Source organism: Roseateles sp. 22389, from assembly GCF_052044995.1.
GTDB lineage: Bacteria > Pseudomonadota > Gammaproteobacteria > Burkholderiales > Burkholderiaceae_C > Roseateles.
In genome coordinates this window covers 548817-605833 of the sequence record NZ_JBQEOF010000001.1, presented here as the reverse complement: position 1 = coordinate 605833, position 57017 = coordinate 548817, and the positions used below count along the sequence as shown (strand labels likewise).

Annotated in this window: 52 protein-coding genes (1 of these 52 only partly in view); 31 read left to right on the top strand and 21 right to left on the bottom strand. The window is 68.3% G+C overall.

Annotated elements, in window-relative coordinates; genetic code table 11:
• From ACTJKJ_RS02680 to ACTJKJ_RS02595, 18 genes are all read left to right on the top strand, one after another.
• Positions 1-556: the 3' portion of a hypothetical protein gene (locus ACTJKJ_RS02680; RefSeq protein ID WP_440819513.1), read on the top strand. It extends 899 nt beyond the left edge of the window; only the last 556 of its 1455 coding nucleotides appear in the window; its start codon lies beyond the left edge, outside the window; the stop codon is at positions 554-556.
• Between the two features lie 169 nt (positions 557-725).
• Positions 726-1628, top strand: coding sequence for an N-acetylmuramic acid 6-phosphate etherase (locus tag ACTJKJ_RS02675; RefSeq protein ID WP_440819512.1), 903 nt, complete (start codon positions 726-728; stop codon positions 1626-1628).
• 109 nt (positions 1629-1737) lie between these two features.
• On the top strand, positions 1738-3021 hold the full coding sequence (locus tag ACTJKJ_RS02670; RefSeq protein WP_440819511.1) for an MFS transporter: 1284 nt from the start codon (positions 1738-1740) through the stop codon (positions 3019-3021).
• Positions 3018-4184 carry an acyltransferase family protein gene (locus ACTJKJ_RS02665; RefSeq protein ID WP_440819510.1) on the top strand — a complete coding sequence of 389 codons (1167 nt, stop codon included), beginning with the start codon at positions 3018-3020 and terminating at the stop codon, positions 4182-4184. Before ACTJKJ_RS02670 ends, ACTJKJ_RS02665 begins: the two co-directional genes overlap by 4 nt.
• Positions 4185-4217: 33 nt before the next feature.
• Complete coding sequence (locus ACTJKJ_RS02660) at positions 4218-5744, top strand: glycoside hydrolase family 10 protein (RefSeq protein ID WP_440819509.1); 1527 nt, start codon at positions 4218-4220, stop codon at positions 5742-5744.
• Between the two features lie 534 nt (positions 5745-6278).
• Complete coding sequence (locus tag ACTJKJ_RS02655; protein ID WP_440819508.1) at positions 6279-9710, top strand: TonB-dependent receptor; 3432 nt, start codon at positions 6279-6281, stop codon at positions 9708-9710.
• Between the two features lie 187 nt (positions 9711-9897).
• Positions 9898-10896 (top strand): N-acetylglucosamine kinase, encoded by a 999-nt coding sequence (locus tag ACTJKJ_RS02650; RefSeq protein ID WP_440819507.1) that lies wholly within the window; start codon positions 9898-9900, stop codon positions 10894-10896.
• Positions 10893-11735 (top strand): N-acetylmuramoyl-L-alanine amidase, encoded by an 843-nt coding sequence (locus ACTJKJ_RS02645; RefSeq protein ID WP_440819506.1) that lies wholly within the window; start codon positions 10893-10895, stop codon positions 11733-11735. Before ACTJKJ_RS02650 ends, ACTJKJ_RS02645 begins: the two co-directional genes overlap by 4 nt.
• Positions 11736-11751: 16 nt before the next feature.
• Positions 11752-12762 (top strand): ABC transporter permease subunit, encoded by a 1011-nt coding sequence (locus ACTJKJ_RS02640; RefSeq protein ID WP_091729016.1) that lies wholly within the window; start codon positions 11752-11754, stop codon positions 12760-12762.
• Between the two features lie 88 nt (positions 12763-12850).
• On the top strand, positions 12851-13720 hold the full coding sequence (locus ACTJKJ_RS02635; protein ID WP_440819563.1) for an ABC transporter permease subunit: 870 nt from the start codon (positions 12851-12853) through the stop codon (positions 13718-13720).
• Positions 13720-14664, top strand: coding sequence for an ABC transporter ATP-binding protein (locus tag ACTJKJ_RS02630; RefSeq protein ID WP_091729022.1), 945 nt, complete (start codon positions 13720-13722; stop codon positions 14662-14664). Before ACTJKJ_RS02635 ends, ACTJKJ_RS02630 begins: the two co-directional genes overlap by 1 nt.
• Before the next feature lie 35 nt (positions 14665-14699).
• Positions 14700-15677, top strand: coding sequence for a peptide ABC transporter ATP-binding protein (locus tag ACTJKJ_RS02625; protein ID WP_440819562.1), 978 nt, complete (start codon positions 14700-14702; stop codon positions 15675-15677).
• Positions 15678-15908: 231 nt separating this feature from the next.
• Positions 15909-16160: a type II toxin-antitoxin system Phd/YefM family antitoxin gene (locus tag ACTJKJ_RS02620; protein WP_091729025.1), complete on the top strand. Its 252-nt coding sequence runs from the start codon at positions 15909-15911 to the stop codon at positions 16158-16160.
• Entirely contained in the window at positions 16147-16515 is a 369-nt protein-coding gene (locus ACTJKJ_RS02615) for a type II toxin-antitoxin system RelE family toxin (RefSeq protein ID WP_440819505.1), read from the top strand. The genes ACTJKJ_RS02620 and ACTJKJ_RS02615 overlap by 14 nt, the downstream gene beginning before the upstream one ends.
• Positions 16516-16600: 85 nt before the next feature.
• On the top strand, positions 16601-18199 hold the full coding sequence (locus ACTJKJ_RS02610; protein WP_440819504.1) for an ABC transporter substrate-binding protein: 1599 nt from the start codon (positions 16601-16603) through the stop codon (positions 18197-18199).
• Between the two features lie 105 nt (positions 18200-18304).
• A complete protein-coding gene (locus ACTJKJ_RS02605; RefSeq protein WP_183483400.1) occupies positions 18305-19207 on the top strand; it encodes a LysR family transcriptional regulator in 903 nt (300 codons plus the stop codon).
• Positions 19204-19812, top strand: coding sequence for a M15 family metallopeptidase (locus ACTJKJ_RS02600; RefSeq protein WP_440819503.1), 609 nt, complete (start codon positions 19204-19206; stop codon positions 19810-19812). The genes ACTJKJ_RS02605 and ACTJKJ_RS02600 overlap by 4 nt, the downstream gene beginning before the upstream one ends.
• A gap of 42 nt (positions 19813-19854) precedes the next feature.
• Positions 19855-20931, top strand: coding sequence for a S66 peptidase family protein (locus ACTJKJ_RS02595; protein ID WP_440819502.1), 1077 nt, complete (start codon positions 19855-19857; stop codon positions 20929-20931).
• Positions 20932-21140: 209 nt separating this feature from the next.
• On the opposite strand, the gene dacB is transcribed toward ACTJKJ_RS02595, so the two are convergent.
• On the bottom strand, positions 21141-22574 hold the full coding sequence (gene dacB / locus ACTJKJ_RS02590; RefSeq protein WP_440819501.1) for a D-alanyl-D-alanine carboxypeptidase/D-alanyl-D-alanine endopeptidase: 1434 nt from the start codon (positions 22572-22574) through the stop codon (positions 21141-21143).
• A gap of 225 nt (positions 22575-22799) precedes the next feature.
• Here dacB and ACTJKJ_RS02585 point away from each other — a divergent pair, with 225 nt between their 5' ends.
• Positions 22800-25709 (top strand): TonB-dependent receptor domain-containing protein, encoded by a 2910-nt coding sequence (locus ACTJKJ_RS02585; RefSeq protein WP_440819500.1) that lies wholly within the window; start codon positions 22800-22802, stop codon positions 25707-25709.
• A 74-nt stretch (positions 25710-25783) separates the two neighbouring features.
• Here ACTJKJ_RS02585 and ACTJKJ_RS02580 read toward each other — a convergent pair whose 3' ends face one another.
• The 6 genes from ACTJKJ_RS02580 to ACTJKJ_RS02555 all read right to left on the bottom strand — a co-directional run bounded on the left by ACTJKJ_RS02580 (position 25784) and on the right by ACTJKJ_RS02555 (position 31673).
• Entirely contained in the window at positions 25784-26131 is a 348-nt protein-coding gene (locus tag ACTJKJ_RS02580) for a helix-turn-helix domain-containing protein (RefSeq protein WP_297379940.1), read from the bottom strand.
• Positions 26124-26411 (bottom strand): type II toxin-antitoxin system RelE/ParE family toxin, encoded by a 288-nt coding sequence (locus ACTJKJ_RS02575; protein ID WP_440819499.1) that lies wholly within the window; start codon positions 26409-26411, stop codon positions 26124-26126. Before ACTJKJ_RS02575 ends, ACTJKJ_RS02580 begins: the two co-directional genes overlap by 8 nt.
• Before the next feature lie 189 nt (positions 26412-26600).
• Complete coding sequence (locus ACTJKJ_RS02570; RefSeq protein ID WP_440819498.1) at positions 26601-27509, bottom strand: S66 peptidase family protein; 909 nt, start codon at positions 27507-27509, stop codon at positions 26601-26603.
• Between the two features lie 18 nt (positions 27510-27527).
• Entirely contained in the window at positions 27528-28757 is a 1230-nt protein-coding gene (locus ACTJKJ_RS02565) for a serine hydrolase (protein WP_440819497.1), read from the bottom strand.
• 96 nt (positions 28758-28853) lie between these two features.
• Positions 28854-30254, bottom strand: coding sequence for a D-amino acid dehydrogenase (locus ACTJKJ_RS02560; RefSeq protein WP_440819496.1), 1401 nt, complete (start codon positions 30252-30254; stop codon positions 28854-28856).
• A gap of 225 nt (positions 30255-30479) precedes the next feature.
• The gene (locus ACTJKJ_RS02555; RefSeq protein ID WP_440819495.1) at positions 30480-31673 is read right to left on the bottom strand and encodes an amino acid aminotransferase; all 1194 of its coding nucleotides are present in this window, start codon (positions 31671-31673) and stop codon (positions 30480-30482) included.
• Between the two features lie 140 nt (positions 31674-31813).
• Here ACTJKJ_RS02555 and ACTJKJ_RS02550 point away from each other — a divergent pair, with 140 nt between their 5' ends.
• Complete coding sequence (locus tag ACTJKJ_RS02550; protein ID WP_147241772.1) at positions 31814-32215, top strand: PaaI family thioesterase; 402 nt, start codon at positions 31814-31816, stop codon at positions 32213-32215.
• A gap of 27 nt (positions 32216-32242) precedes the next feature.
• Here ACTJKJ_RS02550 and ACTJKJ_RS02545 read toward each other — a convergent pair whose 3' ends face one another.
• Positions 32243-33550 carry a glutamate carboxypeptidase gene (locus tag ACTJKJ_RS02545; protein ID WP_440819494.1) on the bottom strand — a complete coding sequence of 436 codons (1308 nt, stop codon included), beginning with the start codon at positions 33548-33550 and terminating at the stop codon, positions 32243-32245.
• 319 nt (positions 33551-33869) lie between these two features.
• On the opposite strand from ACTJKJ_RS02545, the gene ACTJKJ_RS02540 reads away from it, so the two are divergent.
• A complete protein-coding gene (locus ACTJKJ_RS02540; RefSeq protein ID WP_440819493.1) occupies positions 33870-34340 on the top strand; it encodes a BON domain-containing protein in 471 nt (156 codons plus the stop codon).
• Between the two features lie 140 nt (positions 34341-34480).
• Here the strand turns inward: ACTJKJ_RS02540 and ACTJKJ_RS02535 are convergent, their stop codons facing one another.
• The 4 genes from ACTJKJ_RS02535 to lplT form a co-directional block, all read right to left on the bottom strand.
• A complete protein-coding gene (locus ACTJKJ_RS02535) occupies positions 34481-35635 on the bottom strand; it encodes a DUF2332 domain-containing protein (RefSeq protein WP_440819492.1) in 1155 nt (384 codons plus the stop codon).
• A gap of 63 nt (positions 35636-35698) precedes the next feature.
• Positions 35699-36196, bottom strand: coding sequence for a glutathione peroxidase (locus ACTJKJ_RS02530; RefSeq protein ID WP_091729093.1), 498 nt, complete (start codon positions 36194-36196; stop codon positions 35699-35701).
• Positions 36197-36255: 59 nt separating this feature from the next.
• A complete protein-coding gene (locus ACTJKJ_RS02525; protein WP_183483421.1) occupies positions 36256-37116 on the bottom strand; it encodes a DMT family transporter in 861 nt (286 codons plus the stop codon).
• Between the two features lie 1164 nt (positions 37117-38280).
• Positions 38281-39558, bottom strand: coding sequence for a lysophospholipid transporter LplT (gene lplT / locus ACTJKJ_RS02520; RefSeq protein WP_091729106.1), 1278 nt, complete (start codon positions 39556-39558; stop codon positions 38281-38283).
• Between the two features lie 219 nt (positions 39559-39777).
• Between lplT and alr the strand changes: the two genes are divergently transcribed.
• The 4 genes from alr (at position 39778) to ACTJKJ_RS02500 (ending at position 43140) form a co-directional block, all read left to right on the top strand.
• Positions 39778-40881, top strand: coding sequence for an alanine racemase (alr, locus tag ACTJKJ_RS02515; protein ID WP_440819491.1), 1104 nt, complete (start codon positions 39778-39780; stop codon positions 40879-40881).
• Between the two features lie 31 nt (positions 40882-40912).
• Positions 40913-41320 (top strand): alternative ribosome rescue aminoacyl-tRNA hydrolase ArfB, encoded by a 408-nt coding sequence (arfB, locus tag ACTJKJ_RS02510; RefSeq protein ID WP_091729111.1) that lies wholly within the window; start codon positions 40913-40915, stop codon positions 41318-41320.
• A 324-nt stretch (positions 41321-41644) separates the two neighbouring features.
• Positions 41645-42070: a hypothetical protein gene (locus tag ACTJKJ_RS02505; protein WP_440819490.1), complete on the top strand. Its 426-nt coding sequence runs from the start codon at positions 41645-41647 to the stop codon at positions 42068-42070.
• Between the two features lie 197 nt (positions 42071-42267).
• Positions 42268-43140, top strand: a complete 873-nt coding sequence (locus tag ACTJKJ_RS02500) for a PEP-CTERM sorting domain-containing protein (RefSeq protein ID WP_440819489.1) — start codon at positions 42268-42270, stop codon at positions 43138-43140.
• A gap of 31 nt (positions 43141-43171) precedes the next feature.
• Here ACTJKJ_RS02500 and ACTJKJ_RS02495 read toward each other — a convergent pair whose 3' ends face one another.
• Complete coding sequence (locus ACTJKJ_RS02495) at positions 43172-44056, bottom strand: DMT family transporter (protein WP_440819488.1); 885 nt, start codon at positions 44054-44056, stop codon at positions 43172-43174.
• A gap of 584 nt (positions 44057-44640) precedes the next feature.
• On the bottom strand, positions 44641-45753 hold the full coding sequence (locus ACTJKJ_RS02490; protein ID WP_440819487.1) for an IS1595 family transposase: 1113 nt from the start codon (positions 45751-45753) through the stop codon (positions 44641-44643).
• Positions 45754-46938: 1185 nt separating this feature from the next.
• On the opposite strand from ACTJKJ_RS02490, the gene ACTJKJ_RS02485 reads away from it, so the two are divergent.
• Positions 46939-47310, top strand: coding sequence for a hypothetical protein (locus tag ACTJKJ_RS02485; RefSeq protein WP_440819486.1), 372 nt, complete (start codon positions 46939-46941; stop codon positions 47308-47310).
• An 847-nt stretch (positions 47311-48157) separates the two neighbouring features.
• Here ACTJKJ_RS02485 and ACTJKJ_RS02480 read toward each other — a convergent pair.
• From ACTJKJ_RS02480 to trhA, 3 genes are all read right to left on the bottom strand, one after another.
• On the bottom strand, positions 48158-48442 hold the full coding sequence (locus tag ACTJKJ_RS02480) for a hypothetical protein (RefSeq protein ID WP_440819485.1): 285 nt from the start codon (positions 48440-48442) through the stop codon (positions 48158-48160).
• A 622-nt stretch (positions 48443-49064) separates the two neighbouring features.
• Entirely contained in the window at positions 49065-49295 is a 231-nt protein-coding gene (locus tag ACTJKJ_RS02475; RefSeq protein ID WP_440819484.1) for a hypothetical protein, read from the bottom strand.
• A gap of 102 nt (positions 49296-49397) precedes the next feature.
• Complete coding sequence (trhA, locus tag ACTJKJ_RS02470) at positions 49398-50162, bottom strand: PAQR family membrane homeostasis protein TrhA (protein WP_440819483.1); 765 nt, start codon at positions 50160-50162, stop codon at positions 49398-49400.
• Between the two features lie 95 nt (positions 50163-50257).
• Here trhA and ACTJKJ_RS02465 point away from each other — a divergent pair, with 95 nt between their 5' ends.
• From ACTJKJ_RS02465 to ACTJKJ_RS02450, 4 genes are all read left to right on the top strand, one after another.
• A complete protein-coding gene (locus ACTJKJ_RS02465; protein ID WP_440819482.1) occupies positions 50258-50491 on the top strand; it encodes a hypothetical protein in 234 nt (77 codons plus the stop codon).
• 157 nt (positions 50492-50648) lie between these two features.
• Positions 50649-51632, top strand: coding sequence for an extracellular catalytic domain type 1 short-chain-length polyhydroxyalkanoate depolymerase (locus tag ACTJKJ_RS02460; protein WP_440819481.1), 984 nt, complete (start codon positions 50649-50651; stop codon positions 51630-51632).
• Between the two features lie 138 nt (positions 51633-51770).
• Complete coding sequence (locus ACTJKJ_RS02455) at positions 51771-51980, top strand: hypothetical protein (protein WP_183482772.1); 210 nt, start codon at positions 51771-51773, stop codon at positions 51978-51980.
• A 124-nt stretch (positions 51981-52104) separates the two neighbouring features.
• On the top strand, positions 52105-52455 hold the full coding sequence (locus tag ACTJKJ_RS02450; RefSeq protein WP_440819480.1) for an RNA recognition motif domain-containing protein: 351 nt from the start codon (positions 52105-52107) through the stop codon (positions 52453-52455).
• A 445-nt stretch (positions 52456-52900) separates the two neighbouring features.
• Here ACTJKJ_RS02450 and ACTJKJ_RS02445 read toward each other — a convergent pair whose 3' ends face one another.
• On the bottom strand, positions 52901-54421 hold the full coding sequence (locus tag ACTJKJ_RS02445) for a PAS domain S-box protein (protein WP_440819479.1): 1521 nt from the start codon (positions 54419-54421) through the stop codon (positions 52901-52903).
• A 668-nt stretch (positions 54422-55089) separates the two neighbouring features.
• Here ACTJKJ_RS02445 and ACTJKJ_RS02440 point away from each other — a divergent pair.
• A complete protein-coding gene (locus tag ACTJKJ_RS02440) occupies positions 55090-55506 on the top strand; it encodes a response regulator (protein WP_440819478.1) in 417 nt (138 codons plus the stop codon).
• Positions 55507-56080: 574 nt separating this feature from the next.
• On the opposite strand, the gene ACTJKJ_RS02435 is transcribed toward ACTJKJ_RS02440, so the two are convergent.
• The 3 genes from ACTJKJ_RS02435 to ACTJKJ_RS02425 form a co-directional block, all read right to left on the bottom strand.
• Positions 56081-56329, bottom strand: a complete 249-nt coding sequence (locus ACTJKJ_RS02435) for a hypothetical protein (RefSeq protein ID WP_440819477.1) — start codon at positions 56327-56329, stop codon at positions 56081-56083.
• Between the two features lie 89 nt (positions 56330-56418).
• A complete protein-coding gene (locus ACTJKJ_RS02430) occupies positions 56419-56652 on the bottom strand; it encodes a hypothetical protein (protein WP_440819476.1) in 234 nt (77 codons plus the stop codon).
• Between the two features lie 118 nt (positions 56653-56770).
• On the bottom strand, positions 56771-57017 hold a 247-nt coding region (locus tag ACTJKJ_RS02425), incomplete at its 5' end, for a hypothetical protein (protein ID WP_440819475.1).

The window sequence follows — 57017 nt, the reverse complement described above, 5'->3', positions numbered from 1 at the left end:
GGGCACGATCACGCTGGGCAACACCCCGCAGGGCCTGTTCACCATCCAGGGCGCCGGACGCGCCGCCTCCAACATCTGGATCGGCCCGACGCCTTACCTCCACACCAAGGTGCCGGGCGAAGCCAGCGTTGCCGAGTACGAACAGCGCGTCCCCGGCGCCGACGAGCCGGCCTGGACGCTGGACCGCTACCGCGCGCTGCTGCCTGCGTCCTGGCGCGACTACGCCCCCTTGCAGGAGGCCTGGCTGGCGGGACTCGCCGGTCGCGACGAGATGCTGATGCATGGCAGCACCATCGATCCGCGCTACTACGTCGGCAGCCGCTTCTACCCGGGTACGCCGTCGGATGGTTGCCTGGTGGCGATGGAGTACTGGTCGCCGGAGGGCACGATGGTGCACAGCGACCAGATCGCGCTGCTGCAGGCCTTCACCGCCCAGGGCCGTGACCGCGGCTACATGGTGCTGGTCGAACTGGACCCGGCCCCCACGCCGGTCGCCCTGGCCGAGGTGATCCAGTCCGTGCTCGACGCCGAGGCCCGCACGCCCGGCCGCCGGTGAGGCTCGAACAGGGCGTGAGGTTCGCGGACGCGAGGCCTCATGCCCTGGTCGGGCCTGCGCGCCGAAGGTGGCAGTCCTTGCCAGAGCCCTTGCGATCACCACCGGTTATGGCGTTCCCGCGCCGTTTCATTGGCAGCCGCCGGGCGCGCCCACTAGAGTAGGCCGCACCATGCCCGATTCCCCGCAGCCTCTGAACACCGAAGCCCCGAGCGAGCATCACCCGGATCTGGACCTGTACGACAGCCTCCGCCTGATGGAGGTCTTCATCGACGACCAGCGCGCGGCCGTGGCGGCGGTGCGCGCGGCGGCCGGGGCGCTCGCGTCGGCCGTGGACGCGGCGCTGCCGCGGCTGATGGCCGGCGGGCGGCTGCTGTACGCGGGCGCGGGCACCTCGGGCCGGCTCGGGGTGCTGGACAGTGTCGAGCTGGTGCCGACCTTCTCCTGGCCGCGCGAGCGTGCCGTCGCGGTCCTGGCCGGCGGCGAGGGCGCGATGTTCGTGGCCGTCGAGGGCGCGGAGGACGACGAGCCGCAGGGCCGCCGCGACCTGGAGGCGCTCGCGCCGACGCCGCACGACGTCGTCATCGGCATCGCCGCCTCGGGCCACACGCCGTATGTGCTGGGCGCACTGGCGGCCGGGCGCGCGGCGGGCGCGCTGACGGTGGCGCTGGCCAACAACCCGGGCGCCGCGGTGCTGGCCGCCAGCGATCATCCGATCCTGCTGGACACCGGCGCCGAGGTCATCTCGGGCAGCACGCGGCTGAAGGCCGGCACGGCGCAGAAGATCGCGCTCAACAGTTTCTCGAGCGCGCTGATGGTCCGCCTGCACAAGGTTCACGGCAACCTGATGGTGGACATGAAGGCGACCAACGCGAAGCTGGTGCGCCGCGCGGTCGCGCTGACGATGCGTGCCAGCGCTGCCGACGAGCCGGCGGCGCGCGCCGCGCTCGAGCGCTGCGGCTTCCACGTCAAGACGGCGATCGTGATGCTGCGGCGCGCGATCGATGCGGAGGCGGCCCGGGCGCTGCTCGCGCGCCATGCGGGCAATCTGCGCCAGGCGCTGGCCGAGCGCTGATCCGCAAGCGGCCCTCGCACGCAAGCGCGGCAATCCCCATGCGGCCGCCACTGCGTTTGCACCGACACTGAGGCCCATGTCCGCCGCGCCTGTTTCTCCCGCTTCTCCCGTGACTCCCGCTTCGCCGTCGCCGCGAGGTCCCTGGGCCTGGGTGCCCACGCTGTACTTCGCGCAGGGCATGCCTTACGTGGTCGTGATGACGCTGTCGGTCATCATGTACAAGAACCTGGAGATCTCTAACACCGACATCGCGCTCTACACCAGCTGGCTCTACCTGCCCTGGGTCATCAAGCCGCTGTGGTCGCCGCTGGTCGAGCTGCTGGGCACCAAGCGGCTGTGGATCGTGACGCTGCAGTTCGCGGTCGGCGCGGCGCTGGCGATGGTGGCGCTGACGCTGCCGATGGAGCGCTTCTTCCAGCTCTCGCTGGCGGTGTTCTGGCTGATGGCCTTCGCCTCGGCCTCGCACGACATCGCCGCCGACGGCTTCTATCTGCTGGCGCTGGAGAAGCATCAGCAGGCCGCCTTCGTCGGCGTGCGCTCGACCTTCTATCGCGTGGCCAACATCGGCGGCCAGGGTGGGCTGGTGTGGCTCGCGGGCGAGCTGCACGACCGCGGCGGCAGCTGGGCGCTCGCCTGGCAGGGCGTGATGGCGGTGCTGGCCGGCGCCTTCCTGCTGCTGGCCGCCTGGCACCTGTGGCGGCTGCCGAGACCGGCCGTCGACGCGCCGGTCCCGCCCGCCGAGCGCCGCTGGGCCACCTTCTTCGAGATCTTCCGCGCTTTCTTCCGCAAGCCGGGGCTCGCGGTCACGCTCGGCTTCCTGCTGCTGTACCGCTTTCCCGAGGCGCAGCTGCTGAAGCTGGCCACGCCCTTCCTGCTCGATCCGCTGGACCAGGGCGGCCTGGCGCTGAGCAACAAGGAGGTTGGCCTGGCCTACGGCACGATCGGCCTGATCGCGCTGACGCTGGGCGGGTTGCTCGGCGGCTGGATCATCTCGCGCGTCGGACTCAGGCGCGCGCTGTGGCCGCTGGTGCTGGCGATGCATCTTCCCAACGTGGTGTTCCTGGCGATGGCCTGGGCCCATCCGGGCAGCCTGGCCCTCATCAGCGCGGCCCTGGCGGTCGAGCAGTTCGGCTACGGCCTGGGCTTCACCGCCTACCTGATGTACATGGTGCTGGTCGCCGAAGGCCCTCACAAGACCGCGCACTACGCGATCTGCACCGGCTTCATGGCGCTGGGCATGATGCTGCCCGGCATGTGGAGCGGCTGGCTGCAGGACCAGCTCGGCTACCTGCACTTTTTCGGCTGGGTGCTGCTCGCGACGATCCCGTCGCTGGTCATGACCGCGCTGATCCGCATCCCCGAAGGCTTCGGCCGCAGGGAGCCCGGCGCGTGAGCGCGGCCGCGCCCGGCATGCGACCGGCGGCCGGCGAGCGGCTGCTGTCGCTGGACGCCTTCCGCGGCTTCGCGATCGCGGCGATGCTGCTGGTCAACAACCCGGGCGACTGGTCGGCGCTGTACGCGCCGCTCGGACACGCGCAGTGGCATGGCTGGACCTTCACCGACTGGATCTTCCCGTTCTTCGTCTTCATCAGCGGGATCTCGATGAGCTTCAGCCTGGCCCGACGCGGCCGGGTCGACGACCGCGGCGCGCTGCTGCGCCATGCCTGGCTGCGCGGGACGACCATCGTCCTGATCGGCCTGCTGCTGAACCTGTTCCCGTTCTTCCACTTCGAGACGGTGCGGCTGCCGGGCGTGCTGCAGCGGCTCGGACTGATCACGATCCTGGCGGCACCGATCGCGCTGTGGTGTGGCTGGCGCGCGCAACTGGCCGTGTTCATCGGCCTGCTGCTGGGCTACGGGCTGATCCAGACCTGCGTGGCCGTGCCCGATGCGCAGGGCGTCTGGCACCGCGGCTCGCTGCAGCCCGGGGAGGACGTCGGCGCCTGGCTGGACCGGGCGCTGCTGGGCGGGCACCTGTGGGCGAAGAGCAAGACCTGGGACCCCGAAGGCCTGTTGAGCACGCTGCCGGCCGTCGCCAGCCAGATCGCGGGATTGCTGGCGGGCCGCTGGTTGGCACGACGCGGCCGCGATCCCGCCGAGAAGGCGATGTGGTTCATGGTGGCGGGGCTGGGCTGCCTCTGGACCGCCCAGGTCCTCGATGCCTGGACGCTGCCGATCAACAAGAATCTGTGGACGCCCGCCTTCGTTTTCCTGACCACCGGCTGGGGGTGCCTCGTGTTCGGCGTGTTCTACTGGCTCCTCGATGCCGCGCCATTGCCCCGGATGCGCGACGCAATGGCGCGGCGTTTGCAGCCGCTGGTGGTGTTCGGCATGAACGCGCTGTTCCTGTTCGCGCTGTCCGGGCTGGTGGCCCGGCTGCTCGGGCTGGTCCACGTCGCCGAGGGCGTGTCGCTCAAGGCCTGGCTCTTCGCGCCGCTGCGCGCGCTGCCGGTGGATCCGCGTTTCGCGTCGCTGCTGTTCGCCGCCGGCTTCGTGGCGGTGTTCTACGGCATCGCGTGGGCGATGTGGCGGCGCGGCTGGATCGTGAAAGTGTGAGCGGGCCGCACGGCGCCGCCGGATGAAGTTTCGATGCGACGACGACAGTGGATGACCGCGGCCCTGGCCGCACCGGTGTTCGGCAGCCTGGGGACGGCGCTGCCGGGTTGCTCGACGGGACGGTCGAGCGCCGTGCCGGCCCGGACCGAGGCCGCCACCGCCGAGGACGGCCCGCCGCCCGCGCCGCGCGAGTTCCGGGCCGCCTGGGTGGCGACGGTCGCCAACATCGACTGGCCCAGCCGCCGCGGCCTGAGCGACGCCGCGCAGATCGCCGAGATCCACGCGATCCTCGACCACGCCCGGGCGCTGCGCCTGAATGCGATCGTGCTGCAGGTCCGCACCAGCGCGGACGCGCTGTACCGCTCCACGCTGGAACCCTGGAGCGAGTACCTGTCCGGCGTCCAGGGCCAGGAACCGGGCTACGACCCGCTGGCGCTGTGGATCGCGCAGGCCCGTGCGCGCGGTCTCGAACTCCACGCCTGGCTGAACCCGTATCGGGCGAAGCAGAGCGGCGGCAAGTCCGCGCCCGCCGCCACGCACCTGAGCCGCACGCGGCCGGACTGGGTGAAGAAGTACGGCGACCAGCTCTGGATCGATCCCGGCGAACCGGGCGCCGCCGACCACACGCTGGCGGTCTGCCGCGACCTGCTCACCCGCTACGACGTCGACGGCCTGCACATTGACGACTACTTCTATCCCTACCCGGTCCAGGACGCGGCCAAGCAGGACATCGACTTCCCCGACGACGCGAGCTGGCTGCGCTACGTCCGGGGCGGCGGCACGCTGGCGCGAGCAGACTGGCGCCGCGACAACGTCGACCAGCTGGTGCGGCGCTTGTACGAGCTGGTGCGCGAGCTGCGGCCGTCGGCGCGCGTCGGCATCAGTCCCTTCGGCCTGCCGCGGCCCGACCTGCGGCCGGCGGGCATCACCGGGTTCTCGCAGTACGACAAGCTCTATGCGCATGTCGAGCATTGGATGGCCATGGGCTGGCTGGACTACCTGGCGCCGCAGCTCTACTGGCCGCGCGCGCAGAAGCCGCAAGCCTTCGAGCCGCTGATGCGGGCCTGGCAAGGGCTCAATCCGCTGGGGCGGCATGTCTGGCCGGGGCTGTTCACCAGCCGCGCCGGCAACGAGGCCGATGGCTGGCCGCAGGAGGAAATCGCCGAGCAGGTGGCGCTCACGCGCGCCGCGCCGGGCACTGGCGGTCACCTGCACTTCAGCATGGTGGCGCTGCTGAAGAACCGCCGCGGCATCGCCGACGCGCTGCGCGACGGGGCCTATGCGCAGGCGGCGCTCGCGCCCGCCACGCCTTGGCTGTCGGCGCCCGCATGCGGCGCCGTCTCGCTGGCGCGCGAGCCCGACGGCGCGCTGCGGGCCTCCGCGGCGGGCGCGCCGGCACGCGGCTTCGCGCTCTGGCGCCGCGTGGCCGGCCAAGCCTGGCACTTCGAGGCCCTGCCCCCGGACGGCCGCATCCCGCGGCCCTCGCCGGGCGAGGCGCTGGTGCTGTCCGCGATCAATGCGATCGGTGAGGAAGGCCCTCGCGCTTCGTTCGTCGCCTGAACGCAGGGCCTTCACTGTCGATTCGGCGCAACGACCGACCCCGGCGGCGTGCGCTCACCAGCCCTAGGGGAAACCCTCGAACATCGACGCCGATCGGCGGGTTGCGCCACGGGGCGCGCGCCCCGTCCCTGGGCGCTGTGGCGCTTCGGTGTGGCGTGCGTGCCTCACCTGCAAACGCCAGTGAACACTTGTCACAGCTCCTCAACATTGGCTATCCAGACTGCGCCGCTGACGCGTTGGTGAGGCCGCCGTGAGCGCCCCGAAAAAGGGCTCGAATGAGGCATTGACGACGCGCTGTGAAGGAGAGGTCTCCCGATATTGCCGCATTGATGCGGCAGGTTTCGGCTGGTAGGCTTTTTGCTTCATAAGCGGAGATGGCGCGCCCAAGAGCGCGCCCGACGCAACAACAAACGAGGGCGGGCATCGCCGCGACGCGCACCACATCGCGTTGAAGTCGGCGACGGAAAACGTTTGCGGAACGTTCACAGCCCCCTCGGAACGGGTTTCGGTCTGACGTCGCACAGGAGCACAGGAATGAATCAGAAGGATTGGTTGGGTTTTTCGCGGACGGCGCTGGCCGCCGCGGTCGCCATCGTGGCGGCCGCGCCGGTGATGGCGCAGAACACCACCTCGGCCATCGGCGGCCGCGTGGTCGGCGCTGACGGCAAGCCCGTCGCGGGCGCCACGGTGGTGATCCTGCACAAGGAGTCCGGCTCCTCGAACACGCAGACCACCGATGCCGACGGCCGCTACAACGCGCGCGGCCTGCGCGTGGGCGGTCCGTACACCATCACCGTGACCAAGGGCGGCGACCGCGAGGTCAGCGAGAACGTCTACCTCGCCCTGGCCGAGACGCTGGGCCTGGACGTGCAGCTGGGCAAGAGCTCCACCCAGCTCGAGACCGTGGTCACCACGGGCAGCGCCACCGCGGCGAAGTTCAACAACTCGACGATGGGCTCGGGCACGCAGATCAACCGCGCCGAACTGGACGCCTACGCGTCGATCGCGCGCAACCTGCAGGACTACGCCCGCAACGATCCCCGCCTGGCGCAGACCGACAAGGAACGCGGCGAGATCTCGGCGATGGGCCAGAACTCGCGCTACAACTCGATCACGATTGACGGCGTCGCCATCAACGACAGTTTCGGCCTGGAAGCCAACAACCTGCCGACGGCCAAGCAGCCGATCTCGATCGACGCGATCCAGTCGGTGCAGGTCAACCTGTCCAACTACGACGTGACCCAGAAGGGTTACACCGGCGCCAACATCAACGCCGTCACCAAGTCGGGCACCAACGAGTTCAAGGGCAGCGTCTATTACGTCTACCGCAACGACGACATGGTGGGCAAGCGCTTCGACCGCGGCAACCAGCGCTATACCGATTTCCTGCCCTTCAAGGAAGACACCAAGGGCTTCACCCTGGGCGGCCCGATCCTCAAGGACAAGCTGTTCTTCTTCGTCAACTATGAAGAGCTGAAGAGCAACCGCGCCCAGCCCGAGTTCGGACCGATCGGCAGCTCGCTGACCAACAACGCGATCTCGCAAGGCCAGCTCGATGCGATCACGCAGACCGCAAAGAACGCCTACGGCATCGACACCGGCTCGGTGATCGGCCAGTCGCAGCTGTCGGTCAAGGACTACCTGGCCAAGATCGACTGGAACATCAACGACAACCACCGCGCCAGCATCCGCGTCGCGCGCACCGAGCAGTCGGACACCAACAACGGTTCCTTCGGCGGCTACAGCGCGACCGGCCTGCAGATGACCTCGCAGTGGTGGCAGCAGAAGAAGAAGATCGACACCGTCGTCGGCCAGTGGTTCGCCGACTGGACGCCCGACTTCTCGACCGAGCTGAAGATCTCGAACCGGGACTACAACAGCGTTCCGCAGAACAACAGCAACCTGCCCGCGATCGGCATCCGCTTCAACGGCGCGCTGCCCGACGGCGCCCCGGCCGGCGCGAGCACCGGCAACCGCTTCGTGAACTTCGGCACCGAGCAGAGCCGCCAGTTCAACGTGCTGGACACCAAGACCCTGGACGCCTACTTCGGCGCGACCTGGATCAAGAACGACCACGAGATCAAGTTCGGCGGTGACCTGCAGCGCAACAAGATCTACAACGCGTTCTTCCAGAACGTGAACGGCAACTACACGTTCGGCTGCGAAAGCGCTTGGACCTACAGCTTTGGCGCGATCAACTGCAACACCGCCTCCGCGGCGCAGGTGCAGGCGGCGGTGCTGGAGAACTTCACCCGCGGTCGGCCCTCGAGCTACCAGGTCCAGGTTCCCGTGGCCGGCGGCACGCTGGATGACGGCATCGCCAAGTGGACGCTGGGTCAGACCGGCGTGTTCGTGCAGGACACCTGGAATGTCTCCAAGGACCTGAACATCACGGCCGGCTTCCGCGTCGACCAGCTGAGCACCAACGACAAGCCGACCTACAACGCCGCCGCAGCCGCGGCGGTCGTGCCGGGCGCGGTGACGGGCGCCAGCAGCGTGACGCGTGCCACGGGCGGTTTCGGCCTGGACAACTCGACCACCGTCGACGGCGAAAACCTGTTCCAGCCGCGCTTCGGCTTCAACTACGCGCTGGACAGCCGCACCGGCCACAAGAAGCAGATCCGCGGCGGCGCGGGCCTGTTCCAGGGCGCCGCGGCATCGGTCTGGCTGACCAACCCGTACTCCAACACCGGCATGGCCACGCGCCTGGTCGGTTGCGGAACGGCCGGTCTGAACGCCTGCTCGGGCACCGCCTCGGGCGTGTTCAGCGCTGATCCGAACAACCAGCCGATCCTGGCAGGCGCAACGCCGGCCGCCAACGTCGACTTCATCCAGAAGGGCCTGGGCCAGCCGTCCGTCTGGAAGATGAACCTCGCCTACGACGCGGAGCTGCCGTTCTTCGGCATGAACTTCGGCGTCGAGTGGGTCTATACCAAGGTCAACACCGGCATCTACTACCAGCACCTGAACCTCGGTGACCCGACCGCCACCGGTCCTGACGGCCGCTCGCTGTACTACACGCCGCAGAGCTACAGCCCGAACTGCTGGACCAACACGAACGGCAGTCTGAGCACCACCGGCGCTTGCGCCAACGGCCGCTCGCGCGCACTGTCCAACGCATCGTTCGGCAACGTGACCCTGGCCACGAAGACCAAGAAGGGCGACGGCAACGCCATCACCCTGTCGTTCCAGCGTCCGGCCCGTGACGGCTTCGGCTTCGGCGTCGCCTATACCTACACGGAAGCGTCGGAAGTGAGCCCGCTGACCTCGTCGGTCGCGAACTCCAACTTCAACTCGCGCGCCGTCTTCAATCCGAACGAGAACGTGGCCGCCAACTCGGCGTACATGATCCGCGACCGCTTCACCGCCAACGTGACGTGGCAGAAGGCCTTCATCAGCAACCTGAAGACCAACGTCGGCCTGTTCTGGGAAGGCCGTCGCGGCAAGCCCTACAGCTGGACCTTCCTGAACGACATGAACGGCGACGGCGTCGCCGGCAACGACCTGCTGTACATCCCCGCCTCGCGCGGCGCGGCGGGCGTCAAGTTCGCCACCCCGGCGGACGAGGCGGCGTTCTGGAACATCGTCGACAACAACCCCGACCTGTCGAAGTACAAGGGCGCCGTGGTGCCGCGCAACAGCTCGTTCTCGCAGTTCGTGAACAGCTTCGACCTGCGCATCAGCCAGGAAGTCCCCGGCTTCTTCCCGCAGCACAAGGGCAAGGTCACCTTCGACATCCTGAACATCGGCAACCTGCTCAACAAGAAGTGGGGCCGCATCGACGAAGTCACCTTCCAGTCCGCCGGTGGCAACCGTCGCAGCTTCGTGAACTTCGCCGGCATCGATGCCCAAGGGAACTACGTCTACCGCACCAACGCCAACGCGATCAACGACAACCTGGCCATCCGCCAGGTCAAGGGCGAATCGCAGTGGGCCATCCAGGTGACGGCCGCCTACGAGTTCTGATCGACGCACGATCGATCGCGCTCCCTGCGGGCGACCGGCCTCGACGGCCGGTCCTCGCGGACACCACGGGCTCCTTCGGGAGCCCGTTTTTCATGGCGGCCATGAGCCCAACTCATACCCGCCCCGCGCATTGACAATGGCGGGCCCGCGACGCGCCTCTTAAGCTCCGCGCGCCACGCCCTCCCCCATGAGCCTCACCCCCGACGCCACCGCCTCCGCCCACGCGCCCGACCGGCCGGGCAGCGCGCGCGCCGGTGCCGGGCTCGGCCTGGGGCTCGACGCCGGCGGCACGCAGACGCGCTGGGCGCTGTCGCGGCCCGACGGCACGCTGGTCGCGCGCGGCGAGGTCGGCGGCTTCAGCGCGCTGCTGCTGGACAGCAGCGCCGGCCGCGTGGCGCTGGCGCAGACGCTGCAATCGCTCGCCGCCGCGGTGATCGCGCACGCGGCACCGGGCGCCCTGCGCGGCCTGCAGGCCGGCATCACCGGGCTTGGCGAACCCGACGGCCCCGCCGGCCGGCAGCTGCGTGCGCTGCTGGCGCAGCAGCTGGGCCTGGCGCCGGCGCAGATCCATTGCGACAGCGACATCGCCCAGGCCTGGCATGCGCTCTACCGCCCCGGCGAGGGCTACCTGGTCTACGCCGGCACCGGCGCGATCGCGGCCTTCATCGACGCGGACGGCGCGCTGCACCGTGCCGGCGGCCGCGGTCCGCTGCTCGGCGACGAAGGCGGCGGCCAGTGGATCGCCCGCGAGGCACTGGCGCTGGTCTGGCGACGCGAGGACGACGCCCCCGGCGCCTGGACGGACTCGGCGCTGGCGCGCCATCTGTTCGACGAACTCGGCGGCGCGGACTGGCCGACCACCCGCGCCTTCATGTACGGCGGCGACAACGCGGCACGGCGCGGCTCGATCGGCCGGCTCGCGCTGGCCGTCGCGCGCGCGGCCGAGGCCGACGATCCCGACGCCCTCGCGCTGCTGCACCGCGCCGGCCGCGAGCTCGCCCGGCTGCCGCTGGCGCTCGTGCGCCGCCTGGGCGTGCGTCCCGTCACCGCCGCCGGACGTGTGCTGCAATTGCACCCGGCGATCGAGACCGGCCTGCGCGCCGCGCTGCCGCACGACCTGCCCCTCGCCGTTCAACAACCCGACACCGCCCTGGCCGCCGCGCGGCGCGCGGCCCTCGCCCCATGAAGACCAAGCTCCTGACCCTCGCCGCCGCCGCGCTGCTCGCGGCCTGCGCCTCGCCCACGCTGCAGATCGACAAGACGCATGTCTCGGAGAACCAGGACAGCCGCGCGCAGTTCCTGATCCTCCACTACACGGTGCTCGACTTCGACAAGTCGATGAAGGTGCTGACCACCGGCGGCAAGGTCTCCGCGCATTACCTGGTGCAGGACAACCCGTCCAAGGTCTACCAGCTGGTCGACGAGAACCGCCGAGCCTGGCACGCCGGCGTCAGCTACTGGGGCGGCGCGACCAACCTGAACTCGGCCTCGATCGGCATCGAGATCGTCAACGCCGGCTTCACCGACACGCCGCTGGGCCGCGTCTACGCGCCCTATCCGCAGCAGCAGATCGACGACGTCATCCAGCTGACCCGCGAGATCGTCGCGCGCCACGGCATCCGCTCCGACCGCATCCTCGGCCACAACGACATCGCGCCGGGGCGCAAGCAGGACCCGGGCCCGGAATTCCCCTGGAAGCAGCTCGCCGACGCCGGCCTGATCGCCTGGCCGGACGCGGCGCAGGTGCAGATCAAGCGGGCCATCTACGAGGTCGGCCCGGTGCCCGACGTCAACTGGTTCCAGCAGCGCCTGGCGCAGGTGGGCTACCAGACGCCGCGCACCGGCGAGTTCGACGTCGCCACCCGCGAGGTGATCAGCACCTTCCAGATGAAATACCGTCCGGCCAACTTCGCCGGCGACATGGATGCCGAGACCGCCGCGCTGCTGGAGGTGGTCACCACGCCCGGCGGGATGCTCATGAAGCAGCCGCGCGCCGCGGACTCGCAGGTGCGTTCGGCGTATTGACCTGGCGCCGCCTGCCTTGCTGAACTTCTTCCTCCGCCGCCTGGCCACCTTGCTGCCGACGCTGATCGGCGTGACGCTGGTCGCCTTCGGCCTGATCCGACTGGTGCCGGGCGATCCGATCGCGATCATGATGGGCGAGCGCGCGCTGGACGAGGCCACGCATGCGCGGCTGATGCACGAGCTCGGCCTGGACCAGCCGCTGTGGCGCCAGTACGCGGACTATGTCGGCGGCCTGCTGCACGGTGACCTGGGGCGATCGCTGGTGTCGCACGAGCCGGTCTCGCACGAATTCCGCGCGCTGTTTCCGGCCACCGCCGAGCTGGCGCTGTTCGCGCTGCTGCTGGCGATCGTGCTGGGCATGGCCCTGGGCATCGCCGCGGCGCTGCGTCGCGGCTCGCTGCTGGACCAGGGCGTGATGGGCGTGGCCACGGTGGGTTATTCGATGCCGGTGTTCTGGTGGGGGCTGATCCTCATCATGCTGTTCTCGGTCGGACTGGGATGGACGCCGGTGTCGGGCCGCATCGCCGTCGAGTACGACGTGCAGCGCGTCACCGGCTTCATGCTGATCGACGCGGCGCTGCACGACGAGGCCGGCGCCTGGCGCTCGGCGCTGCGCCACCTGCTGCTGCCGGCGCTGGTGCTGGGCACCAGCACGACGGCGGTGATCGCGCGCATGACGCGCTCCAGCCTGCTGGAGGTGCTGCGCGAGGACTACATGCGCAGCGCCCGCGCCCGCGGCCTGTCGCCGGCGCGGGTGGTGCTGGTGCACGGCCTGCGCAACGCGCTGATCCCCGTCATCACGGTGATCGGACTGAAGGTCGGCAGCCTGCTGGCCGGCGCGGTGCTGACCGAGACCATCTTCAGCTGGCCCGGCATCGGCAAGTGGCTGATCGACGCCATCGCGCGCCGCGACTATCCGGTCGTGCAGGCCGGCATCCTGATCTCGGCCTGCACCTTCATCGCGGTCAACCTGCTGGTGGACCTGCTGTACGGCGTGGTCAACCCGCGCATCCGCAAGCAGGGCTGAGATGAGCATGAGCGATCCCACCCGCCCGGCGCCGACGAGCCTCCCACCCGAGATCGCGCCCGTCATCGCGCCAGTGCTTCCGCCGGCAATGCCGCCCGGCCCGCTGGCCGAGTTCTGGCGCGGTTTCTCCGCCAACCGCGGCGCGCTGGTGGCGCTGGTCGTGTTCACGCTGCTGGCGCTGGCGGCGCTGCTCGCGCCCTGGATCGCGCCGCACGATCCGGTGCGGCAGTACCGCGAGGCGATGCTGACCCCGCCGCTGTGGATGGACGGCGGCCAGGCGCGCTTCCTGCTCGGCACCGATGAACTCGGTCGCGACCTGCTGTCGCGGCTGCTGCACGGCGCGCGCGTGTCGCTCGGCATCGGGCTCGCCTCGGTCGTGCTGTCGCTGATCCCCGGCGTGCTGCTGGGGCTGCTCGCAGCCTTCCACCAGCGGCTGCTGGCGCCGGTCGTGATGCGGCTGATGGACGTGATGCTCGCGCTGCCCGGCCTGCTGCTGGCGATCTGCGTGATCACGGTGCTCGGGCCGGGCCTGATGAACACGGTGATCGCGATCGCCATCGGCAGCCTGCCGGAGTACGTCCGGCTCACCCGTGCCGCCGCGCTCGCCGAGCTCGGCAAGGACTACGTCACCGCCAGCCGCGTGGCCGGCGCGTCGACCTGGCGGCTGATGTTCTCGACGGTGCTGCCCAACTGCCTGGCGCCGCTGATCGTCAACGCCTCGCTGAGCTTCTCGGCCGCGATCCTCGAGGCCGCCGGCCTTGGTTTCCTCGGACTGGGCGTCCAGGCGCCGATGGCCGAGTGGGGCACGATGCTGTCGTCGGCGCGCGACTACATCGTGCGCGCGCCCTGGGTGGTGACGCTGCCCGGACTGGCGATCCTCGTGTCGGTGCTGAGCGTCAACCTGATGGGCGACGGCCTGCGCGACGCGCTCGACCCGCGCCTGAAGAGGGTCTCGTGATGCTGGAGATCCGTGACCTGCGCGTGCGCTTCGGCGCCTTTCCGGCGGTGGACGGCGTCGACCTCGATGTCGCGCCCGGCGAGGTGCTGGGCATCGTCGGCGAATCGGGCTCCGGCAAGTCGGTCAGCATGATGGCGCTGATGGGGCTGATCGACGCGCCCGGCGTGACCAGCGCGGCCTCGCTGCGCTTCGAGGACCAGGACCTGCTGGCGATGCCCGCGGCCGCGCGCCGACGGCTGGTGGGCAAGGACATCGCGATGGTGTTCCAGGATGCGCTGGCCTCGCTCAACCCGAGCTACACCGTCGGCCACCAGATCGAGGAGGTGCTGCGGGCCCACCTCGGCCTGCGCGGCGCGGCGGCGCGCCAGCGCGCGCTGGAGCTGCTGCAGCAGGTCGAGATCCCCGACGCGGCGAGCCGACTGGGCGCCTATCCGCATGAACTCTCGGGCGGCATGAACCAGCGCGTGATGATCGCGCTGGCGATCGCCTGCTCGCCCAAGCTGCTGATCGCCGACGAACCGACAACGGCGCTGGACGTGACGATCCAGGCCCAGATCATGGACCTGCTGCTGCGCCTGCAGCGAGAGCGCGGCATGGCGCTGGTGATGATCACGCACGACCTCGCGGTGGTGGCGGAGATGGCGCAGCGCGTGGCGGTGATGTACGCCGGCCAGGTGGTCGAGACGGGCCGGCTGCCCGATGTCTTCGAGTCGCCGCGGCATCCCTACACGGCGGCCTTGCTGGCCGCGATCCCCGAGCACAACCGCGGCGGACGCCGCCTGCAGGCGCTGCCGGGCATCGTGCCGGGCGCGCTCGACCGGCCGTCGGGTTGCCTGTTCTCGCCGCGCTGCCCGCGTGCGCAGGACCGCTGCCGCGCGCAGCGGCCGGCGCTGGACGCCGGCGTGCGCTGCTTCTATCCGCTGAGCGAGGAGACCGCCGCATGAGCGCCGCCGACGACGCGCCGATGCCGGCGTTCTCGATGTCCGGGGCGGACGCGACGACAGGCGCTGCGCCGGTGCTGCAGGCGCGCGAGCTGGCTCGCCACTACCGCGTGAGCCGCGGCTGGTTCGCGCCGGCCGCGACGGTGCGCGCGCTGGACGGCGTGAGCTTCGAGCTGGCGGCGGGCAAGACCCTGGCGGTGGTGGGCGAGTCCGGCTGCGGCAAGTCCACGCTGGCGCGGGCGCTGACGCTGATCGAGGCGCCGAGCGCCGGCACGCTGCGCATCCATGGCCGTGATACCGCCGACGCGGCCGCGCGCAAGGCCTTGCGGCGCGAGGTGCAGATGGTGTTCCAGAACCCCTACGCCGCCTTGAATCCGCGCAAGACGATCGCGTCGACGCTGGCGGAGCCGCTGATGATCAACACGACGCTGGGCCGTGCCGAGCGGCGGGAGCGGATCGAGGCGCTGGCGGCCAAGGTCGGCCTGCGGCCGGAGCACCTGCAGCGCTACCCGCACATGTTCTCGGGCGGCCAGCGCCAGCGCATCTCGATCGCGCGGGCGATGGTGATGCAGCCCGGCATCGTGATCGCGGACGAGCCGACCTCGGCGCTGGACCTGTCGATCCAGGCGCAGATCCTCAACCTGTTCATGGACCTGCAAGAGGAGTTCGGCACCGGCTACGTGTTCATCTCGCACAACCTGGCGGTGGTGGAGCATGTGGCCGACGAGGTGATGGTGATGTACCTGGGTCGCGCGGTGGAACACGGCGACAAGCGCCGCATCTTCGCGCGGCCGCTGCACCCGTACACGCAGGCGCTGATCAGCGCGACGCCGGCGCTGCGTCCGGCCGACCGCCGCCAGCGCATCCGCATCCACGGCGAGCTCCCGAGCCCGCTCAAGCCCCCGACCGGTTGCGCGTTCCACCAGCGCTGCCCGCTGGCCCTCCCGCGCTGCGCCGAGGTCCGCCCCGAGCTGCGTGAGCTGGACGGGCGGCTGGTGGCGTGTGATGTGATCTGAGCCTGCGATGGCAACGGGGGACGCGGCTCAGCCCCCCGTTCCAAGTCAGCAATTCGACTGGTCGATGCGATTGCCGATCCGAGCGGGTCCAAGTGAAATGACGTCCCCTTCGTTCCGACAGGTGACCTCATGCCCCTCCGTACGCCCGAGTTCTCTGCCCCGCCCTTGAGCCGTCCCTACCGACCGCGTCTCGAGGCGACACCCATAATCGTCTCGCCTGAAGGAGCCGATATGGAAGCCAGCGACCACGAACTCACCGTCACCCTCTCCGAGTTCAAGAAGCAGACGGCGCTCGTCCTGGACGCCGCCAACCATCGGCCGATCACCGTGCTTCGCAACGGCCATGCGGCCTTCTACGTGATGGATCCCCTCCTGTACGAGGCCATCATGGACGACCTCGCGGACCAGGCCACCTACAAGAAGACGATCGAGCGCCTCGCGGACAAGTCCACGCTGATCGAGGTCGACCTTGACGAACTCTGAACCGCCACCGGGACCCCGCCCGTATGGCCTGCGCTTCCTTCCGCAAGCCTGGGATGAATGGCGGGCGCTGGACGGATCGATTCGCCAAGCGCTCAAGGGCTTGCTGATCAAGCGACTGCGTCGTCCTCATGTGCCGGGGTCGGCGCTGAAGGGCGAGCTCTCCGGCCTCTACAAGATCAAGCTGCTGCGGCAAGGCATCCGCCTCACTTACGGCGTCGAAGACGGCCTGCTGATCGTGATCGTGTTCTGCGTTGGCAAACGGGAGGGCGCCTTGGCCTACCGCATGACGCTGGTCCGCCTCAAGCAGGCGAGAGGGGCGGGCAACGGGCTGCCGCTGAAGCCAGCGCCCGCATAACCCGGTGTTATGGTCCAACCGCCCCATTTCAGTTGTGACCGTCGCACCGGCGTTTCGACAATGCGCCGGCTAGCCCTCCCCCCCGATGCGCCCTGCCCTCTCCCTCTCGCTGGCCGCGTGGCTGCTCGCGGCACTGCCCGTCGTCCAGGCGGCCGATGCCGCCGCGCCCAAGCCGCTGGTCTACTGCACCGACGCCAGCCCCGAGGGCTTCGATCCCGGCCTGTGGGATTCCGCCAGCACCAACAACGTCAACAACCAGATGTTCCAGGGGCTGGTCCGCTTCGAGCGCGGCGGCACCGCGCTGCAGCCGGCGCTCGCCACCGCCTGGACCATCAGCCCCGACGCCCGCGTCTTCACCTTCACGCTGCGCGAGCACGTCCGCTTCCACACCCGCCCGTGGTTCACCCCCACGCGGCCGATGAACGCCGACGACGTGCTGTTCACCTTCGGCCGCTTCCTCGACCGCGAGCACCCGTTCAACAAGGCCTTCCCCGCCAACTTCATCTATCCGCAGAACCTGGGCCTGGCCAAGGCGATCACGAAGATGGAGAAGCTCGACGACCGCACCGTCCGCTTCACCCTCGCGCAGCCCAACGTCACCTTCGTCACCTGGTTCGCGATGGCCTTCGCCGGCATCCAGTCGGCCGAGTACGGCGCCCAGCTGCTGCGCGAGGGCAAGGCCGCGCAGATCAACCGCCTGCCCATCGGCACCGGTCCCTACCGCTTCCGCAGCTATGCCAAGGACGACGTCGTCCGCATGGAAGCCAACCCCGACTACTGGGGCGAACCGCAGAAGACGCAGAAGCTGATCTTCACCATCAGCCGCGAAGCCGCGGTGCGGGTGCAGAAGCTGCTTGCCGGCGAATGCCAGATCACCTCGCCGCTGCGCGACATCGACGTCGCCGCCATCGACCGCCATCGCGAACGCATCCGGCTGGAGAAGATCCAGGCGCTCAACATCTCCTACCTGTCCTTCAACCTGCGCAAGCCGCCGACCGACAACCGGCTGGTGCGCGAGGCGCTGGACATCGCCGTCGACCGCGACGCGATCTTCCGCGCGCTGTTCCCGCGCGGCGACGCGATGCAGGCGGTCAACCCGTTCCCGCCGGCCATCCCCGGCTACAACCGCGCGCTGAAGAACGAGTACGACCCCGAGCGCGCCAAGGCCCTGCTCCGGCAGGCCGGCTTCCCGGACGGCCTGGACATCGACCTCTGGGCGCTGCCCGTCACGCGCCCGACCAACCCCAACGGCCAGTTGATGGCGCAGTTGATCCAGCAGGACTGGGCCCGGATCGGCGTGCGCGCGCAGATCCGCACCTACGAATGGGGCGAGTACCTCAAGCGCGCCAACGCCGGCGAGCATTCGGTCTACATGAGTGGCTGGTCCGGCGAGAGCGGCGACGCCGACGACTTCCTGACACCCAACCTCAGCTGCGCGACCAACAAGTCGGGCGTCAAGTTCTGCAACGCCGAGTTCGAGCGACTCATCGACGCGGCCCGCGCCACGCCCGACCAGGCGCGGCGCATCGCGCTCTACGAGCAGGCGCAGGTGATCTTCAAGCGCGAGCGCCCGTGGATCACGATGGCACACTCGACGGTCTACATCCCCACCAGCAAGGACCTGCGCGGCTTCAGGATGCAGCCCAACGGCGGGGTGGTCTTCGAGAACGTCTACCGTGAATAAGCCTGCTCTTCCTCTTCGCGCGCTGGCCCGAGCGCCGGGCCGCCCCCAGCCGGGCCGGGCCCCCTCGGGGGGCCGGACGACGTATTCGTCGGACGGGGGGCCGACATGAGGCTTCGTCACATTGAAGTCTTCCACGCCATCATGCAGGCCGGCACGATCAGCGGCGCGGCGCAGTTGCTGCACATCTCGCAGCCGGCCGTCACGAAGGTGCTGCAGCACTGCGAGCTGCAGCTGGGCATGCCGCTGTTCGACCGGGTGCGCGGCAAGCTCTATCCGACGCCCGAGGCGCAGCGGCTGTTCGTCGAGATCGACAAGCTCAACCGCGACCTCGTCGCCATCCGGCGCCTGGCGGCCAACCTGCGCAGCGGCGAGTCCGAATCGCTGCGCCTGATGGCCACGCCGACGCTGGGCGCCGCGGTGATCCCGGCGGCGATGACGCACTGGGCGCAGGCCTTCCCGCGCAGCCGCTGCCAGCTCAGCACCAACCACACCCGCGAGATCGTCTCGGCGCTGCTGCTGGGCGAAGCCGACCTGGCGCTCAGCCTGCAGGACCCGCGCCATCCCGGCATCAAGGCCGAGGTGCTGGCCAGCGGCACGATGATGGCGCTGTGCCCGGTGCAGGGTCCCGAGGCGCAGGGCAGCGGCCCGCTGCCGCTGGAGGAGATCCAGTCCGAGCTGATCGCGATGGCCGAGGACGACCCGCTGGGCCACATGCTGCACAACGCCAGCGAGGCCGAGGGCCGGCACCTGGACAGCCGCATCACCGTCCAGACTTACCAACTCGCCCGCGCGCTGGTGGAGGCGGGCGTGGGCATGACCGTCGTCGATCCGTTCACCGCCGCGTCGGCCGACCCGACCCGGGTCAAGGTCCGGCCGCTGGCGCCGCCAATGGCCATCCACCTCTACCTGCTGACCTCCGCCAGCGCGCCGCTGGCCCAGGCGGCGCGCCGGCTGGTCACCTACCTGCGGGACGCGGCCCGCGCCAACCTGGACAGCCTCGCCGGATGAATGCCATTCCCTGCGAAGAGATCGCGGCGCATGCCGAGTTCCGCTCGCTGCTGATCATCCCCGGCATCGCGGTGGACCTGCGCTACGCGACGCCTGACAACTTCGTCGGCCGCAATGTCTACGGCGGCCTGGACTGCGCCTTCCTGCGCCGCGAGGCGGCCGATGCGCTCGCCGAGGCCGCCGCCTGGCTGGGCCGCCACTGCCCCGGCCTGACGCTGGTGGTGCTGGATGCGCTGCGGCCGCAGCGGGTGCAGGAAGCGCTGTGGGCCGAGCTGGAAGGCACGCCGCTCACCAAGTACCTGGCCCACCCGGCGCGGCGCTCGATCCATTCATTCGGCATGGCCGTCGACGTGACCCTGCTGGACGACCAGGGCCGCGAACTCGACATGGGCACCGGCTTCGACGAAATGACGCCGGCGTCCCACCCCGAGTTCGAGGCCGAGCAACTCGCCGCGGGCGGCCTCACCGCGGACCAGCTGCGCCATCGCGGCTGGCTGCGGGCAGCGATGCGCCATGCCGGCTTCCAGACCATCACGACCGAGTGGTGGCACTTCGATTTCGGCGACCGCGAGCGCGTACGCCGCGAGCTGCCGCTGGTGCTGTGAACGGCGACCGGCGCCACCCGCCTGCTTCTTCCGGAGTTCCTCATGACCGCCTCCCGCCGCCACCTCCTCACCGGCGCCGCCGCGGCCGCCGCACTGGGCGCACTGTCGCCGGCGGGGGCGCAGACCGCCGCGCCGGCCCGCGCCGCACGGCCCAATGCCGCGCCCGAGCTGCTGCGCGCGCGGCGGCTGCGCGCCGGCGACACGATCGCGCTGGTCAGCCCCGCCAACGCGACCTATGAGCGCGAGCCACTGGAGATCGCCGTCGAGTCGCTCGAGGCGCTGGGCTTCAAGGTCAAGCTCGGGGCCAACGTGCGCGGCCGTTACGGCCAGTTCGGCGGCACCGACGTGCAGCGCGCCGCCGACATCAACGACGCCTTCGCCGACGACGAGGTGGCCGGGATCCTGGCCCTGACCGGCGGGTCAGGATGCAACCGCATCGTCGACAAGCTGAACTACGCGCTGATCCGCCGCAAGCCGAAGTTCTTCGGCGGCTTCTCTGACCTGACCAGCCTGGTCAACGCGATCCACAAGCAGACGGGGCTGATCACCTTCCACTGCCCGGTCGCGGGCTCGGAGTGGAACGAGTTTTCGCTCCAGCATTTCCGCGCCGTGGCGATGGACGCGCAGGCCGACCTGCTGCAGAACCCGCAGGGCGAGCGCGGCGCCCACCTCGTCCAGCGCGAGGATCGCATCAGCACGCTGCGACCGGGCCTGGCGCGTGGACCGCTGGTGGGCGGCAACCTGGCGGTGCTGAGCTCGCTGGCCGGCTCGCCCTACTTCCCCGACACGCGGGGCGCGATCCTCTTCCTGGAGGAGGTCAACGAGTACATCTACCGCGTCGACCGCATGCTGTCGACGCTGCGGCTGTGCGGCGCGCTGGACCAGCTGTCGGGCGTGGTGCTGGGCAAGTTCACCCAATGCGGGCCCGGGGATGGGAGCTACGGCACGCTGACGCTGGATGAGGTGTTCGACGACTACTTCCTGCCGCTCAACATCCCGGTGTACCGCGGGGCGATGATCGGCCACATCAAGCGCAAGTTCACCGTGCCGGTGGGGCAGCCGGCGGAAATGGACGCGACCGCGGGAACGGTGCGCTTGCTGTCGCCGGCGGTGACCTGAAGACCCTCACCCCTGCCCTCTCCCGCAAGCGGGAGAGGGAGTTCGAAGCGCAGCGCGGCGCAGTCATCCCCTCGCCCCCTTTGGGGGAGAGGGAAGGGTGAGGGGGCTCGTGCCACGGCGCTGCTGTCCTTCAACGCTTCCCTCTCCCCCGCCCTCGCTTCCTCCGGGGGAAATGAGTTCTTGCAATCGCTGGCGGCCCTCGCTGGGCCTCATTGCCGCGCCACCCAGTCGACCAGCGCGTCGATGGCGGGGCGCGCCTTCATCGCCTGCTCGTCGTTGACGATGGCGACGACGATCCAGGTCCGGCCGGTCGAGTCCGGCACGTAGCCCGCCAGCGCCACGACGTCGCGCAGCGTGCCGGTCTTCATGCGGGCCCGGCCCTCGGCCGCCGTGCCCTTCATGCGCCGCGCCAGCGTCCCGTCGACGCCCGCCACCGGCAGCGTCGCCAGCAGCTCCGGCCCGTGCGGCCCGCGCGCCGACGCCCCCAGCATCGCCGCCAGTTGCGCCGCAGTCGCCCGCTCGGTGCGCGACAGGCCTGAGCCGTTCTCCAGCGTCATGCCCGTGGTGTCGATGCGCTGCGCCGCGAACCAGTCGCGCACGACGCGCGCGGCAGCCTGGCGCGTGTCCTCGCCCGGCTGCGCCGCGGCCGCGCCCAGGCGCAGGAACAGCAGCCGCGCCAGCGCGTTGTCCGAGACCTTCATCACCGGCCGCAGCAGCTCCGCCAGCGGGCGGTCGCGATGCTGGACCAGCACGCGCGCACCCTCGGGCGTCGCGCCCTCGCGGATCTCGCCCGACAAGCTCCCGCCGAGCTCACCCCACAGCTGGCGCAAGGCTTGCGCCGTCTCCCATTGCCGGTCCAGCACGTTCAGCGACTGCGTCACCTGGCAGCCGCGCGGGAACTCGCCCGCGAGCACCAGCCGGCCCCCACCGCCGGGCAAGGGCTCGAAGCGCGACGGCATCCAGCCATCGTCCCAGTCCTTGCAGGGCTTGTCGTTGAGCCTCACCGCGCTGGCGTCGATCACCAGGGCGCCGAACTGCGGGAAGGGCCGCACCGTCAGCCCGCGCTCATCGGCGGCGAGGTCGTACTGCAGCAGGCTGCCGTTGAGGTGCAGCGCGTCGGGAATGACGTTGTAGGGAAATTCCGCCTGCTCGTCGAAGCGCGGCGCGTCGATGTCCAAGCGCGACGGCTGGAACAGGCCGCGGTCGACGACGATGCCGCCGGCCAGTTCGCGCACGCCATGGCGCTCCCGCAGCTCGCGCAGCATCGCCCACAGCGCGGGCCAGTCCAGGTCCGCGTCGGCCCCGCCCTTGAGCACCAGCGGCCCGTCGAGCCGCCCGTCACGGACCTCGCCCGCGGCCAGCAGCTGCGTCTGCCCGCGGCTGCTCGGCCCCAGCCGGTCCAGCGCGACCACCGCGGTGATCGTCTTCATCGTCGAGGCCGGCGCCATCGGCCGGTCCGCGTTCAGGCGCAGGCCGGTGCCGGGCGCCTCCAGCGGATGGGCCACCACCGCCAGCGAGGCGGCCGGCACGCCGGCCTCGCGCAAGGCGGCCTGGACCGGCGCGGGCGGCGTGTCGATGAAGGTGGCGCAGCCGGTCGTGGCCAGCGCGGCGACCAGGAGGGCAAGGGCGGTGATCGATCGCATGAGGGGCGACTGTATCGGCCCGGCGCCTTTGCATTCCCGCAGGTTATGGACGCGCGACAAGCATTCATCGGGACGGAAGCAACAAATGGGTGAGGTTCCTAGGACCTTGAAATCGTCTCGTGCTTGAAGATCGTTCGCAGCTCGCAACAGGTCGATCGCCAATGGTCGCGCCTCCGTCGTTGGCGGCGTTGCAGGACGCCGGGTCCGGTTAACAAGGAGAAGGTCGTGAAACTGAATCAACTCGCTCGCTGTCTCGTGGTGGTGGGGCTGGGCGCCCATGCGGCGGCCTGGTCGCAGGAGGTCCAGAAGATGGAGCGGGTGGAGATCACCGGCTCGAGCATCAAGCGCATCCAGGACGAAGGCGCGCTGCCGGTGCAGACGATCTCCCGCCGGGACCTGGACCGCCAGGGCATCGTGTCGGCCGAGCAGCTGATCGCCACGCTCTCGGCCAACGGCAACGGCCTGGACAACCTGGCCTCCAACGCCGACGTGGTGTCGGGCCAGGCGCGGGGCAACAACGGCGCGACCTCCGCCAACCTGCGCCTGCAAGGCGCCAACGCGACGCTGATCCTGCTGAACGGCCGCCGCATCGCCGCGCACGGCCTCAACGGCGGCGTCGTCGACCTGAACCAGATCCCGATGGCCGCCATCGAGCGCGTCGAGGTGCTCAAGGACGGCGCCTCCTCGACCTACGGCACCGATGCCGTGGGCGGCGTCATCAACTTCATCCTGCGCAAGGACTACCAGGGCCTGCAGGCCAGCGCCTTCACCGACGTGACCGAACACGGCGGCGGCAACATCTACCGCGCGTCGCTGACCGGCGGCGGCGGCAACATCGACAAGGACGGCTTCAACCTGCTGGCGGTGCTGTCGGTGACCGACAACAAGCGCCTGGACGGCTCGCAGCGCGATTTCGTCAACAGCTTCCAGCCCGAGCGCGGCCTGTCGCCGGACACGCGCGGCACGCCTTTCGCAACGCTGTTCCTGCCCACGACGACGGGCACGACCATCCGCAACGTGCTGAGCCGCCCGGGCTCCAACGCCAACACCGGCCCGCTGTACAACGGCGCCGCGATCAACAGCGTCAACATCCTGGACCTGCCCGGCCAGGCCGGTTGCGCCTCCCAGCCGGGCATGGGGCCGTATGCGGAGAAGCTGTGGAACTCGGCCTCCGCCTCGCCGGCCAACCAGTTCGGCTGCGCCTGGGACACCGGACGCGCCGCAGTCATCCAGCAGCCGGTCAAGAACACCAACCTGGTCACTCGCGGCCAGCTCAAGCTCGGCGAGCACCTGCTGACCGGCGAACTGCTGCTGGGCAAGTCGGAGTCGACCAAGTACTTCTCGCCCAACCAGATCAGCAGCGCCGCGTCGACCTCGACGCTGGGGCTGCCCAACGGCACGACCACGCGCAACCCCTTCGCCGACCTGGCCTATCCGTCCAGCGGTGCCGGCTACCAGCGGGTGTTCGACGCGCTGGTGGCGCAGTTCCCCTCGCTGGCCGCCAACCAGGGCCTGCCGATGACCTTCCGCTGGCGCTGCATGGAATGCGGCGAGCGCGCCATCGGCACCGACACCGACACCGGCCGCTACCTGCTGAGCCTGGACGGCCCGCTGCCCTTCCTCAAGGACTGGGACTACAAGGCCGGCGCCTCACACGCCTACAGCAAGAGCACCTCGACGCTGGAGAGCGGCTATCACAACTACGTCGGCCTGGCCAACCTGATCAACACCGGCGTGCTCAACCCCTTCCTGCTGGCGGGCGAGTCGCAGACGCCGGCGGCGCTGGCGGCGCTCAACGCCATCTCGGCGGCGGGGACGGAGCTCTATGGCGGCAAGTACACGACCGACCAGTTCGACGCCACCGTGTCGGGCCCGGTCTTCAAGCTGCCGGCGGGCGAGGTGATGGCGGCGCTGGGCGTGGACTACCGCATCGAGAAGTACCGCTTCGACGGCAACACCTCGGTCAACACCAACGACATCAACACCTGGGTCTACAACGCGCCGTTCGACAACATCAACGCGCTGAGCGGCGTGAAGCGCAAGGTGGGCGCGATCTTCGGCGAGACCATCATCCCGATCGTCAAGAACCTCGACCTGAACCTGTCGGTGCGCTATGACAAGTACACCGGCTTCGGCAGCACGACCAACCCGAAGGCCTCGGTGCGCTACCAGCCGCTGGAGAGCCTGGTGTTCCGCGCGTCGTACAGCACCGGCTTCCGGGTTCCCACCTTCAACCAGCTGTTCAACGGCGTGACCGAGTCGCCCTACACCGGCGCCGGCGTGCCGGATCCGGCGACCTGCCCCGGCAACGTGGTGAGCAACGCGCCGGGCTGCCAGGCGATCACCTTCAACACGCTCTTCGGCGGCAAGCCGGACCTGCGGCCGGAGGAGTCGAAGATGTCCAACATCGGCTTCGTGTGGCAGCCCTCGCCGGCCTTCAACATGAGCGTCGACCTGTGGGACATCAAGCGGGACGGGCAGATCCAGAGCCTGACGCTGTCGCAGATCCTGAACAACTACCAGCTCTTCCCCGAGGCCTTCCTGCGTGACAGCACCGGCGCGCTGAAGATCGTCGACACGCGCTGGATCAACACCGGCGAGACGCGCACGCGCGGGCTGGAGCTGTCGATGCGCGGCAGCACGCCGCTCAACGGCGGCCGCCTGACGGCCGGCCTGGATGGCACCTACCTGCTGGAGAAGAAGTCCAAGCTGCTGGACAACGTGCCCTTCGGGCCGAGCGAGGTCGGCCGCTTCACGCGCTCGAGCGAGCTGGGCCTGCGCTGGAAGCACAGCGCCTACATCACCTACGCTTATGGCGACTGGGCCTGGTCGCTGCGCCAGCAGTACTCGACGGGCTACTACGGCTACGTGCCGCCGGGCATCGCCAACGGCAACGCGACGGCGCCGGCCTTCGACCCGTGGGTCAAGCCGTACTACCTGCACCACGTCAGCGTGGCCTACACCGGCATCAAGAACCTGACGATCACGGCCGGCATCAAGAACATCCTCGACCAGGGCCCGCCGTTCGCGAACAGCTACGACAGCAACACCGGCTCGGGCAGCTCGTGGGAGCCGCGTGTCGCCGACCCGCGCGGGCGCTCGTTCACGCTGGGGCTGGACTACAAGTTCTTCTGATCGCTCCGATGGCCTACCGCCTCGCGCGGCGGCCTCGGACACACGAAAGCCCGCCGGGGAACCGGCGGGCTTTTTTACGCCTTGCCGCCCAGTGCGGCCGAGGTCAAGGGGAAGACGCGTTTCACGCCCTGCTCCCGGATCGTGTGCAGGAATCGCAGGAGCGGACCGGTCGGTCGATCCAGCCCTTGCTCGTAGCGGCGCAGCAGCCGCGCTGTCGTGCTGAGCATGTTCGCGAAGACATAGAGGCTGAGGTCCGCCTCCTCCCGGATGGCCCGGACCTCGTCGGGCGTCAGCGGCGCCGGCGGTGCAATGCCGCACCAGGCCAGGCGTTGCATTCGTTCATCGCTGGCACACCCGCAGGCATGCAAGGCCCGCCCGGTCTTCACCATGCGGTCAATCGAGTCGTACTTGCGCTTACGCATCACAGATCACCTCCTTCAATATTCCCGAACTGATAGCCCACGCCAACTGGTCGCCATGCATCTCTTCCAAGAGCGCATTCGCTTCCTTGCATCCCTGCATCCGCGCGTCATCGATATTGGCGAGGACGTTCTTCGCATAGCCTTCGATGAAGAACCATGGCGCGCCCGGTCGATGGGCGACGATCACGCGGAAGCCATCGCGTCTGCCGGCGCCGGATCGTGCAATCCGCTTCTTGAAGAGTCCACTACCAAGATCTGCATCGATCAGGCCGCGTTCCATTTCAGCCACGGCACGGCAGAGATCACCGTCTGCGCATGCCCTGCTTGCGCCTCCACTTTTGAAAGCCTGGGACCAGATACACGGCGCGAGCCATGTCGACCTCCTCGCATCTTCGTGGACGAGAAGAGTGCCAGGTCTTGCGTGGCAAGTCGTCGCCCTGAAGTCGGCCCTCCGATGGAGGCAACCTGTTCAGGCTTCGAGCGTCCCCGCCACCGAATCCAGCGTCACCGCGACACCGATCGGCAGCGGAAGGTTCGGCGACGTATGGCCGCTTGGCCAACCGGCAAGCACCGGCACGCCGAGCCCGCCGAAGTAATCGGCCAGCACCTCATCCGGCGAGTCCGCATCGCTGAAGCTGCCCAGCAGCACGCCCGTCAGCTGGTCGAGCGCGCCGCTCAGGCGCAGCTGGCACAGCAGGCGATCGATCTTGTAGGGATCCTCCCCGACGTCCTCGAGGAACAGCACCGAGCCCCGCAGGTCGGGCATGAACGGCGTGCCCAGCAGCGCCACGAGCACCGCGAGATTGCCTCCCGTGAGCACGCCGCGAACGGGCGCTGTCCCGCGATTCAGCGGATGCGGTGCGAGCGCGGGCCCGAGCCGCTCCCCTTCCCGCAGACCCCGTCGCAGCCGCTGCGCGAGCGCGACGGCATCGGCCCATCCCGACTCCCCCTTGCACCAGTCCGAGGCCGGCATCGGCGCATGCCAGCTGGCGAGGCCCTCCTGCTGTCGCAGCGCCATCAGCGCCGTCAGGTCGCTGTAGCCGATCAGCGGCTTCGGGAAGCGGCGCAGCAGCGCGCGATCGATCCGGTCCAGCAGCCGCATGCAACCGTAACCGCCGCGCAGGCCGATGACGGCGTCGACGTCGGGATCGGCCAGCGCGGCCTCCAGGTCGTTCAGCCGCCGGTCGTCGTCCGCCGCGAGATGGCCGAGGAACGCGGGACCCGCGCAACCCGGGAACACCTTCGCGCGAAAGCCCAGCCGCTCGATCATCGGCACGACCTGATCGAGCCCGCCCTCGCGCGGCGGACCGGCGGGGGCGATGACGCCGAGGCAGGCACGCCCGGGCAGGGGAGGCAGCAGCAGGGTGGTGGAAGGCATCACGATCAACCGTCGAGTTCAGGCCTCGAGCCACGCCGCCATCCGTGCGTCGATCGCGGCGCCGAGCGCCGGGATGCGCCACGTCGTCGGGCAGCGGGGATCGGGAGCGTAGCGCGACCCGAGGCTGGTCAGCAGCGCGATCAGGTAATGGCGCTGGCGCGGCGCGATGCCGCGCACGATGCCGGCATCGGACGCGTAGTTCTCCGTGTTGCCGGTCTTGTGCGCGAACCAGACCTCGCCGCCGGCCGCGAAGCGCCGCAGGTCGCCCGGCAGCGACACCTCGCCCGCGTGCAGCGATCCGTCGGGCTGCAACCACCGCGACGGCAGCCGCGCCGGCAGGCACGGCAGCCAGCCCGGCACGCCCGCCAAGGCGCCACTCGACAGCACCTGATGCAGCGCCTGGTCCTGCAGCGCATGCATCGCCTGGTTGCGGCTCTCGGGCGACAGCCGCGGCGCGTCGGCCGCCAGCCAGGGCGCGCGGGGCGCGGTCGGGTCCAGCCACCAGAGCAGGCGCACCGTGTCCCACGCCGTCATCTGGATCTGCCCGACGCCGGACCCCGCCGCGTTGCCCCAGCCGCCCTCAGCCGTCGTGTTGGCCAGGCGCAGCGTCGTCAGCCCGAGCGACGCGAACAGCGCATGCAGCTCGTTGCGCACCTCGCGTCCTCCGTCGCGGCGGATCGCGCCGACCGCATGCATCAGCGTCACCAGCGCCGAGGTCGCCTCGTTGCTGCTCCAGGTGACCATGTCATAGGCCCAGTCGGCTACCACGCGCTCGCGGCCGCCGTATTCCAGCGACTGCCACCAGCCAGCGCGTCCCTGGTCGACCAGCCGCCCGATGCCGACCAGCACCATCAGCTTCAGCAGCGACGCCGGATAGGGCGCGACCACGCGGCCGCCGCCCTCGCCCACGGCGCCCGCGAGTGGCACCCAGTCCATCGCGGACCAATCCGAGCCCGGGCGCCACGCGATCGAGTTCCCGTCGGCATCGCGCTGGTCCGCCAGGAAGCGCAGGTTGCGCACCGGCCCGCCATCGGCCGGCAGCTCGGCGATCAGGCCCTGCGGATGCTCGCGCGAGAACGCCACGTTCGCCCACACCGGCGGTCCCGATTCGGGGAAGGCCGCGACGGCCAGGTCGATGCTGGGGAAGTGCCGGATCGGTCGCCCCTCGTCCTGCGGATCCAGCGTCGCGCCGAAGTCCTGCGCCAGGACCGCCTCGCGCAAGGCCTGGGCCAGGGCGGCGTGGGTCAAGGGCTGGGCGGGACGGGCGCCTGGACGAAGCGGCGCGCGGCCGTCCGCCGGCGCGGCGGGCGAGGGCGCGCTGCGTCCGTCCGTCACCGCGAACCCTCAGGCAGCGCGCAGCTGCAGGCCGTCCAGCGCGATCGGGCTGGGCTTGCCGGACACCAGGTCGGCCACGATGCGGGCCGAGCCGAAGGAGAAGGTGAAACCCAGGGCGCCATGGCCGACATTCAGCCACAGCCCGCGCAGCGGCGTCTCGCCCAGCATCGGCGCGCCGGACGGCGTGGCCGGCCGCAGCCCGGCCCAGGGCACCGCGCGGTCGTAGTCGGCGGCCTTCGGGAAGGTCTCGCGCACATTGCGCTGCAAGGCTGCCAGGCGCTTGGGATCGATGCGGGTGTCCTCGCCGACCAGATCGACCATCGCCGCCACGCGCAGCTGCTGACCGATGCGGGCGTAGAGCGTCTTGCGCTCGAAGTCGGTCACGCTGACGGTCGGCGGACGGTGCACGCCGTTGATCGGCGCGGACAGGCTATAGCCCTTGAGCGGATACAGCGGCAGCCGCAGGCCGACGAGCTCCGCCAGCGCCGCGCTCTGCAGCCCGGCCGCCAGCACGACCCCGCCGGTCGCCAGTTCGCCCTGGTCGGTGCGCAGCGCGACGACGCGCTCGCCCTCGACGACGAAACCGGTCGCATGCGCCTGCAGCCGTCCCTGGAAATTCGGATGCCGCGCGAGGCGCTCGCCCAGCTGGACGCTGAGCGCGTGGCAATCGGCCACGGCCTCGCCCGTCGTGAAGATGCCGCCCGCGAGCCAGTCCGCGCCGCCATCGCCCAGCGCGGGTTCGATGGCGAGGCATTCGTCCCGGGTCAACGCGCGTTCCGGTCCGCCCGGCGCGCGCGCGGCCACGCGGGCGAATTCCTCGGCCTTCCGGTAGACGACCAGCTTGCCGGGGGTGCGCAGCTCGATGGCGTCGAGGGCCGCGTGGCGTTGCAGCTCGCCGAAGCATTGCTGGCTGAAGGCGCCCAGTTCGAGCAGGCGCTCGGTGGTGCGCTGGTTGATCGGACCGCGGCAGTGGGCGAGGAAGGCGGCCAGCCAGCGCCACTGCGCGGCGGTGCCATCGGGCTTGAAGCGCAGCGGGCCGTCGGGGTCCAGCAGCCAGCGCAGCGCCTTCAGCGGCACGCCGGCATCGGCCAGCGGCGACACGTAGCGGTAGCTGAGCTGCCCGCCGTTCGCCCGGCTCGCGCCGGTGGCGAGCGCGGCCTCGCGCTCCACCAGCGTCACCCGGTGCCCCGCCTCCGCCAGGGCCCAGGCGGTGGTGACGCCAACGACGCCGCCACCGATCACCACGAGTTGCTTCATCCCGGACGAATTCATTCTTGAATGGTCCGGGAGCGTACGGATTCGCGCCGGCCTCAGCCAATGAAAGCGAGGCCGCCACCCATAACCCTGTTGAATGCGCGCAAATGCGGTGCCAGCGAGGTGGCAGCGCAGTGACGGCGCGGTGACAGACAACGCGCCAGCCGAATGACTCCCTCTCCCCGCCGCGCGGGGAGAGGGTGGGGGTGAGGGGTCTTTCGATCTGCCGCAGCGCTACGGCAAGAACCCCCTCACCCTACCCTCTCCCCCTCCCGGGGGGAGAGGGAATGATGCGGATGTGCATCGACAGGTGCAGAGCACGCCAGCCGAATGACTCCTTTCCTTCTCCCTGGGGAGAGGGGATGAGAAAGAGCGGTCCGTTCAGGCCAGCACGGCCGCCATCGCATTCGCGGTGGCTTCGACATTGCGGGTGTTCAAGCCGGCGATGCACATCCGGCCCGAGCGCAGGATGTAGACGCCGAATTCCTCGCGCAGCCGGTCCACCTGCTCCGGCGTCAGCCCGGTGTAGCTGAACATGCCGCGCTGCGTCAGGAAGTAATCGAAGTTGCGCCCCGGAATCTTGGCCGTGATGACCTCGAACAGCGCATTGCGCATCGCCAGGATGCGCTCGCGCATCTCCTCGACCTCGCCCTCCCACAGCGCGCGCAGCGCCGGGTCGCCGAGCACCTTGGCCACGACCTGGCCGCCATGCATCGGCGGGTTGGAGTAGTTGCGGCGGATGGTGAACTTCAGCTGGCCCAGCACGTTGGCCGCCTGCGCCGCGTCCGGGCACACGACCGACAGCGCGCCGCAGCGCTCGCCGTACAGGCTCATGTTCTTGGAGAAGCTGTTGGCGACGAAGAAGCTCAGCCCCTCGGCGGCCAACGCGCGGATCGCGAAGGTGTCCTGCTCCAGCCCGTCGCCGTAGCCCTGATAGGCCAGGTCCAGGAAGGCGATCAGCTCGCGCTCCTTCAGCACCGGGATCAGCGCGTCCCATTGCGACTGCGACAGATCCACGCCGGTCGGGTTGTGGCAGCACGCATGCAGCAGCACGATGCTGCGCGCCGGCGCCTCCGACAGCGCCTGCAGCATCGCCTCGAAGCGCAGGCCGCCGGTCTTGGCGTCGTAGTACGGGTAGCTGCGGCACTCCAGCCCCGAGCCCTCGAAGACGGCGCGGTGGTTGTCCCAGGTCGGGTCGCTCAGGTAGATGGCGCTGTCGGGGAAGTAGCGCTTGATGAAATCCGCGCCCACCTTCAGGCCGCCCGACGAGCCCACGCCCTGGATGGTCGCCACCCGGTTGCTCTTGAGCGCCTCGCTGTCGGCGCCGAACAGCAGCTTCTGCACCTCGGTGCGGAAATTGGCGGCGCCTTCCATCGGCAGGTAGGGCCGGGCGCCGGCCTGCTCCACCACGGCCAGCTCGGCCCGGCGCACCGAATCCAGCATCGGGATGCGGCCGTCGTCGTCGAAGTAGATGCCGATGGACAGGTTGATCTTCTGCGTGCGCGGGTCCTTCTGGAAGGCCTCGTTCAGGCTGAGGATGGGATCGCCCGCGTAGGCGTCGACGTGCTGGAACATGCTGGGAACTCCAGGTTGGACAAACGGCGGCGGCCATTATCCCCAGCCGGACCCGTCCCCACCGCAACAGCCCCGCCGCCAGCGCACCGGTACAGCACGACGACAATGCCGGCTTCGCATCACCTGCCCCACCGAATCACATGATCACCGACTTCAACGCGCGTGGCGCCGCCTGCCTGCCGGGCCACCTGGGCATCGAGATCGTCGAGGTCGAGAAGGGCCGCGTCCACGCGCGGCTGCCCGTGCGCCAGCAGGTCATGGCGCCCAACGGCTACCTGCACGCCGGCAGCGTCGTCACGCTGGCCGATACCTGCTGCGGCTACGGCTGCATCGCCTCGCTGCCGGACGGCGCCAGCAACTTCACCACCGTCGAGCTCAAGTCCAACCACCTGGGCACCGCCCGCGACGGCGTCATCGAATGCACCGCCGTGGCCGTCCACATGGGCCGCACGACGCAGGTCTGGGACGCGACCGTCAGCCACGACGGCAAGACGATCGCGCTGTTCCGCTGCACGCAGATGGTCCTGTATCCGAAGGCGTGAGCCGTCCCTGAATCGCCGAGGGGTTCGTCAGAGCGCCTTGCCGCTGCCGATGGCCATCACCAGGCGCGTGACCAGAACGAGCTTGGGCGCGATGGCGTCGATGACGACGAACTCGCTGTCGCTGCTGTGCGCGCCGTAGCCGCGCACGCCCAGGCCTTCGATCACCGGCGCCTTGGTCGCCAGCGCGGCATAGGCTGCATCGGTGCCGCCGCCGGTGGGACGGTCACGGACGACCAGCTCCAGCTTCTGCTCGTCGGCCAGCGCCTTGGCCTTGGCGGCCAGGGCGCGCGAGGCCTCCGTCGCCTGCAGCGGCGGCCGGCGGCGGTCGAAGCTCAGCGTGATCTCCGACTCCGGCAGCAGCTTGTTCTGGATGCGCTTGCGCAGCTCGGCCTCCATGCCGTCGAAATCGGCGACGCGGTCCGCCCGCGCGTCGCCGTTGGCCTCGGCCCGCTCCGGGATCGCGTTGCGCACCGAGCCCGCCTTGGCCATCGTCCAGTTCAGGTGCTTCCCGTTCTTCGGGTCGGACAGGTCGCGGGTCTGCATGATCTGGTGGGCCATCTCGTACAGCGCGTTGACGCCCTTCTCCGGCGCCGCGCCCGCATGCGACGAGCGCCCCTTGACCTTCAGGTCCACCGACGCGATGCCGCTGGTGGCCAGCCGCACCGTGTCCGGCGTCGTCGGCCCGCCGCCGCCCTCGAAGGACAGCACCGCGTCGTGCTCGCCGCCCAGCCGGGTGATCAGCGCGTTCGATCCGGGCGAGCCGATCTCCTCGTCGCCGTTGATGAGCACGGTGATCTCGGCGTAGTCCTTGAAGCCGACCGCCTTGAGCATCGCCAGCGTGTGGAGGATGGTCGCCACGCCCTGCTTGTCGTCGGCGATGCCCAGGCCGTAGGCGTGATTGCCGTCGATGCGGAAGGGCTGCTGCTTCAGGCCGCCGCGCTGGTAGACGGTGTCCATGTGCGCGATCAGCATCACGCGCTTGCCGGTGGCGCTGCCCCCCTTGAACGACGCGCGCACGATCTGGCCCACCTTGGCGGGGCCGTCGCCGGCGTCGGAGGTCGGCGACGCGATGGTCGTGTCGGGATCGATCAGCTGCACCTGCCCGCCGAGCTCACGCAGCCGCTGGGCGATGAGGCCGGCGATGCGGTCCAGGCCCTGGCGGTCGGAGCTGCCGGACTCGATCTCGACAAGCTGCTGCAGCGTCTTCATCAGCTGGGGCTGCTCCCTGGCGGCCAAGGCCTGCAGCTCGGGCACGGTCTGGGCCTGGGCGCCGAGGGCGGCCATCGCGGCCAGGGCGAGCGCCGCGCGGCGCCAGACAGGGAAGGAAGCCAGCATCGTCGAGGTCTCCGATCGGTGGGGTGCTTGTCGTCGCCGCTCCCTCGGGGGAGCGAAGGAAGGGCCGATCCTATCGGCAGACCGCTCCGCCGTCCGCGCTGAAAGTGTTTCGTGTGCGGAGCGACGCAAGCGCTCGCGGCATCCCTGGCGGCGTTACCGATGCGCTGAGGCCCTTCAGCCGTCGCGGCGGCCCTGGCGGCCGGGCGCGCGTTGAGGCAGGCTCGCGCTCATGCCATCGACACCCTCGCCCGTCGGCCGCTCCCCTGTCACGGATTTCCCGCGTCCGGCACCGGCACGGCGCCGACGGCTCGGGAGCGTCGTGCTGGTCCTGGCCCTGGCCACCGGCCCGGCGCTCGGCGACGACGTCCGCCGCAATGTCTTCGACGATCCCTTCGTCCAGTTGACGTCGGCGATCCCGCCTTCGGTGTGCCCGGTCCCGGCGGGCCCGCTGCTCACCGAGGCTGAAGCCCGGGCCCAGGCCCACGGTCGCATCGAGCGCGGCACGAGCTGCTTCCAGAGTGGCCGCTGCCGCCTGCCCAACGCGTATCTCTACGACAAGGAAATCATGCCGCGGGTGCAGAAAGCCATCGCCGCGGACGGCCGCTTCGCCGCCACGACCAGCGTCTGGGCGCTCGGCCAGCGGCGTTGGATCTGGCTGCAGGGCTGCGTGCGGAGCGCCGGGGACGCCGCGGCGCTGGAAGCGCTGGTGAAGCAGCTGGACGATGTCGAGGCCGTCTTCAACGAGCTCCAGGTCGTGCCGGGCGGACCGGCCGCGGCGGCCTCGCACTGAACCGGCGGTGGAGGCGCCTGCGCCAGCCGCCAGCCGCCAGCCGCCAGCCATCAGCCATCAGCCATCAGCCATCAGCCATCAGCCATCAGCCACCAGCCACCAGCCACCAGCCACCAGCCACCAGCCTCGAACGCCGGATTTCAAGCCTCCAGCCACTCGATCCACCGGCCATGCGGATGGGACCACGCCAGCGCCTCGGTCCGTGGCTCGCCGCCATCGGCCCATTGCAGCGTCCACAAGGTGCCGCTGCCCGGCGACTCGCCCGGCGGACAGTCGGGCGGCGACGGCAGCGGCGCCAGCTTGCCGATCTCGCCGCTGATCCAGGCCAGGCCGCGCTCGCGGACCAGGCGTTCGATGCGCTCGACATGCGCGCGGAAGGCCTCGGCGTCGAAGTAGGCCAGCACCCAGACATTGACGATCACCGGCGTGACGCCGGCCGGCAGGTCCGCCATCCAGCGCTCGAGCACCGACAGGCCGTCCGCCGAGCGGATCAGCGGCACTGGATGCCGCCGCGCATCGGCGAGCGCGCGGTCCAGGCGCTCGCGCCGGGCGGCGTCGCCGGGCCACAGGCAGGCGCGCAGCCAGCGGGCGGCGGTTGCGTCGGCGGGGTCGGCCGGGTTCAGGTCGACGCCCATCCGCCGCGCCGCCCGCCAGCGCGGCGCGCCCAGCAGGCCGGTGGGGCGTTCGCCGCGCCATTGCGTCCGGATCACCGGCGCGTCGGCGCTCGCGCCCGGCGTGACCTCGACGCCATCGTCATAGGCATAGCGGTCGACGCCCAGGTTCAGGCCGGCGCTGCAGCCGAAGTCGAACAGCGCGAGTTCCACCGGCGCCGACGCCGTCCCGCCCAGCCGCGTCGCGAGCGCCTGCAGGGCCGGCCGCAGCACCGCGCAGCGACCAGTCTCGTTGGTCTGCGTCGTGCGGGTGCGGATCAGCGCGCGCAGCGCCGGGTCCTCGCGCCGGATGAAGTCCCGCAGCGTCGCCGGCAAGGCGTCATCCGGCGCGCGCGTCCCGCCGACGCTGGCGTAATACGCCGCCAATGGATGGGGATCGCCCGCGAGGATCCGCTCATGCAGCGCCGCCAGCAGCAGCACGGGCAGGCGCTGCGTCGGCGGCGCCTCCATGAGCAGGCCCATCAGCGCGGCATCGCCGCCGATGACCGTCGCGAGGGCGCGGTACAGCGGGTCATCCTGGCCGTCGATCTCGGCGAAACGGACGAAGTGGTGGGCAATGCGCCCGAGTGCGTCTTCCATGGCGATGGACTCCGGGCCGTCGTGCGCGGCCAGAATGTCAGCCATCCGACAAATCCGCGTTGCCGGATCGGCCCGGTCGCGGCCGGCCTTACCTGACGCTGAGGCCGCTCAGCCGCCGAGCGCCGCCTCGATCTCGCCGCGGATCGCCGCCGGCGCGTCGTTCGGCGCGAAGCGCTTGAGCACCTGCCCATCGCGCCCGACCAGGAACTTGGTGAAGTTCCACTTGATGCCCTGCGTCCCCAGGATCCCGGGCTTCTCGCCCTTGAGCCACTGCCACAGCGGATGCGCCTCACCGCCGTTGACCTTGACCTTGGCCATCATCGGGAAGCTGACCCCATAGTTCAGCTGGCAGAACGAGGCGATCTCCTCATTGCTGCCGGGATCCTGGCCGCCGAACTCGTTGCTCGGGAATCCGACGATCACCAGCCCGCGGGCCTGGTAGTCGCGCCACAGGTCCTCCAGGCCCTTGAACTGCGGGGTGAAGCCGCACTCGCTGGCGGTGTTGACGATCAGCAGCACGCGGCCGCGGTACTGCGACAGCGCGACCGGCTCGCCAGCGATGCTGACGGCGTCGAAGTCGAAGGCAGTCTTGCCATTGGCGCTCATGGGGGACCTCCTCGTTGGGGCCGGGTGGGCCGGGGTGCATCCTAGCGCGGCGCGGCGGATCAGGCGCGGTGGCGCTCCAGGGCCGCCAGCATCGCCGCGCCCAGGATCGCCGCACCGCCCAGCGCCGTCTTGCCGTCCAGCGTGCCGCCGCCCAGCAGCAGCGCCGAGATCGCCGCCACCGGGACCTCGGTCAGCATCACGACCGCCGTGACGTTCGCCGGCAGCCGCGCCGCGCCGTACTGCAGCGACAGGTTGGAGACAAAGAACAGCAGCGCCATGCCCGCCAGCGGCAGCAGCCACACGGCCCCCGGCAGCGAGGGCCAGGGCGCCAGGCCGTGGCCCGCCATGGCGACGGCCGACAGGCCGGCCACCAGCACGCCGCCGGTGAACATCGCCAGCGCCCGCGCCCCCGGGCTGCGGGCGGCCTCGCGGCGCAGCATCACGTTGTTGAACGCGAAGGTCATGCCGCCGACCAGCCCCAGCACGTCCGGCAGGCTGGACGGCACCGGCCAGCCGCCGTCCGCGGGCGCCAGCACGGCCAGCGCGCCGCCCAGCGCCAGGGCGATCCGCAACCCCGCCATCGCCGTCAAGGGCTCGTGCAGAACCACCCGCGCCAGCAGCACCGCCCACAACGGCATCAGGTAGAAGAGCAGCACGACCCGCACCACGTCGCCGGTCGACACGCCCCAGTTGAAAGCGGTGTTGGTCATCCCGGCCGCCAGCGTCACCACCCACAGGCCGGGGGAGCGCAGCCATTCGGACACCGCCCCGCGCTGGCTCAGCAGCACCACCGCCCAGGACAGCGCGTACATGATCACCGTGGTCCAGAGCGGGTGCATGCCCGCCCCCTCGAATTGACGGAATGGCCACCAGGACAGCCCCCAGATGGTGGCGTTGAGCATCAAGGCGAGGATCGGCATGCGGGAACGGCGGTGGGAGCCAGGGGACAGAGGGAAGGGACAGAGGTGGGGCTTGCGCAACAGTCCCGGGGGAGGGACTTGGAACCGGCTTGCGGCGCGGCCAACAATGCCCAGGGTTTGTAGCATGGCGCAAGGACTGACCCTGCCCTCCAATCGGGGCGCCGTGCGCCTGTCATGCACGCGGCCTACCCTGTCGCGTGTGACCCGTCCACCAAACTAGGGAGAGCTTCTCTTGGATCACCTGGCCTGTTTCGCCCCCGAGGATCTGCAGTCCACCCCCGGGCCCGACCTGCAGGGCTACCACTGGCGCCTGCTGGCCCAAGGGGACTCCTGGTTCTCCACCGCCCAGGCCAAGCTCAGCGCGCATGCGAACCTGCTCCAGGAACTGGTGCTGACCAAACCCGCCGTCGCGATCAACTGCGCCGGCCAGCGCGAAAGCCTGTCCAAGGTGGTCGAGCTCGAGTCCGCGCCGGACTTCGTGCGCCTGCTGACGGCGCCGGAATCGCCGGTGTGGGACGGCATCCTGCTGTCCGTCGGCGGCAACGACCTGATCAAGGCGGCGCAGACCCCGACCCAGATCGACGGCGCCGAGGTGCCGCTGCACCTGCGCCTGCTGCGCCGCCAGACCGAATGGGGGCCGCCGTCGGCGGGGGTCGGCCGCTACTTCTCGGAGCCGGGCTGGGCGACCTACGCGGACTACCTGAAGGCCAACCTGCGTCACCTGCTGACGCTGCGCGACCAGGGGCCGTCCGCCGGCAAGCCGGTGTTCATGCATTGCTACGCGGTGCCGATGCCGAGGCCGGCCGGCGCGGAGGATGCGGGCCACGGGCCGTGGCTGTATCCGGCGCTGAAGGCCTACGCGATCCCGGCGGCCGACTGGGCCGCAGTCAGCCGGCTGATGGTGATGCACCTGGCGCAACTGCTGAAGTCGCTGATGGCGGACAAGGAGCAGTTCCCGGGACTGTTCGTGTTCGATTCGACCACCGTGCCGTTGGCCGCAGCCGCGCCGGGAGCCAGCGGCATCAGCGGCGACTGGCACAACGAGATCCACCTCAACCACAGCGGCTGCCTGAAGATTGGCCGCGCGTGGTCGGAGCACATCGAGCAGGTGCTGACCACCGGCGGCCTGGTCGTCGAGACGCCGCCCAGCGGCCGTGGCCGGCCTCAGTGCTTGTCGCTGCGCGCGATCGCGAGCAGGCGCTCGAGCTCTTCGGTGTGCTCGCGCTTGTTGTGCGCATGCCAGCGCCCGACGACCCACATGATCCCCGCCACCAGCAGGCCGAAGATCGTGATCGAGCCGAAGGCCGAAGTGCCGAAGCGGGTCAGCATCGTGTACAGCGCGCCCAGCCCCAGGATGCAGGCCTGCTCGTTGAAGTTCTGCACCGCGATCGAACGCCCGGCGCCCATCAGGTTGTGGCCGCGGTGCTGCAGCAGCGCGTTCATCGGCACCACCAGATAACCGCCGATGCCGCCCAGCAGGATGAGGAACGGGATGGCCAGGTAGAGGTTGTCGATGAAGTTCAGCACCAGCATCAGCAGCCCCATGCCGATGCCCAGCGGGATGACGCTGGTGGCCTTGTCCAGCCGCACCGCCACCGAGGCGACCACCGCGCCCACCGCCGTGCCGATCGCCACCACGCCCGCCAGCGCCGAGGCCTGCGTCGTGCCGTAGCCCAGCGCCGCGGCGGCCCAGGCGAAGACGATGTAGCGCATGTTGCCCGACACGCCCCAGAACAGCGTCGTCATGCCCAACGAGATCTGGCCCAGCTTGTCCTGCCACAGCCGCGAGTTGCAGGCGGCGAACTCCCGCACCAGGTCGGTCGCGCTGTGGGCGATGGGCTGGAGGGGGGCCTCCGTGCGGGGGATGCGCAGGTTGAAGAGCGCCGCGATGAAATACAGCACCACCATGAAGGCGATGGCGGCCTCCGGCGGGGTGTCGATGCCGGTGTCGATGAAGGGCACGTCGATCGCCAGCAGCACCGCCGAGGCCTTGGCGCCGATCAGCTGCCCGCCGAAGACGGCGCCAAGGATGATGGAGGCGATGGTCAGGCCTTCGATCCAGCCATTGGCCTTGACCAGCTGGGACGGCGGCAGGAGTTCGGTCAGGATGCCGTACTTGGCCGGCGAATAGGCGGCGGCACCCAGGCCCACGATCGCGTAGGCGATCAGCGGATGGACGCCCACCAGCATGCTCAGGCAGCCCAGCACCTTGATGGTGTTGGAGATGAACATGACCTTGCCCTTGGGGACCGCGTCGGCGAAGGCACCGACGAAGGGTGCGAGCACCACGTAAAACAGCGCGAACATCGGCACCAGCGCGGCGCGTTGCCATTCGGCGGCTCCACTGGTGCGGAGCAGTTCCACGGCGGCGACGAACAGCGCGTTATCAGCCAGCGAGCTGAAGAACTGCGCTGACATGATGGTGTAGAAGCCTTTTTTCATCGACCCGGCATACCTGGAACTGCGGTGATCACGCTGGGTCCACGGGGTGGGGAAAGGCAGCGCTGCGGCGGGTTTATAGCACGCGCTCGTTTTCGTAACAGACCTTCCCGGGACAGCGGCTCTGTGCTATTTCGCACCGCTTTTCCGACCCTTCCGACCCCTCCCCCCTCGCACCGCCACGGGGCGTGAAACCGTTCCTGCGCGGCACAATGCCGACCCATGCCGCGTCCGATCGAAGCCATCGTCCACCAGCCCGCGCTGGCCCACAACATCGCCTGTGCCCGCGCCCGCGCGCCGGACGCGCAGGTCTTCGCCGTCGTCAAGGCCAACGCCTACGGCCATGGGATCGAGCGCGTGTTCGACGCGTTGCGCGCCGCCGACGGCTTCGCGCTGCTCGACCTGGACGAGGCGCAGCGGGTGCGCGACCTGGGCTGGCGCGGCCCGATCCTGCTGCTGGAAGGATGCTTCGAGACGCGCGACCTGGAGCTGTGCTCGCGGCTCAAGCTCTGGCACGCCGTCCATCACGAGCAGCAGGTGGACTGGCTGGCGATGCACAAGACGCACGAGCCGCACCGGGTGTTCCTCAAGCTCAATAGCGGCATGAACCGGCTGGGTTTCACGCCCAGCGCCTTCCGCGGCGCCTGGACGCGGCTGAACGCCCTGCCGCAGGTGGACGAGATCTCGCTGATGACGCATTTCTCGGACGCCGACGGCCCGCGCGGCATCGCGCACCAGACGGCGGTCTTCAAGGAGGCCACGGCCGACCTGCCCGGCGAGCGCTCGCTGAGCAACAGCGCCGCGATCCTGCGCCACAGCCAGGATCCGGCGGTACGCGCCGACTGGGTGCGCTCCGGGATCATGACCTACGGCAGCGCGCCGGACTTCCCCGAGCACGACATCGCCCACTGGGGCCTGAAACCCACGATGACGCTGCGGGCCAAGGTGTTGGCGGTCCAGCAGCTGCGCGAGGGCGACAGCGTCGGCTACGGCAGCAGCTTCGTGGCGCAGCGCGCGATGCGCATCGGCACGGTGGCCTGCGGCTACGCCGACGGCTACCCGCGCCACGCGCCGCACGGCACGCCGGTGCTGGTCGGCGGCCAGCGCAGCACGACGATCGGGCGCGTGTCGATGGACATGCTGGCGGTCGACCTGACGGACCTGCCGGCCGAGGGCATCGGCAGCGAGGTCACGCTGTGGGGCCAGGGCCCGCAGGGCGCGGTGCTGCCGATCGACGAGGTGGCCCGCGCCGCCGGCACCATCGGCTACGAGCTGATGTGCGCCTTGGCCCGGCGCGTGCCGGTGCACGTCGAGACCCTGGGCTGAGACCCGGCGAGCGCCTGGTCGCGTCGGCGTCATGCACCTGGACTGGACGCCGGCCGACTGGGAGCTGGAGATCTCCGCGATCCGCGCCAGCGGACCCGGCGGGCAGAACGTCAACAAGGTCAGCAGCGCCGTCCACCTGCGCTTCGACATCCGGCGCTCGACGCTGCCGGCGGTGATCAAGGAACGGCTGCTGGCGCTCAGCGACCAGCGCATCACCGCCGAGGGCATCGTCGTCATCAAGGCGCAGGAGTCGCGCAGCCAGGAGCAGAACCGCGCCGACGCGATCGCGCGGCTGGTCGCCCTGGCACAGAGCGTGGCCCACACGCCCAAGACCCGCCGGCCGACGCGCCCGACGCACGGCTCGCAGAAGCGCCGCCTGGAGGCCAAATCCCAGCGCGGCGACATCAAGGCCGGACGCGGCAAGGTGCGCGTCGACTGAAGCCATTCACGAGGGAGAAGACATGTTCAAGGCACTCCGCATCCTGGTCCTGCTCGGGATCCTGGTGACGGTGGCGGGCACGACGCTGGTCGGCCGCTGGCAGGCGCAGTCGTGGAAGCGGCCGCAGGTGGTGACGCTCTATCCGATCAGCGCCGGCGGTGACGCCGAGACCGAGGCCTACCTGGGCCGGCTGGACGAGTCGGCCTTCGCGCGGCTGGAGCCCTACTTCCAGGACGAGGCGCGGCGCTACGGCGTGCCGCTGTCGCAGCCGGTGCGGGTGGTGCTGGGCAAGCGCGTGCGGGTGGNATCGCCTGGAGCCTGCGGATGCGCTGGTGGGCCTGGCGCCAGACGCCGGCGAGCTCGCCGGTGCCCGATGTGAAGCTGTTCCTGATGTACCACCCGCCGGACTACGCCGGCGCGCTGCCCCACTCGATCGGGCTGGAGAAGGGGCGGCTGGGGCTGGTGCATCTCTTCGCCGCGCGCGGCCAGCAGGCGCAGAACGAGGTGGTGATCGCGCACGAGGCGCTGCACACCTTCGGCGCGACGGACAAGTACGACCGCTCGACGCTGGCACCGGTGTTTCCGGACGGCTACGCCGCGCCGCGGCAGGAGCCGCGCTATCCGCAATCCGCCGCGGAACTGATGGCCGGCCGCATCCCGGTGCGCGAGGGCGAGGCGCGCATTCCCTCGAACCTGGGCGAGACGGTCATCGGTCCGGCGACGGCGGCGGAGATCGGCTGGGCGAAGTGACGATGCGCGAGCAGCCCCTGCGAATGCGGGGGGTGAGCGGCGGCTTTGCAAAGCTGACACGAAGAGAATCCCCCCCGGTTCGGGAGGGACCTCATGCACAAGAAGATGGGCGGGCGGATGCTCGCCGTGGCGGCGCACATCGAATTGACGGCCGCCTGCTGCGTCCCGGCATCGATCACGACGACAGGGACGAACCCATGAAGAAGCATTGGATGGCCATCGCGCTCTGCGCCGGCCTGGGGCAGACGACGGCGATGGCCACGACCTACAAGGTCGACTTCGAGGGCACGCTGAGGTCTGGCAACAAGATGGTGGATTGCCCGGCGGACTCCGTCGACTGCGCCGGCTTCCTGCAGGACCTCCCCCTCCAAGGCCAGTCTTTTTCGATGAGCCTGACCTTCGAGATCGGCGCGACACCCGGGCGATCGACCTTCTCCACCACCCATCAGGTGTCGACCGACTCCAGCTTCGGCCGCAGCTACGACTCCCGATCAGCGGTCGAGCGTTATGCCAACTGGGCGACGAACGACGCCACGGCAGCCCAGATCCCCTCGCTGCCCTCCGCGTCGACCAACACTTTCGACGGCGCCGCAGGCGTCACGCACCAGGTCTACACGTCGGCGACGCGGAGTCGGAACGTCCGCTCCTGGACCGACAACCAGCAGGTGCTTGGCGCTTCCGAAGGATGGGGCGTGGTCAGCACCGAGATCTGGCAGGACGCCTCCGGTGCGGGTTTCCAGAATTTCGTCGCGCTGAGCGGGCGGAGCGCCTTTTCCACGGCCTCGGCCGACAGCTACGACGACCGCGAGCCGCTCGCCTACTTCCTGGACATGCTCCAGCAGAGCACCCAGTGCCAGCAATGCGTCCAGCTGCAGTGGTTCGATTCGAGCCTGTCGCAGAACGGGCTGTACAACGGTGTCCGGGTCGATGGCGTGGGCCGCCTCGTGTCGATCACGGAGGTCGCCGCAGCCGTGCCCGAACCCTCGACCTACGCGCTGATGCTGGCCGGCGTCGCCGCGATCGGCGTGGCGGCGCGCCGGCGCAAGGCGGGCGCCGCGCTCAAGTCCTGAGGTCCTCCCGCGGATCCTGCGGCGGCTGAACTCAGCGCTGCGGCCGCGTCGCCGCGTAGATGCTGCCCAGGCAGAGCACCATGCCGGCCAGCGCCAGCAGCGTCGGCCGCCAGCCTTCGAAGATCGCGGAGATCCCCAGCGCGATCACCGGGATCACCACCCCGGTCAGCGCCGCGCGCGCCGTGCCCTGGCGCTGCGCCAGCTTGAAGTACAGGACGAAGGCGATCACCGAGCCGAACACCGCCAGGTACAGCAGGCTCAGCACATAGGACGAGGTCCAGGCGAAGTTCAGGCCCTGCCCCGTCGCCAACGACGCCACCAGCAGGAAGATCGCGCCGTAGCCCATGCTCCAGGCGAGCACCGGCACCAGCGGCAGCCCGCGTCGGGTCAGGGTGAGCGTCAGCACGTTGCCGATGCAGGCGGCCAGCACCGCCGCCAGTCCGATCGCCAGGCCATAGGCCGCCGTCGGGCGCGCGCCGGTCGAGGCGATCTCCGGCCAGAAGATCATCACCACGCCCGCGACCGCGCCGGCCGAGGCCGCCAGGAAGCGCCCCGTCACCCGCTGGCCGAAGAAGATCCGCCCGGACAGGGCATTGCCGAACACCATCAGGCAGAACAGCACCGCGACCAGGCCGCTGGGGATGTGGCGCTCCGCCTCGTAGACGGAGAAGTAGTTGCCGCTGTACTGCACGATGCCGGTCGCCAGCATCAGCCCGTGCGCCGACAGCGGCAGCTTCAGCGACAGCTTCTGCCAGCGCGCGAAGCCCGCCAGCATCAGCGCCGCCAGCCCGAAGCGCCAGCCAACCGAGTTCAGGATCGGCACCCCCGAGCCCAGCTGGTAGAGGATCACGTGCCAGGTGCTGGCCCAGATCAGCGTCGGGCCCCAGAACAACCAGCGGTCGGAAACGGTGGACATGATGTGCGGCAGCGATCTGTACCGGCCGCCCGCGCGGGGACGCATTCAGCGGGCCGGGGAAAACCGCCCTAATGCAGCTGTTGCCCTCGACCCAGATGCGGTGTTCGGGTTCACTTACAGCATGCCACGAACCCCAACCTCAATATTGATGCTCGTCGATCGGCGAGCTCGTCTAGAAGCGGAACTTAAGCGGCTCCAAGCTCTCAAAAATGAGTCTGCAGCGCTCTATCGGACGGTCAAATCGATTGTGAAGTCAATCGACGACGCGCTTGCTTCTAGAGGCATAGACGAGAACTGGGAAGGGCTGCCACTGCGTCCGTCGACCAGGTCCTATGCCCGGGGGCAATACGGAGCCTTGAATAACATCATCCTCCGGGGGGTGAGGGCGAGTGGCGGTGGGCCTATTTCGTCAACCGAATTACTTCAATGGATCGACTTGCATTGGCCTCAGGAATTCGCCCGCCCGGACGACTACAACACGTGGAGGAAGAACGTGCGCCGGCGCATGCGACACCTCAGGGCCCAAGGTGTCCTCGTCTCGTTGCCAAAATCTGGTTCAAAGTTTGGACCGGCTGACTGGAAGATTAACGAGACACTCGCGGAGTCATCGACCCGGGCGGCGGACACTCAAGCCATTCCCCCTCGCGCCGATTCCCTTGATAGTATCGCGCAAACGAAGGGGACGGGCCGCAGCGGCGAAGGCGGCTGAAAATATCCTGAAGCTTTTCTTTCGCCGTCAGCTTGCGATTATCCTCTCGCCAAGCCATCTCGATGCAATAGTCCAGCAGATACCTCTTTCGCATTCCGCGATAGACGCCAAATTCGGATCGCCTGAGCCTGGAGATGTAGGACTCAGCCTGATTGTTATTTACCCCATCGTAGCGGCAATATTCTTTCGAATGATTCACCGTGTCGATCTCAAAATACGCAGCCAGAGACGTGAAGGCATTACCGCTGTCCGTCATTAGCCGCCCCGTGGGCGCGACAATCCGTCGCATCAACGGAACCACCTCGGCGGCGGTCTCCCTCTTTAAGATGGACACGATCGTCCGAACAGCGCCTTGCTTCGGGTCGTCGGAGAGCTGTCGCACGACAAGGGCAACGCGTCGGTTTTTTAGTTTCTCGGCGTTCCATGATTCCATTTTGGCGCGGCGAATCGTGGGATCGATTGCGGCCTTGCGCCCTCGAAGCTTCGTATTAATGGCCATTGACTCATGCGGTTTTCGGCGGTTTGCCCGACGCGGCTTTCCGCAAAAGTGTCCACCGTCCGCTTGAACGACACCTTCCAAAGGGGCAGTGTTCCATGTCCGGACAAATGTCTCGTCAATCTTGCGCTGGAGTAGCCAAACTGTACGGTGGTCCAAACCGAGCATTACGGAAGCTTCGTTTGCACCTTTTCCGGTTGCTGCGGTCGCAAAGATGAAAATCGCTTGAATAAGCTGCTTGCAGGTAATCTTGCGATTGTGAAACGGCGTCCCTGACGTCGGACTAAAGCAGCTGTGGCAGTCGCGGCAGCGCCATTGCTTCCTGGCGGCGCGCAAATAGTGTTTGCCAACGAATCCGCAGCGAGGACACGCAAAATTGTCTCGGCTGCCAAAAGAGAATTCAGTCAAAACGAGGAAAGCTTCTTCCTCTGTCTCGATCGCGTTGATATTGAAGTCGCGAAACTTCGGCGACTGCGTAAAGTGACGTGCCATGCGTCGCATGCCCGAGTAGGAGGCGCGACCTCTTCCTGAAGGTCGCAACAGCCGGCCTTGGCCGGCCCTCACGGGGCGCAGTGGCGCGTGATCCGTCCGCCGGAGCACCCTCACGGGCGCCCGACTATTGACGTCAGCGCGTCACGGGCACATACTTGAAGTGCAAGTTGCTACTTGTGCACGTTCAAAGGGCTCGGTGTCCCCTGGCAGGGATTCCGGGCCCTGTGCTTTTTGAGCCCCAGTCAGATCGCATCAAGCTAGCTGTCTGTCATTGAACGCTCCTTTAGAGGGGTTTGGCAGGGGCCGGGAACGATGCCCTTGCATGAGAGCCGCGGGATCCGCGTGCAGCCGCTGGCTCGCGTACCAGGCAGAGGATGTCCGTCCGTACGCACATTTGCTTCGGCTCGCCGGGAGAAGGGGGCCGGAACGGGCGGCGTTTGTGCTGTGCTTCAGCGGCCGCAGAAACTAGCCTTGCTCGGCTAGTTCCTGCGCCCGTCTTGCTGTGGTCGGGCGAATTCCGCACAGCTCGCAAACTCCGGAAGCTTGGCAAGCCACGCTGCCACGTCCGCGCGCAGCGCGTGCTGCCCTTTTCGGCCGGGGATTCGGAAAACCGGCACCGGTGTGGTCCCGCGCCTTGCCGCTTGGCTGAAGGAATTCGCGCTTCGGTAGCCCAACAACATCCAGAGTTCTGGCCCGCACAGCAGCGGGCATCCCGGCTGCGCCGGCTCGATGTGGCTTCGTTCGGTCATGGATGTCACTTCAGTGGTTTGCGTCATCCTGCCCAGAAGCGTCGACGGCGGATACCGGTACGGAAGGCGGACTTTCGTGTCGCATCCCATACAGCTACTCGTTATGTTTTTGGAGCAAGTGGCCGCTACATTCAGGCGATTCCTGTCATCTGAGTGCCAGCAACGAATGTCCGAGGGAGGGGCGATGCGCACCGGTCGCCCGAAGAAGCACGCGGTCATTGAAGGCTTACGCCGGCGCGCTTGGTACCGCTGTTGCGTACTCGAGACCGGCGCTCTGACACCTGGTGCCCTCTATCGCGAGTTCGGGGACCAAGCTGGCGGGTCGCGCCGGGATTGGGAGCGATATGCACGAGGGCGACATACGCCCACATCAATTGCCCAGCAGATCGGACGCCTGCATCCGAAGACACTGGCAGTGCTCAATAGCCCCCTATGGATGGCGCTGCATCCGGCCGCACCAAGTGACCATAGAGAGGTTGACCAGTTGCTTGCCGAACTGAACTCGGAGGTCGCCACACAGTTCGTGTACCGTCGAAGCGACGGCGCGGTGGCACGTGACTGGAACAGCGTCGAGCAGGAGGTCTGGGATTTCCCCCAACCTCGACTCGCAATTGACTATCTCGCCGCATACCTGCTGCTGTTTCGCGAGCTCAGGGTGTCTGGGCGCGAGATCGCCGCTGAGCGAGCCCAAACGTGGGCCCACGCGGCAATGGAAGAGATTGAGAAGTGCCCGATCTTGGGCGACCTGGCAGCGGAGATCCAGGCATTCGTCAGCGAACAGCCATGGTGGCCGCCGCTGCCTCGTTAAGGCCATGGAGGCGTAGCGCCGACGACGCCTCAAGTTCGGGTCGTGCGAACGTCCCGACCTACATCAGCCGCTACGCATAGCAGCGCGCTGACGCGACGCCTCTAGCGTCATGCCCCCTTCTCGACGTCGGCCGCATCCGGCAGACCGTCTGCCGAGGACTCAAGCGCGTCGACCAGTACCTCAAGTGACCATGACGGCGAGCAATATCGTGCGGATGGCTCGAATACTCACCGCGGCGCCACAGGGAGAGCAGCGATGAGCATCCAGGCGCGCCAGCCGAGCACTGGCGCCTGGCGCCGCAAGCCGCATGACATCGCCAGTAAGGCCTGCAGAACCGGCGCTTCCACATCGGCCAGCGCGCGATAGGCGCGGTCCCGGCTCGAATGCGGTGATTTTCAACAGCCTGCAGTCCTACCGCCGCTTCCCGTTGCCGTAGCTATCCATTCTTCTTCACCCCTCCCTCCGGACTGATGTTTAGGAATAGGGTATCAGGTCGCCGTGCGACCACCTTGGCACCCCACCGGCCAAGCGGTCACGGCTCCATTCCGTCGCGGGCCGATCAACTCTGCGCTGAACGACCGATCGTGGACGGCGAGTTCTGCAAGGCGAAGGACTGCACTCGCTGCGGATCCGCCTTTTAGTCAGGAGCAACGAGGCGGTCAGGACAGGCAGGCGTGCCGGTCAATTCTGACCAGCGCCCGCAACCGTTGGCGGGAGGCGAACTTCCGCAGCCAAAGCCGGTCTTCTTGCCCGTGTCACCATAACGCCGCAGTCCGCGCCGCGGGCGCATCTAGGCAAACGGAACTGACACCGCAGCGCAAGCGACGATGGTAGGGCGGTCTCGTTTTCACGAGTTCTGCTCGTGCGTCCAGTCCCGGATCGGCACGAACGTCTCGCCGCGGTTGGCGTCGAACGTGATCCAGCCGCCGCATCGGCCGCTCAGATCAAGCAGGTGCTGGACCTCCCCGGGGCTGATATTCAAAGGCGCGCCGCCCCCATCGGCGGCATGCAACGCGTGCCACACGTCGACTTCGATGCCTTGCATCCACACGGCGCGGTAACTGCGCTGCGAGATTATGGAAATGAAAGAGGCCAGATCGCGCTGATCCGACGAAAGGTCCTCAAGAGCCACGCGGTTTCTCCTCAGACGACAACTTGCGCGTTCACACAAGTAGCTACGATCCTGCCAGATTCATCCGGGCACTTGGCTTGCGGATCCTCGATGCGACCAACGTCAACTCCTGGCCGGGAACTCCCGTTCACGCATGCGCCACATAGCGACCTCCAAGTGGATGGTGGCTGTCAACGATGAGCGGATCAGGTCACTCCGTCAGAAGGCCCCCACCGCCGCAACAGATTGGCGTTGATGCCGCGCGGCATCGGCTCCGCTGCCATCGACATGATCCGTCCTCTGCACGCCGCCACGGCGTCGGCCCTGAACCCCGGCGATTCCAAGACGAAATGGCTGGCCGCCTACATTCGAAGTAGCGGCCGGAGCCCGTCTTTGGCGAGCTCTCTAGTCCTCCGACTCACGTCCTTGGAACATTTCGATGAAAGCGTCCACCGCGCACATCTTGGCGAGTTCCGGATGAGCAAACTCGCCCTCTAGGGGCCGACGAATCGGCGGCCCGACCTCCGGTGGCGGGGTGAGGACTAGGACAGGTACGAACATCCCGTTCTCAAGAGGCTCAGCCTCGACATCAGCTTCCCAGTCATCCAAAGATGTTGACCTCCCTGGTTGCTCAGGCCAGTCGCTAGTACTTCTGCCAGGTGGCCTTAACGGCGTCCGCTGCTAGCTCCCGCTTTGCTGCGCGCTCATACCCTTCAACGCGGTCGACGGCGACCAGCAGGTCCGCGCCCTCGTCCTGCAGCACCTCGTAGGGCCAATCTTCACGCATGGCATCTTCTGCGACGAGGTCCGGGTGAACATCCTCGTAGCCAGGGGGCCGGGAAATTCGAATCTCAACGCGCTTCTGCGGTGCCATCGCTTGGCCTTCTTGCTGAACTACTCGTTGATTGAGCGTACATGGCCTCAACCTTGATGGGGGGGACACGAAGCTGAAGTGCAGATCCCCGCTGGACCCAGACTAAGGTAGAACGCAAGCCATGACGGCGCCGAAGTGCGTACCGGCTCCAGCGACGACGAAGACGTGCCAGACTCCGTGGGCGTGCCGCTTCCGGCTGGGATTGGCGAAGAAGTATGTGCCTGCGGTGTAAAGGCCGGCGCCCACCAGGAACAGGCCCAGTGAGCCGTGCGCGACCTGCACTAGCGCGGGAACGCTTGCGATGGTCGCTATCCATCCGCTCGCGAGATACAACCCGAGCATGGGTCGCTCTCGTCGGCCAAAAAGCGACAGCGCCGATCCGGCAAGCGCCACAGCCCACATGAAGGCAAGCAGCGCCCAATCTGCCGAACCGCTCGCCGCCAGAAGCACAAACGGCGTTGCGGTACCAGCGATCAGCAGGAAGATCGCGCAGTGGTCAGCTCGTGCCCAGAATTGCTGCGTGCGCCCCCGGGTGCTGTGGCACAAAGTCGATGCTGCAAAGACGGCGACCAGCGTCGCGCCGAAGACGCCCGCGGCCAGGACGCGGCGCAGGTTGCCCGTGTCCAGCGCTTGAACAACCAGCCAGACCGTCGCCGGCAACGCCGCGAGCAAGGCGGCAAGGTGGGTTGCAGCGTTCAGACGCTCACCGTGGTACATCACCCCTAGGAATTCGTTCTCTATCCGCAGCCTATACACCACGTGTGACACCAAGTTCACGGCTCTGTTCACCACTAGCGCCGGCATTTCTGCCCGAAAAGATAAATCGCGCGACGAGCGAATCCGTGTTTCAATAGTCGGCACTGACATTTGCGCCCCTCGGTAGTCCGACCTTCGCGTCAGCGAGCACTTGGTCGCCGTTGACGCCCCCCGCTCTCCTGCAGAGCTCGATCGAAGGACGCAGCATGTTTGTCAAGGCAGGACTCGCCACTATCCGCGAAGTCGACCTCGCGTCATTCGACGTGATCTACATCTGCCCTCATCGCTCCGAACTCGGAACGCTGATCTTCCGAAGGCGACATACCCCGCCTCAGCGGGCCTTGTTCATCGAGCTTCCCCTCTATCCCCAGCACGGTACGGTTGAGCGCATTCGCGATGAACTCGACCCCGGGCAACTCCACGACGGCTGGCTCCCGTGAGCGTCCCCGCGATAGCGGGGTCAACGTGCTCGGTCACCAGGACGCTTCCATCAGGCCAGCCGCCCGCTGGTACGGACCGCCCGTCGCTCCAAACATGGCTGTGAGCCGCACCCGCGCCACTCAAGTGCGGAGCCGGCACGGCCAACCAGGACATCACATGACCATAGAACCCCTACGCGCCGCCCACGTTTCTGGGCCGCGCGATCCGGCACGTCGTGCCGAGGTTGATGCCGTCGCAGTGCTCGCTGGCCTTGACCATCCACGGCACGAGCGCCTGGAGCGCTCGGAGCGTTTCGTATCCGGCACCCATTTGCATGGCCGGACGACCATGAACTACAGGTTGTATACCCCCCCGGGAGACGTGAGCACTGCTCGACCGCTGCTTGTGATGCTGCACGCCGGCGAACAGGGACTCGAAGACTTCGCCTTGAGCAGTCAGATGAACGCAGCGGCCAGCCGGTTGGGCTGGATGGTGTTGTACCCCGAGAAGCCCGAGCGCCCTGGCGAGCAGGCGGGGTGGAGCTGGTACATGTACAGCCACCAGCAGCGCGGCCGCGGCGAGCCCGCACTGCTTGCAAGCCTGACTCGCCACGTCATCGCGCAGAATCGGATCGACGAACAGCGCGTGCACGTCGCAGGCCTTTCGGCGGGAGGCGCCATGGCTGCGGTATTGGGCCAGACGTATCCGGACTTGTTCGCCTCCGTGGGCGTTCATTCTGGGCTTCCCTACGGCGCGGTCGACGACGCGAGCGGCGCGACCTCGCTCAAGCGATATGGGCGCGTTGATCAAGAGGCATGCGCCGGACGCCCACTGAGGCACGGCGCGCCTCCAACCATCGTTTTCCACGGCACGAGGGACATGACCGTCCACCCTAGTAACGGCGTGCGAATCTATGAGAATGCCGTCTCGGGGCGCCCTGGCGAGCATCGGTTCGAGAACGGCCGCGAAGGTGGGCGTGCTTACACGCGCCGCACTCACGTCGCCCCGGACGGCCACACCAACGCCGAGTTATGGCTGATCGAAGGCGCCGGTCACGCCTGGTCCGGCGGTGATCCGCAAGGCTCGCAGGCCGACTGGCAGGGCCCTGCCGCGTCCGAGCAGATGCTGTGTTTCTTCATGCGCCACCCTGCATCGCACTGAGCCCGCAGTTTGCAAATGCTGCTGTCGGGCATTCGGACCGCGCTCACTTTCACACCCACCCCATGCGGCCCCTTGCCGCGCCTGGCCGGTCTCCGGCCTATCAATTGATCGAACAAGATTCCAAACAGCGCCATTCCCATGGGCAAGTACGTCGTCTCGCCCGCGACACACCCGACCGACTGCGGCCGCTTCAGCGCCGCCTTCGCGATCAGACGTGCCGACGGCAACGGCACGTATTGCCGGGTCTTCCGTTTCGACAGGACATTTGCGTCCCGTCACGCCGCCCGGCTCTTCGCAGTGACCCAAGGCTGGCTCGAGTCCATCGGCGACAGCCAGCAGGTCTGCTGAATCGCTGTCCCGAACCTTCCCCTGCCTCGCGGCAGCTTCCAGCCCGGCCAACCGCACGTCGCCAACACGACGGGGACATCGATCCCAGCGGCACGCCAACCAAGAATGAAGAAAGGCTCATCGCATGAGCAACAAGATCTACGTCGGTAACCTGCCCTACTCGGTGACCGATTCCACCCTTCGGAGCAACTTCGCGGAGTTCGGTGACGTCTCCTCAGCCAAGGTGATGATGGATCGCGACACCGGCAACTCAAAGGGCTTTGGGTTTGTGGAAATGAAGTCCTCCGAAGGTGCGGAAGCCGCTATCGCCGGGCTGCACGGCGTGTCGGTGCAAGGACGCTCGATCGTGGTCAGCTTGGCACGCCCCCGCGACGCGGAGAAGCGAGCGGAACTGCGCCCGCAGGGAGAGTTCCGCGCGACTAAGCGGTCCGACGTCGGGTATGGGACGGGGGGATTTGGCGGCGGCCGCTACTGAGGCGCTGCCTTGAGCGCGGCACGCTGCAACCCAGTTCATCCGCCCGTGAATGCACCGCCCTGCAAGCAGTAGACCGGGCACCGAGGCGCCGAAACCAACATCGATGCAGGGCCAGACGTACGTTCTGAGGCTGAGGAGCCTTCTATGCCCCACCTCACGAGCATCCGGCGATGGGTAACACCTAGAGGCCTGCCGGGTTTCACGAGCACCGTGAGCCCTTCGCACTTCGTTGTGGGTAGGGCGCGGGCTCTTAGATATGGCAGTTGGGGTCCCCATCCCCCCGCGCCGTCAACGGCAGACAACGTCTGCCCCGGCCGGACGCTATCGCCGTGCCGCCGGTGAGGAGCGTCCGCCACCCGGCCTTGCCGAGCTCACACCTAGCTCCTATGTGATCGGGCTGGGCGCGGTGACTCGCCCTCCGGCGCGGTCGGCAGCGATAGCGTCCCTAGCCGAGCACGCGCAGCTTTCGGATTACATCGTTGAGCTTGTAGGGCTTGGCCATGAACGGAAAACCATGCAGGCGACCTTCGGTCGGGACGTCGCCTTCCATGCCGGCAAAACCTGAGACGAGGATCACCCGCAAGCTCGGACAGCGGTGAACCGCGTGGCGGGCGAGTTCGACGCCGCTCATGCCGTCCATCCTGACGTCGCTGAATAGCACATCGACCTGCGAGCGTTCCAGGACCTCGAGGGCATGCTCCCCGGAGTCGGCAGACAGGACGTCAAAGCCGAGAGTACGAAAGAGCTCGGAGGTCACATCGAGCACGTCGGGTTGGTCATCCACGACGAGCACGGTTTCGGTGGACGCCGCAGATGCAACCTCGCTTCGATGATCGGAGGCGGGTAAGTACATGGTGACAGTGGTGCCCCGTCCTTCCGTCGAATCGATGCGCAGGTCGCCTGCGCATTGCTGCACCATCCCAAATACTTGGCTCAGGCCCAGCCCCGATCCTTTGCCGGGTCCCTTGGTCGTGAAAAATGGCTCAACCGCGCACTGGCGCGTGGCGGAGCTCATGCCTTGCCCGTTGTCGCTCACCGAAACCCGCACGTAGCGCCCGGCTGGGAGCCGACCAATGTCGTTTCCGCCAAGATCGCTCGTACCGGTGCTGACAACGATGCGCCCGCCTGGGGCGGTTGCATCGAACGCATTGGCCACGAGGTTCAGTATTGCCGCCTCGAATTGAGTCGAGTCCACCAGCACCCTGGGGAGGCTCCGGTCGAGCGCCAGCTCAAGCACAGTCTCTCCGGATCCGGCTCTGCGCAAGACAGCTTCAAAGGAGGCAATGATGCGGCTGAGATCGCAGGGGTGCTTCTCCAAGGGCTGTTGCTTCGCAAACGAAAGCAGCTGCTGCACCAGGCGCCCGCCGCGATCGACCGCCAACTCCATGGTGTCGAGCAGACGTCCTTCTCCCGCGTACGCCGTCATGTTCCTCAACAGGACGAGCCCGTTGGATAGCACACCCAGTAGATTGTTGAAATCATGCGCCACCCCGCCGGTGACCTTGCCTAGGGCCTCCATCTTCTGGGCATGGAAGAGCGCTTCGCGAGCCCGTTCAAGCTCGAGCTGTGTAGCGTAGCGCTCGGTAATGTCCCGGGTGATCTTGGCGAATCCCAGCAGCCGTCCATCGTCGTCGCGAACTGGATCGATGGTCACGCTGGCCCAGAACCGGCTCCCATCCTTGCGAACACGCCAGCCCTCCGCCTCGAATCTCCCGGTGTCCCGCGCCTGCTGTAAGGCGCGCTCGGGCAGGCCGACGTCGCGGTCCTCTTGCGTATAGAAACGCGAGAAATGTTCTCCTATAACCTCTTCGGGTCGATATCCCTTGAACCGCTGTGCCCCCGCATTCCAGCTGGCGACATGGCCTTCTGGTGTGAGCATGTAGATCGCGTAATCGGTCACCGAGGAGACGAACCTGCCTAGCCTCTCTTCTTCGGTCCCCACGAGCGCAATGTTCGCTGTATCCACCTTGCCTCCTCCACCAATCCAGCGCACAGGGGCCAGGTGTAACCGGCGGGCGCAGTTCCAGCGCCGTGCGGCAATCGGCTCGCCTGGACATGGAGGCAGAAAGTCGACCTCCGCCCTGCAGCGTCCGACGTTTTGTCGGCGGTCTCGAGCGACGCCGCTGCGCGTAGGCGAATTACCTACACGGGGACGAGCACTTACGCGGCAGCGCCGGGGTTCACCGCTCGCCAAAATACGGTGATCATGCTCCCGCTCCATAGCGGGCGCTCCGGATGTTCTACGCCGCCGGAGGCCTTCATGCCAACCTCTACGCTTTTGCCAGACCGGAGACCCGCTCGGATTGCAATCCGTCGCTCTGTCGGGATGCAGGAATCTCGCGTGGGCGCTAGCCCGGGGGATGCGTCACCAATGGCGCTTCGCTCGCCTTGTGTGCCCGCGCCTGAGGAAAAGCTTCTGGCCGCTTGTGGGCTGCTCGAGCTGACGTCCATCGTCGGCGAAATGCTGACTGAACGGTTCAGCTCCCAAGTTCCGGGACCGGTCCTGCCGCGTCACTGACCTGCCCCTCCTCGCCGTACTGTGGTTGCTCGTCACCGCCCACCGCGCCCCTGATCGCAACCTGTCGCCGCCAGCGCCTTCCAACAGCCTTGACCTCCCGCGGAAAGTTTTGCTCCATGCGTGTCGTCGTCGTCGAGAATTGTTTGCCTACGCGGCGCCTGCTCACGCTGCTACTAACGCAGAAGGCGGGGGCATCAGTGGTGGCCGAGGCTGCGGACGAGGAAGCCGCGGTAGCTGCCGTGCATGCTTTCAAACCACATCTTGTGACGCTGGACCTTGGATTGGACGAGGGCAGTGGCGTGGGCGTGCTAAAGCGCCTGCGTGCAGGGAACTATGAAGGCTTGATTTACGTCTTCAGTTCTGAAGAACGCTCCGTCGTTGAAGAGCATTGCATACGGTTAGGGGCGGACGGGTTCTTCGACAAGTCCAGGGGCGAAACGGCGTTGGTGGAGGCAGCAATGGCACTGGGGCGCTCATTGGCGACGGATGCATGCACCGAAGAACGGACTTCGCGCGACGACGACCAAAAGTGAGTCGGATCGGCCTAAACCACCTCGCCGCAGAACTTAGGTCGTCACCACATTTCCCCTCGCGGGCTGGGCAGCGGAGCGGGAAGGTCGCGCCGCTCCAAGTGGCACTGAAAGCTGCGCTCCAGAGAGAGGGTGGCCGCTCGTTTCCACCAAGTCGCCGGCCTCCTCAGCTGCGTTGCTGCTCACGCCCCCTTGGATCGCCTGAGCGAGTCCGATACCTCCGATGCCTGGCATCTAGATGTGCGAAATCACTGCGCCAGGCGGGTCGTCGTGGGTCAAGCAGAGCGCTTGCTTCCCCAATAGCGCGGTCCTCACGCGGAACCCGAGTCCTGCGACAACAAGCCAAGAGACGTCGACATGTCAGGCAAGTCGTCGACCACCACGACGGACCGCGGAGGCTGTGAGATGGTCATCTGACTTCCTTGTTGAACGGGATATGCCGGACCCCGGGCACGCCGCTACCTTGGTAACGGCTTCGAGTTGCCCGGGTGCCGGCCGCGTGGACCTCAAGCGGCACAGGCTCCGACCCGCGACGGCCTTGGGAAAGCCGCCGGAACGGCATGTACCCTGCGCCCGTTCAGGCGGCCGCGATTGCCGCATCGATTGCCATCGAGACCGCCCGTATCACGGCCTCACGGTCCGACTCGTCGTCTGCGCGGTGGGTGGCCCCTTTCAACTCGAAGACTTGCTCCGAACGATTGACCGTTGCGATCCAGACGAGGAGAGTTCCGCTCACGCTGAAGTCAACGCACGCCTTCGCCAGCCCTGCGGAGGAGGCGCTCACCCGGTACTCGTGCCGGAAATCCACGGACTTGAAGAGTCGCATCTGCTGCTCCCTCGTTGTGGCTTCTCGCTCGGTTCGCTGCGCGCTGAGCGACTTCGCAGGCAACAAGGGGCCTGCGTCGGCGTGCTGGATCAGCGGAACCTTGCGTTCAGCGCCTGACCGATCGACAACACAACAGTCTGGGAATCGGTCTCGCCTCGAGTTCTCTGCACGCATCCCGTCATCTCGAAGAACTCAGGCGCAACGTAAAAGGTGGCGTTCCAACTTAGGAACTCCCCACTCACATCAAAGTCGGCACAGACCTTGATGACACGTCCGCTGAACAACATCGTGTGCTTGAAGTCGACAGTCGTGAGTTTGTTCATCAGCGCCTTCCTCATAGCATCCCCAGCGGCACGGCGAGGGTTGGGAAGAGGCTTGGGTCGAGTGGGCAACAGAGCGGAAGACCCTCACTTGAGCGCGGCCGCCGATGACTGGTCGCGGTCACGGCAGCCAATCATCGGAGTGCCGCAGTGGGTCCAGCGCGTCACGGATCCGCTCGATCGTTCCGTGCTTCGGATCTTTGGGCAGGTCGATGAAGAGGGCTCGTCTGGGTGGGGCGTGACGGCGCCTGAAGATCAGTGTTCCCAGCTCGGAGTGGGACGGACAGACGTAGATGACGTCGAAGGATGAAATCTGCAGCCCGCCAATGTGGGCAAGTCCGGCTTTGACGAACATGTCGCGCTTTCGA

Coding starts and splice junctions, on each gene's coding strand:
- ACTJKJ_RS02645 (WP_440819506.1), top strand. CDS start 10,893: ATGAAGACCAAGCTCCTGACCCTCGCCGCCGCCGCGCTGCTCGCGGCC.
- trhA (WP_440819483.1), bottom strand. CDS start 50,162: ATGTCAGTGCCGACTATTGAAACACGGATTCGCTCGTCGCGCGATTTA.
- ACTJKJ_RS02650 (WP_440819507.1), top strand. CDS start 9,898: ATGAGCCTCACCCCCGACGCCACCGCCTCCGCCCACGCGCCCGACCGG.
- ACTJKJ_RS02505 (WP_440819490.1), top strand. CDS start 41,645: ATGCGCTGGTGGGCCTGGCGCCAGACGCCGGCGAGCTCGCCGGTGCCC.
- ACTJKJ_RS02490 (WP_440819487.1), bottom strand. CDS start 45,753: ATGGCACGTCACTTTACGCAGTCGCCGAAGTTTCGCGACTTCAATATC.
- ACTJKJ_RS02530 (WP_091729093.1), bottom strand. CDS start 36,196: ATGAGCGCCAATGGCAAGACTGCCTTCGACTTCGACGCCGTCAGCATC.
- ACTJKJ_RS02495 (WP_440819488.1), bottom strand. CDS start 44,056: ATGTCCACCGTTTCCGACCGCTGGTTGTTCTGGGGCCCGACGCTGATC.
- ACTJKJ_RS02555 (WP_440819495.1), bottom strand. CDS start 31,673: ATGTTCCAGCACGTCGACGCCTACGCGGGCGATCCCATCCTCAGCCTG.
- ACTJKJ_RS02630 (WP_091729022.1), top strand. CDS start 13,720: ATGCTGGAGATCCGTGACCTGCGCGTGCGCTTCGGCGCCTTTCCGGCG.
- ACTJKJ_RS02635 (WP_440819563.1), top strand. CDS start 12,851: ATGCCGCCCGGCCCGCTGGCCGAGTTCTGGCGCGGTTTCTCCGCCAAC.
- ACTJKJ_RS02550 (WP_147241772.1), top strand. CDS start 31,814: ATGATCACCGACTTCAACGCGCGTGGCGCCGCCTGCCTGCCGGGCCAC.
- ACTJKJ_RS02575 (WP_440819499.1), bottom strand. CDS start 26,411: ATGGAACGCGGCCTGATCGATGCAGATCTTGGTAGTGGACTCTTCAAG.
- ACTJKJ_RS02655 (WP_440819508.1), top strand. CDS start 6,279: ATGAATCAGAAGGATTGGTTGGGTTTTTCGCGGACGGCGCTGGCCGCC.
- ACTJKJ_RS02535 (WP_440819492.1), bottom strand. CDS start 35,635: ATGGCTGACATTCTGGCCGCGCACGACGGCCCGGAGTCCATCGCCATG.
- ACTJKJ_RS02675 (WP_440819512.1), top strand. CDS start 726: ATGCCCGATTCCCCGCAGCCTCTGAACACCGAAGCCCCGAGCGAGCAT.
- ACTJKJ_RS02600 (WP_440819503.1), top strand. CDS start 19,204: ATGAATGCCATTCCCTGCGAAGAGATCGCGGCGCATGCCGAGTTCCGC.
- ACTJKJ_RS02435 (WP_440819477.1), bottom strand. CDS start 56,329: ATGCGACTCTTCAAGTCCGTGGATTTCCGGCACGAGTACCGGGTGAGC.
- ACTJKJ_RS02595 (WP_440819502.1), top strand. CDS start 19,855: ATGACCGCCTCCCGCCGCCACCTCCTCACCGGCGCCGCCGCGGCCGCC.
- arfB (WP_091729111.1), top strand. CDS start 40,913: ATGCACCTGGACTGGACGCCGGCCGACTGGGAGCTGGAGATCTCCGCG.
- ACTJKJ_RS02610 (WP_440819504.1), top strand. CDS start 16,601: ATGCGCCCTGCCCTCTCCCTCTCGCTGGCCGCGTGGCTGCTCGCGGCA.
- ACTJKJ_RS02605 (WP_183483400.1), top strand. CDS start 18,305: ATGAGGCTTCGTCACATTGAAGTCTTCCACGCCATCATGCAGGCCGGC.
- ACTJKJ_RS02570 (WP_440819498.1), bottom strand. CDS start 27,509: ATGCCTTCCACCACCCTGCTGCTGCCTCCCCTGCCCGGGCGTGCCTGC.
- ACTJKJ_RS02455 (WP_183482772.1), top strand. CDS start 51,771: ATGGGCAAGTACGTCGTCTCGCCCGCGACACACCCGACCGACTGCGGC.
- ACTJKJ_RS02430 (WP_440819476.1), bottom strand. CDS start 56,652: ATGAACAAACTCACGACTGTCGACTTCAAGCACACGATGTTGTTCAGC.
- ACTJKJ_RS02450 (WP_440819480.1), top strand. CDS start 52,105: ATGAGCAACAAGATCTACGTCGGTAACCTGCCCTACTCGGTGACCGAT.
- ACTJKJ_RS02460 (WP_440819481.1), top strand. CDS start 50,649: ATGACCATAGAACCCCTACGCGCCGCCCACGTTTCTGGGCCGCGCGAT.
- ACTJKJ_RS02500 (WP_440819489.1), top strand. CDS start 42,268: ATGAAGAAGCATTGGATGGCCATCGCGCTCTGCGCCGGCCTGGGGCAG.
- ACTJKJ_RS02485 (WP_440819486.1), top strand. CDS start 46,939: ATGGCGCTGCATCCGGCCGCACCAAGTGACCATAGAGAGGTTGACCAG.
- ACTJKJ_RS02545 (WP_440819494.1), bottom strand. CDS start 33,550: ATGCTGGCTTCCTTCCCTGTCTGGCGCCGCGCGGCGCTCGCCCTGGCC.
- ACTJKJ_RS02625 (WP_440819562.1), top strand. CDS start 14,700: ATGTCCGGGGCGGACGCGACGACAGGCGCTGCGCCGGTGCTGCAGGCG.
- ACTJKJ_RS02525 (WP_183483421.1), bottom strand. CDS start 37,116: ATGCCGATCCTCGCCTTGATGCTCAACGCCACCATCTGGGGGCTGTCC.
- ACTJKJ_RS02465 (WP_440819482.1), top strand. CDS start 50,258: ATGTTTGTCAAGGCAGGACTCGCCACTATCCGCGAAGTCGACCTCGCG.
- ACTJKJ_RS02620 (WP_091729025.1), top strand. CDS start 15,909: ATGGAAGCCAGCGACCACGAACTCACCGTCACCCTCTCCGAGTTCAAG.
- lplT (WP_091729106.1), bottom strand. CDS start 39,558: ATGAAAAAAGGCTTCTACACCATCATGTCAGCGCAGTTCTTCAGCTCG.
- ACTJKJ_RS02475 (WP_440819484.1), bottom strand. CDS start 49,295: ATGGCACCGCAGAAGCGCGTTGAGATTCGAATTTCCCGGCCCCCTGGC.
- alr (WP_440819491.1), top strand. CDS start 39,778: ATGCCGCGTCCGATCGAAGCCATCGTCCACCAGCCCGCGCTGGCCCAC.
- ACTJKJ_RS02580 (WP_297379940.1), bottom strand. CDS start 26,131: ATGCGTAAGCGCAAGTACGACTCGATTGACCGCATGGTGAAGACCGGG.
- ACTJKJ_RS02660 (WP_440819509.1), top strand. CDS start 4,218: ATGCGACGACGACAGTGGATGACCGCGGCCCTGGCCGCACCGGTGTTC.
- ACTJKJ_RS02440 (WP_440819478.1), top strand. CDS start 55,090: ATGCGTGTCGTCGTCGTCGAGAATTGTTTGCCTACGCGGCGCCTGCTC.
- dacB (WP_440819501.1), bottom strand. CDS start 22,574: ATGCGATCGATCACCGCCCTTGCCCTCCTGGTCGCCGCGCTGGCCACG.